The organism is Streptomyces sp. YIM S03343 (assembly GCF_054729195.1).
Genome location: NZ_JBPUKX010000001.1, coordinates 5,096,639 through 5,152,703, shown reverse-complemented (window position 1 = coordinate 5,152,703; position 56,065 = coordinate 5,096,639). Strand labels below are relative to the sequence as shown.

The 56,065-nt window shown below is 69.9% G+C and carries 53 protein-coding genes and 3 pseudogenes (1 of these 56 only partly in view); 22 read left to right on the top strand and 34 right to left on the bottom strand.

What is annotated here, in order from left to right:
* From ACSYGN_RS22495 to ACSYGN_RS22465, 7 genes are all read right to left on the bottom strand, one after another.
* Positions 1 to 472: the 5' end (the start) of an acetyl/propionyl/methylcrotonyl-CoA carboxylase subunit alpha gene (locus ACSYGN_RS22495; protein ID WP_460398362.1), read on the bottom strand. Its footprint begins 1,433 nt before the window's first position; only the first 472 of its 1,905 coding nucleotides appear in the window; its start codon is at positions 470 to 472; its stop codon lies beyond the left edge, outside the window.
* A gap of 56 nt (positions 473 to 528) precedes the next feature.
* Positions 529 to 2,127 carry an acyl-CoA carboxylase subunit beta gene (locus ACSYGN_RS22490; protein ID WP_460398360.1) on the bottom strand — a complete coding sequence of 533 codons (1,599 nt, stop codon included), beginning with the start codon at positions 2,125 to 2,127 and terminating at the stop codon, positions 529 to 531.
* Positions 2,124 to 3,806 (bottom strand): acyclic terpene utilization AtuA family protein, encoded by a 1,683-nt coding sequence (locus tag ACSYGN_RS22485; protein ID WP_460398358.1) that lies wholly within the window; start codon positions 3,804 to 3,806, stop codon positions 2,124 to 2,126. The genes ACSYGN_RS22490 and ACSYGN_RS22485 overlap by 4 nt, the downstream gene beginning before the upstream one ends.
* Positions 3,803 to 4,618: a TIGR03084 family metal-binding protein gene (locus ACSYGN_RS22480; protein WP_460398356.1), complete on the bottom strand. Its 816-nt coding sequence runs from the start codon at positions 4,616 to 4,618 to the stop codon at positions 3,803 to 3,805. Before ACSYGN_RS22480 ends, ACSYGN_RS22485 begins: the two co-directional genes overlap by 4 nt.
* A gap of 250 nt (positions 4,619 to 4,868) precedes the next feature.
* Positions 4,869 to 5,831, bottom strand: a complete 963-nt coding sequence (locus ACSYGN_RS22475; protein WP_460398354.1) for an EamA family transporter — start codon at positions 5,829 to 5,831, stop codon at positions 4,869 to 4,871.
* 124 nt (positions 5,832 to 5,955) lie between these two features.
* Complete coding sequence (locus ACSYGN_RS22470; protein ID WP_460398352.1) at positions 5,956 to 8,223, bottom strand: ABC transporter ATP-binding protein; 2,268 nt, start codon at positions 8,221 to 8,223, stop codon at positions 5,956 to 5,958.
* A 153-nt stretch (positions 8,224 to 8,376) separates the two neighbouring features.
* A complete protein-coding gene (locus ACSYGN_RS22465) occupies positions 8,377 to 8,505 on the bottom strand; it encodes a hypothetical protein (RefSeq protein WP_460398350.1) in 129 nt (42 codons plus the stop codon).
* Between the two features lie 359 nt (positions 8,506 to 8,864).
* Between ACSYGN_RS22465 and serC the strand changes: the two genes are divergently transcribed.
* A complete protein-coding gene (gene serC, locus ACSYGN_RS22460; RefSeq protein WP_460398347.1) occupies positions 8,865 to 9,983 on the top strand; it encodes a phosphoserine transaminase in 1,119 nt (372 codons plus the stop codon).
* 66 nt (positions 9,984 to 10,049) lie between these two features.
* Here serC and ACSYGN_RS22455 read toward each other — a convergent pair whose 3' ends face one another.
* The 4 genes from ACSYGN_RS22455 to ACSYGN_RS22440 form a co-directional block, all read right to left on the bottom strand.
* Positions 10,050 to 12,791, bottom strand: coding sequence for an FG-GAP repeat domain-containing protein (locus ACSYGN_RS22455; RefSeq protein WP_460398345.1), 2,742 nt, complete (start codon positions 12,789 to 12,791; stop codon positions 10,050 to 10,052).
* A 258-nt stretch (positions 12,792 to 13,049) separates the two neighbouring features.
* Positions 13,050 to 13,478: a hypothetical protein gene (locus ACSYGN_RS22450; protein WP_460398343.1), complete on the bottom strand. Its 429-nt coding sequence runs from the start codon at positions 13,476 to 13,478 to the stop codon at positions 13,050 to 13,052.
* 554 nt (positions 13,479 to 14,032) lie between these two features.
* Positions 14,033 to 14,212: a DUF397 domain-containing protein gene (locus ACSYGN_RS22445; RefSeq protein WP_460403654.1), complete on the bottom strand. Its 180-nt coding sequence runs from the start codon at positions 14,210 to 14,212 to the stop codon at positions 14,033 to 14,035.
* Positions 14,213 to 14,214: 2 nt separating this feature from the next.
* Positions 14,215 to 15,078 carry a helix-turn-helix domain-containing protein gene (locus tag ACSYGN_RS22440; protein WP_460398341.1) on the bottom strand — a complete coding sequence of 288 codons (864 nt, stop codon included), beginning with the start codon at positions 15,076 to 15,078 and terminating at the stop codon, positions 14,215 to 14,217.
* A gap of 172 nt (positions 15,079 to 15,250) precedes the next feature.
* Between ACSYGN_RS22440 and ACSYGN_RS22435 the strand changes: the two genes are divergently transcribed.
* A complete protein-coding gene (locus ACSYGN_RS22435) occupies positions 15,251 to 15,664 on the top strand; it encodes an ATP-binding protein (protein ID WP_460398339.1) in 414 nt (137 codons plus the stop codon).
* Between the two features lie 219 nt (positions 15,665 to 15,883).
* Here the strand turns inward: ACSYGN_RS22435 and ACSYGN_RS22430 are convergent, their stop codons facing one another.
* Both ACSYGN_RS22430 and ACSYGN_RS22425 read right to left on the bottom strand, forming a co-directional pair.
* Entirely contained in the window at positions 15,884 to 16,519 is a 636-nt protein-coding gene (locus tag ACSYGN_RS22430; protein WP_460398337.1) for a Fic family protein, read from the bottom strand.
* A complete protein-coding gene (locus ACSYGN_RS22425) occupies positions 16,509 to 17,267 on the bottom strand; it encodes a hypothetical protein (protein WP_460398335.1) in 759 nt (252 codons plus the stop codon). Before ACSYGN_RS22425 ends, ACSYGN_RS22430 begins: the two co-directional genes overlap by 11 nt.
* Positions 17,268 to 17,632: 365 nt before the next feature.
* Here ACSYGN_RS22425 and ACSYGN_RS22420 point away from each other — a divergent pair, with 365 nt between their 5' ends.
* Positions 17,633 to 18,163, top strand: a complete 531-nt coding sequence (locus ACSYGN_RS22420; RefSeq protein ID WP_460398333.1) for an SRPBCC family protein — start codon at positions 17,633 to 17,635, stop codon at positions 18,161 to 18,163.
* 16 nt (positions 18,164 to 18,179) lie between these two features.
* Here the strand turns inward: ACSYGN_RS22420 and pip are convergent, their stop codons facing one another.
* On the bottom strand, positions 18,180 to 19,145 hold the full coding sequence (gene pip, locus ACSYGN_RS22415) for a prolyl aminopeptidase (RefSeq protein WP_460398331.1): 966 nt from the start codon (positions 19,143 to 19,145) through the stop codon (positions 18,180 to 18,182).
* Positions 19,146 to 19,371: 226 nt separating this feature from the next.
* Between pip and ACSYGN_RS22410 the strand changes: the two genes are divergently transcribed.
* Positions 19,372 to 20,376 (top strand): hypothetical protein, encoded by a 1,005-nt coding sequence (locus ACSYGN_RS22410; RefSeq protein WP_460398329.1) that lies wholly within the window; start codon positions 19,372 to 19,374, stop codon positions 20,374 to 20,376.
* 78 nt (positions 20,377 to 20,454) lie between these two features.
* On the opposite strand, the gene ACSYGN_RS22405 is transcribed toward ACSYGN_RS22410, so the two are convergent.
* Together ACSYGN_RS22405 and ACSYGN_RS22400 are read right to left on the bottom strand one after the other, a co-directional pair.
* Positions 20,455 to 22,017 carry a cellulase family glycosylhydrolase gene (locus ACSYGN_RS22405; RefSeq protein ID WP_460398327.1) on the bottom strand — a complete coding sequence of 521 codons (1,563 nt, stop codon included), beginning with the start codon at positions 22,015 to 22,017 and terminating at the stop codon, positions 20,455 to 20,457.
* A 112-nt stretch (positions 22,018 to 22,129) separates the two neighbouring features.
* Positions 22,130 to 23,101, bottom strand: coding sequence for a WD40 repeat domain-containing protein (locus tag ACSYGN_RS22400; RefSeq protein WP_460398325.1), 972 nt, complete (start codon positions 23,099 to 23,101; stop codon positions 22,130 to 22,132).
* 99 nt (positions 23,102 to 23,200) lie between these two features.
* Here ACSYGN_RS22400 and ACSYGN_RS22395 point away from each other — a divergent pair, with 99 nt between their 5' ends.
* The 3 genes from ACSYGN_RS22395 to ACSYGN_RS22385 all read left to right on the top strand — a co-directional run bounded on the left by ACSYGN_RS22395 (position 23,201) and on the right by ACSYGN_RS22385 (position 25,676).
* Entirely contained in the window at positions 23,201 to 23,878 is a 678-nt protein-coding gene (locus ACSYGN_RS22395) for a GDSL-type esterase/lipase family protein (protein WP_460398323.1), read from the top strand.
* 170 nt (positions 23,879 to 24,048) lie between these two features.
* On the top strand, positions 24,049 to 24,603 hold the full coding sequence (locus tag ACSYGN_RS22390; protein ID WP_460398321.1) for a Uma2 family endonuclease: 555 nt from the start codon (positions 24,049 to 24,051) through the stop codon (positions 24,601 to 24,603).
* Positions 24,604 to 24,680: 77 nt separating this feature from the next.
* Entirely contained in the window at positions 24,681 to 25,676 is a 996-nt protein-coding gene (locus ACSYGN_RS22385; protein ID WP_460398319.1) for an aldo/keto reductase, read from the top strand.
* A 160-nt stretch (positions 25,677 to 25,836) separates the two neighbouring features.
* On the opposite strand, the gene thpR is transcribed toward ACSYGN_RS22385, so the two are convergent.
* The 3 genes from thpR to ACSYGN_RS22370 all read right to left on the bottom strand — a co-directional run bounded on the left by thpR (position 25,837) and on the right by ACSYGN_RS22370 (position 28,572).
* Positions 25,837 to 26,409, bottom strand: a complete 573-nt coding sequence (gene thpR / locus ACSYGN_RS22380) for an RNA 2',3'-cyclic phosphodiesterase (protein ID WP_460398316.1) — start codon at positions 26,407 to 26,409, stop codon at positions 25,837 to 25,839.
* Between the two features lie 263 nt (positions 26,410 to 26,672).
* Entirely contained in the window at positions 26,673 to 27,944 is a 1,272-nt protein-coding gene (locus ACSYGN_RS22375) for an MFS transporter (RefSeq protein WP_460398314.1), read from the bottom strand.
* A 190-nt stretch (positions 27,945 to 28,134) separates the two neighbouring features.
* Positions 28,135 to 28,572 carry a MarR family winged helix-turn-helix transcriptional regulator gene (locus tag ACSYGN_RS22370; RefSeq protein ID WP_460398312.1) on the bottom strand — a complete coding sequence of 146 codons (438 nt, stop codon included), beginning with the start codon at positions 28,570 to 28,572 and terminating at the stop codon, positions 28,135 to 28,137.
* Positions 28,573 to 28,785: 213 nt separating this feature from the next.
* On the opposite strand from ACSYGN_RS22370, the gene ACSYGN_RS22365 reads away from it, so the two are divergent.
* Positions 28,786 to 28,968, top strand: a complete 183-nt coding sequence (locus tag ACSYGN_RS22365) for a ribbon-helix-helix protein, CopG family (protein ID WP_460398310.1) — start codon at positions 28,786 to 28,788, stop codon at positions 28,966 to 28,968.
* Between the two features lie 36 nt (positions 28,969 to 29,004).
* Here the strand turns inward: ACSYGN_RS22365 and ACSYGN_RS22360 are convergent, their stop codons facing one another.
* Entirely contained in the window at positions 29,005 to 30,456 is a 1,452-nt protein-coding gene (locus ACSYGN_RS22360) for an NCS2 family permease (RefSeq protein ID WP_460398308.1), read from the bottom strand.
* Positions 30,457 to 30,745: 289 nt separating this feature from the next.
* Here ACSYGN_RS22360 and ACSYGN_RS22355 point away from each other — a divergent pair, with 289 nt between their 5' ends.
* Both ACSYGN_RS22355 and ACSYGN_RS22350 read left to right on the top strand, forming a co-directional pair.
* On the top strand, positions 30,746 to 31,042 hold the full coding sequence (locus ACSYGN_RS22355; RefSeq protein WP_460398306.1) for a DUF2530 domain-containing protein: 297 nt from the start codon (positions 30,746 to 30,748) through the stop codon (positions 31,040 to 31,042).
* 222 nt (positions 31,043 to 31,264) lie between these two features.
* A complete protein-coding gene (locus tag ACSYGN_RS22350) occupies positions 31,265 to 33,751 on the top strand; it encodes a cation-translocating P-type ATPase (protein ID WP_460398304.1) in 2,487 nt (828 codons plus the stop codon).
* A 123-nt stretch (positions 33,752 to 33,874) separates the two neighbouring features.
* Here the strand turns inward: ACSYGN_RS22350 and ACSYGN_RS22345 are convergent, their stop codons facing one another.
* From ACSYGN_RS22345 to ACSYGN_RS22325, 5 genes and pseudogenes are all read right to left on the bottom strand, one after another.
* The gene (locus ACSYGN_RS22345) at positions 33,875 to 34,798 is read right to left on the bottom strand and encodes a hypothetical protein (protein WP_460398302.1); all 924 of its coding nucleotides are present in this window, start codon (positions 34,796 to 34,798) and stop codon (positions 33,875 to 33,877) included.
* A 247-nt stretch (positions 34,799 to 35,045) separates the two neighbouring features.
* On the bottom strand, positions 35,046 to 38,177 hold the full coding sequence (locus ACSYGN_RS22340; protein ID WP_460398300.1) for a sacsin N-terminal ATP-binding-like domain-containing protein: 3,132 nt from the start codon (positions 38,175 to 38,177) through the stop codon (positions 35,046 to 35,048).
* A gap of 127 nt (positions 38,178 to 38,304) precedes the next feature.
* A complete protein-coding gene (locus tag ACSYGN_RS22335; protein ID WP_460398298.1) occupies positions 38,305 to 38,772 on the bottom strand; it encodes a hypothetical protein in 468 nt (155 codons plus the stop codon).
* Complete coding sequence (locus ACSYGN_RS22330; RefSeq protein ID WP_460403652.1) at positions 38,769 to 39,359, bottom strand: ArsR family transcriptional regulator; 591 nt, start codon at positions 39,357 to 39,359, stop codon at positions 38,769 to 38,771. The genes ACSYGN_RS22335 and ACSYGN_RS22330 overlap by 4 nt, the downstream gene beginning before the upstream one ends.
* 132 nt (positions 39,360 to 39,491) lie before the next feature.
* Positions 39,492 to 39,605: pseudogene (locus tag ACSYGN_RS22325) on the bottom strand (sigma factor-like helix-turn-helix DNA-binding protein); the annotation flags it as partial.
* Between the two features lie 20 nt (positions 39,606 to 39,625).
* On the opposite strand from ACSYGN_RS22325, the pseudogene ACSYGN_RS22320 reads away from it, so the two are divergent.
* Together ACSYGN_RS22320 and ACSYGN_RS22315 are read left to right on the top strand one after the other, a co-directional pair.
* Positions 39,626 to 39,734: pseudogene (locus ACSYGN_RS22320) on the top strand (NUDIX hydrolase); the annotation flags it as partial.
* A gap of 76 nt (positions 39,735 to 39,810) precedes the next feature.
* Positions 39,811 to 40,269, top strand: coding sequence for a pyridoxamine 5'-phosphate oxidase family protein (locus ACSYGN_RS22315; RefSeq protein ID WP_460398296.1), 459 nt, complete (start codon positions 39,811 to 39,813; stop codon positions 40,267 to 40,269).
* 129 nt (positions 40,270 to 40,398) lie between these two features.
* Here ACSYGN_RS22315 and ACSYGN_RS22310 read toward each other — a convergent pair whose 3' ends face one another.
* From ACSYGN_RS22310 to ACSYGN_RS22300, 3 genes are all read right to left on the bottom strand, one after another.
* Positions 40,399 to 40,935 (bottom strand): hypothetical protein, encoded by a 537-nt coding sequence (locus ACSYGN_RS22310; protein ID WP_460398294.1) that lies wholly within the window; start codon positions 40,933 to 40,935, stop codon positions 40,399 to 40,401.
* A 285-nt stretch (positions 40,936 to 41,220) separates the two neighbouring features.
* On the bottom strand, positions 41,221 to 41,979 hold the full coding sequence (locus ACSYGN_RS22305; protein WP_460398291.1) for a hypothetical protein: 759 nt from the start codon (positions 41,977 to 41,979) through the stop codon (positions 41,221 to 41,223).
* A 292-nt stretch (positions 41,980 to 42,271) separates the two neighbouring features.
* A complete protein-coding gene (locus ACSYGN_RS22300; protein WP_460398289.1) occupies positions 42,272 to 43,198 on the bottom strand; it encodes a DUF3027 domain-containing protein in 927 nt (308 codons plus the stop codon).
* A gap of 635 nt (positions 43,199 to 43,833) precedes the next feature.
* Between ACSYGN_RS22300 and ACSYGN_RS22295 the strand changes: the two genes are divergently transcribed.
* From ACSYGN_RS22295 to ACSYGN_RS22280, 4 genes are all read left to right on the top strand, one after another.
* Positions 43,834 to 45,261 carry an MFS transporter gene (locus tag ACSYGN_RS22295; protein WP_460398287.1) on the top strand — a complete coding sequence of 476 codons (1,428 nt, stop codon included), beginning with the start codon at positions 43,834 to 43,836 and terminating at the stop codon, positions 45,259 to 45,261.
* A 170-nt stretch (positions 45,262 to 45,431) separates the two neighbouring features.
* Positions 45,432 to 45,929 carry a DUF2771 domain-containing protein gene (locus ACSYGN_RS22290; RefSeq protein ID WP_460398285.1) on the top strand — a complete coding sequence of 166 codons (498 nt, stop codon included), beginning with the start codon at positions 45,432 to 45,434 and terminating at the stop codon, positions 45,927 to 45,929.
* The gene (locus ACSYGN_RS22285; RefSeq protein WP_460398283.1) at positions 45,899 to 46,708 is read left to right on the top strand and encodes a futalosine hydrolase; all 810 of its coding nucleotides are present in this window, start codon (positions 45,899 to 45,901) and stop codon (positions 46,706 to 46,708) included. The genes ACSYGN_RS22290 and ACSYGN_RS22285 overlap by 31 nt, the downstream gene beginning before the upstream one ends.
* Positions 46,709 to 46,757: 49 nt before the next feature.
* The gene (locus ACSYGN_RS22280) at positions 46,758 to 47,627 is read left to right on the top strand and encodes a 1,4-dihydroxy-6-naphthoate synthase (protein WP_460403650.1); all 870 of its coding nucleotides are present in this window, start codon (positions 46,758 to 46,760) and stop codon (positions 47,625 to 47,627) included.
* A gap of 71 nt (positions 47,628 to 47,698) precedes the next feature.
* Here ACSYGN_RS22280 and ACSYGN_RS22275 read toward each other — a convergent pair whose 3' ends face one another.
* On the bottom strand, positions 47,699 to 48,082 hold the full coding sequence (locus ACSYGN_RS22275; protein WP_460398281.1) for a cold-shock protein: 384 nt from the start codon (positions 48,080 to 48,082) through the stop codon (positions 47,699 to 47,701).
* A 164-nt stretch (positions 48,083 to 48,246) separates the two neighbouring features.
* Between ACSYGN_RS22275 and ACSYGN_RS22270 the strand changes: the two genes are divergently transcribed.
* Positions 48,247 to 48,501, top strand: coding sequence for a hypothetical protein (locus ACSYGN_RS22270; RefSeq protein WP_460398279.1), 255 nt, complete (start codon positions 48,247 to 48,249; stop codon positions 48,499 to 48,501).
* A 61-nt stretch (positions 48,502 to 48,562) separates the two neighbouring features.
* Here the strand turns inward: ACSYGN_RS22270 and ACSYGN_RS22265 are convergent, their stop codons facing one another.
* The 5 genes and pseudogenes from ACSYGN_RS22265 to ACSYGN_RS22245 form a co-directional block, all read right to left on the bottom strand.
* Positions 48,563 to 49,321 carry an HAD family hydrolase gene (locus tag ACSYGN_RS22265; protein WP_460398277.1) on the bottom strand — a complete coding sequence of 253 codons (759 nt, stop codon included), beginning with the start codon at positions 49,319 to 49,321 and terminating at the stop codon, positions 48,563 to 48,565.
* 47 nt (positions 49,322 to 49,368) lie between these two features.
* Entirely contained in the window at positions 49,369 to 50,487 is a 1,119-nt protein-coding gene (locus ACSYGN_RS22260) for a hypothetical protein (protein WP_460398275.1), read from the bottom strand.
* A 216-nt stretch (positions 50,488 to 50,703) separates the two neighbouring features.
* A pseudogene (locus tag ACSYGN_RS22255) lies at positions 50,704 to 50,877 on the bottom strand (WbqC family protein); the annotation flags it as partial.
* Positions 50,819 to 51,487, bottom strand: a complete 669-nt coding sequence (locus ACSYGN_RS22250; RefSeq protein ID WP_460398273.1) for a YdcF family protein — start codon at positions 51,485 to 51,487, stop codon at positions 50,819 to 50,821. The pseudogene ACSYGN_RS22255 and the gene ACSYGN_RS22250, both read right to left, overlap by 59 nt.
* Positions 51,488 to 51,501: 14 nt before the next feature.
* Positions 51,502 to 52,605 carry a helix-turn-helix domain-containing protein gene (locus tag ACSYGN_RS22245; protein WP_460398271.1) on the bottom strand — a complete coding sequence of 368 codons (1,104 nt, stop codon included), beginning with the start codon at positions 52,603 to 52,605 and terminating at the stop codon, positions 51,502 to 51,504.
* Between the two features lie 155 nt (positions 52,606 to 52,760).
* Between ACSYGN_RS22245 and ACSYGN_RS22240 the strand changes: the two genes are divergently transcribed.
* From ACSYGN_RS22240 to ACSYGN_RS22220, 5 genes are all read left to right on the top strand, one after another.
* Positions 52,761 to 53,189: a hypothetical protein gene (locus ACSYGN_RS22240; RefSeq protein ID WP_460398269.1), complete on the top strand. Its 429-nt coding sequence runs from the start codon at positions 52,761 to 52,763 to the stop codon at positions 53,187 to 53,189.
* A gap of 8 nt (positions 53,190 to 53,197) precedes the next feature.
* Positions 53,198 to 53,599, top strand: coding sequence for an ATP-binding protein (locus ACSYGN_RS22235; protein WP_460398267.1), 402 nt, complete (start codon positions 53,198 to 53,200; stop codon positions 53,597 to 53,599).
* 262 nt (positions 53,600 to 53,861) lie between these two features.
* Positions 53,862 to 54,065, top strand: a complete 204-nt coding sequence (locus ACSYGN_RS22230; protein ID WP_460398265.1) for a hypothetical protein — start codon at positions 53,862 to 53,864, stop codon at positions 54,063 to 54,065.
* Positions 54,066 to 54,117: 52 nt separating this feature from the next.
* Positions 54,118 to 55,239: an adenosylhomocysteinase gene (locus ACSYGN_RS22225; RefSeq protein WP_460398263.1), complete on the top strand. Its 1,122-nt coding sequence runs from the start codon at positions 54,118 to 54,120 to the stop codon at positions 55,237 to 55,239.
* Between the two features lie 5 nt (positions 55,240 to 55,244).
* Positions 55,245 to 55,787 carry an NUDIX hydrolase gene (locus tag ACSYGN_RS22220; protein ID WP_460398261.1) on the top strand — a complete coding sequence of 181 codons (543 nt, stop codon included), beginning with the start codon at positions 55,245 to 55,247 and terminating at the stop codon, positions 55,785 to 55,787.
* Positions 55,788 to 56,065 lie beyond the last annotated feature (278 nt).

Sequence of the window (56,065 nt, the reverse complement as noted above, 5' to 3'; positions counted from 1 at the left end):
CGAGACGCCGTACGACCCGCATCCCGCGCCCTCCGCCGCCCGCGGCGGCCTTCACCAGCACCGGCAGGTCGTCCTCGCCGACCTCGGTGAGGGGCGCGATGCCCATGAGCTGTTTGGCGCGTGTCTTGGACGCCATCGCCTCGATCGCCCGGGGCGGCGGCCCGATCCACACCAGGCCCGCGTCGAGCACCGCGCGCGCGAAGGCGGCGTTCTCGGACAGGAATCCGTAGCCGGGGTGCACGGCGTCGGCACCGGCCGCGGCGGCCGCCTTCACGATCAGGTCGCCGCGCAGATAGGTCTCCGCGGGCGACACGCCCGGGAGTCTCACAGCGGAGTCGGCCACGCGCGCGTGGAGCGCGTTCTCGTCGGCGTCCGAGTGCACGGCGACCGTCCGGATTCCCGACTCACGGCAGGTGCGGAAGATCCGGCAGGCGATCTCGCCCCGGTTGGCCACAAGGACGGAAGTGATCACGTCTGGTCCCTCATATCCCTCGCGTCCATATCCCTCGCGTCCTGAAGACATGTCCCTCACATCCGGAAGACGCCGAAGCCGCCGCGCACGCCCTCGTAGGGCGCGGTGTGGACGGCGGACAGGCACAGGCCGAGCACGGTGCGGGTGTCGCGCGGGTCGATGACGCCGTCGTCGTACAGCCGCCCCGACAGGAACATCGGCAGCGACTCGGACTCGATCTGCTGCTCCACCAGGGCGCGCAGCGCCGCGTCGGCGTCCTCGTCGTACGGCTGCCCCTTCGCGGCGGCGGACTGGCGGGCGACGATGGACAGCACGCCGGCGAGCTGCTGCGGGCCCATGACGGCGGACTTGGCGCTCGGCCAGGCGAACAGGAAGCGCGGGTCGTAGGCGCGCCCGCACATGCCGTAGTGCCCGGCGCCGTAGGACGCGCCCATCAGGACGGACAGGTGCGGCACGCGCGAGTTGGACACCGCGTTGATCATCATGGCGCCGTGCTTGACGATGCCGCCCTGCTCGTAGCGGCTGCCGACCATGTAGCCGGTGGTGTTGTGCAGGAACAGCAGCGGGATGTCGCGCTGGTTGGCGAGCTGGATAAACTGGGCGGCCTTCTGCGACTCCTCGCTGAACAGCACACCCTGGGCGTTGGCCAGGATGCCCACCGGGTAGCCGTGCAGAGCGGCCCAGCCGGTCACCAGGCTCGTCCCGTAGAGCGGTTTGAACTCGTCGAAGTCGGAGGCGTCGACGATGCGGGCGATCACCTCGCGCGGGTCGAAGGGGATCTTCAGGTCGCCCGGCACGATCCCGAGCAGTTCCTCAGCGTCGTACTCGGGCGGCTGGGCGGGCCCCGGATCGGGGTACGCCTTGCGGTGGTTGAGACGTGCCACGACACGCCGTGCCTGCCGCAGGGCGTCGCGCTCGTCGACGGCGAAGTGGTCGGCGAGGCCCGACACGCGCGCGTGCATCTCGGCGCCGCCGAGGGACTCGTCGTCGCTCTCCTCGCCGGTGGCCATCTTCACCAGCGGCGGCCCGCCGAGGAACACCTTGGCGCGTTCCTTGACCATGATCACGTGATCGGACATGCCGGGCACGTACGCGCCGCCCGCGGTGGAGTTGCCGAAGACGACGGCAAGGGTGGGGATCCCGGCGGCCGACAGCCTGGTCAGGTCCCGGAAGATGGCGCCCCCCGGGATGAAGATCTCCTTCTGGGACGGCAGATCGGCGCCGCCGGACTCGACGAGGCTGATGACGGGCAGCCGGTTGGCGAGCGCGATGTCGTTGGCGCGCAGGGCCTTCTTGAGGCTCCACGGGTTGCTCGCGCCGCCGCGCACGGTCGGGTCGTTGGCGGTGATCAGGCACTCGACGCCCTCGACGACCCCGATGCCGGTCACGATCGAAGCGCCGACGGCGTAGTCGCTGCCCCAGGCGGCCAGCGGCGACAGTTCGAGAAACGGCGTGTCGGGGTCGAGCAGCAGCTCGACACGCTCCCGCGCGAGCAGCTTCCCGCGCGCGCGGTGCCGCTGCACGTACTTGTCACCGCCGCCGGCGAGCGCCTTGGCGTGTTCGGCGTCCAGGTCGGCGAGCTTGGCGAGCATGGCGTCGCGGTGCGCGAGGTATTCGGCGCCGCCGGTGTCCAGGGCGGTGGGCAGGACGGTCACAGGAGGGCCTCCGGGATGTCCAGGTGGCGGGAGCGCAGCCATTCGCCGAGTGCCTTGGCCTGCGGGTCGAAACGGTGCCGGGAGGCGACTCCGGCGCCGAGGACGCCCTCGACGACGAAGTTCAGCGCGCGCAGGTTGGGCAGCACGTGCCGGACGACGGTGAGCGGCGCGGTCTCCGGCACCAGCTCCCGGAACCGCTCGACGGTCAGCTCGTGCACGAGCCAGCGCCAGGCGGCGTCGCTGCGGGCCCACACCCCGACATTGGCGTCGCCGCCCTTGTCCCCGCTGCGGGCCCCGGCGACGAGCCCGAGGGGGGCGCGGCGGGTGGGCCCGGCGGGGGCGAAGGGCTCGGGCAGGGGCGGCTCGGCGGCGTCCTGGAGCGCGCGGGTGACCGGCGCCGGGCTCACGGCGACACGCCGCCCGTCGTGCAGTACGGCCGTGTGCTCGACGGCGTCCTGGGGAACATGGACGGCGTCGAACACGCCGTAGGGCGCCCCTTTCCCGGGCGGGGCGAGCACGTTGAAGCCCGGGTAGCTGCCGAGGGCGAGTTCGACGGCGGCCCCGCTCAGCGCCCGCCCGACGGTTTCCTCGCCCGGGTCGCGCACGACGAGCCGGAGCAGGGCGCTGGCGGTCTCCTCGGTGCCGGCGTCGGGCCGGTCGGTGCGGACGAGTTCCCAGCGGACCTCGGCAGGGCGGGCCTTCCCGCGCGTGAGGGCGTCCTCCATCTGCTCCCGGACCAGCGCGGCCTTGGCCTCGATGTCGAGCCCGGTGAGGACGAAGGCGACCTCGCCCCGGAATCCGCCGAGCCGGTTGAGCCCGACCTTCAGGGTGGGCGGCGGCGCCTCGCCCCGCACCCCGAAGATCCGCACCCGGTCGGGGCCGTCCTGGGCGAGCCGTACGGTGTCGAGGCGGGCGGTGACGTCGGGTCCCGCGTACCGGGCGCCGCCGGTCTCGTAGAGCAGCTGGGCGGTGACGGTGCCGACGTCGACGAAGCCGCCGGTGCCGGGGTGCTTGGTGACGACGCAGCTGCCGTCCTCGTGCAGCTCGGCGAGCGGGAACCCGGGGCGCCGGACGTCACCGTCCCCGAAGAAGGCGTAGTTCCCGCCGGTGGCCTGCGTACCGCACTCCAGCACATGCCCGGCGACGACGGCCCCCGCGAGCCGGTCGTGGTCCCCGGGCTGCCACCCGAAGTGGGCGACGGCGGGCCCGCTGACCAGGGCGGCGTCGGTGACCCGCCCGGTGACGACGACATCGGCCCCGGCGCGCAGGCACTCGGCGATGCCGAATCCCCCGAGGTAGGCGTGGGCGGCGAGACTGCCGGGGTGGGCGGCCGTGAGGTCGTCACCCTCGACATGTGCGACCCGCACCGGAATCCCGAGCCGCTGCGCGAGCTGCCGTACGGCGTCGGCCAGCCCCGCCGGATTGAGCCCGCCGGCATTGGTCACGATCTTCACCCCGCGCGCGTGGGCGAGCCCGAGGCACTCCTCCAGCTGGCGCAGGAAGGTGCGGGCGTACCCGGCGGACGGGTCCTTCAGCCGGTCCCGGCCGAGGATGAGCATGGTCAGCTCGGCGAGATAGTCACCGGTGAGGACGTCCAGGGGGCCGCCGGTGAGCATCTCGCGCAGGGCGTCGAAGCGGTCGCCGTAGAACCCGGAGGCATTGCCGATGCGGAGGCTCACCGGCGTTCTCCCTTCGCGGGGCGGCCGGGTCCGGGCAGCCCGGCGAAGGCCTGCGCGATGTCGAGCCACCGGTCGGCGTCGGGACCCACGGCGACGAGACCGAGGTCGGCGCGGTGGGCGCGCTGGGTGACCAGAAGACAGAAGTCGAGGGCGTCCCCGGTGACCCTCTGCTCGGCGTCCTCGGGCCCGAAGGCCCACATGCCGCTCCCGGCCCCGCCCGGACGCTGAAACTCGACGCGAAGTTCGACCCGGAATTCGGTGTCGGGCACGGGCAGGCCCCGCACCCCGAAGGCGAAGTCCCGGGTCCGCACCCCAAGCCGCGCGATGTGCCGAAGCCGCTCGGTGGGTTCGCGGACGACACCCAGGGCATCGGCGACGTCGAGCCCGTGCGCCCAGGTCTCCATGAGCCGGGCGGTGGCCATGGAGGCGGTGGACATCGGCGGCCCGTACCAGGGGAAGCGGGCCCCGGCCGGTGCGAGGCGCAGGGCCCGGTCGAGCGCGGCCCGCCCCTCCCGCCACCCCGCAAGCAGCTCGGTGACGGGAAGCCGGGCGCCTTCCTCGGCCGCGTCGTCCACGTAGGTGGTGGGTGCGGCGAGGGCCTGCTCCACCAGCACACCGAAGCCGGCCTCGTCGGTGACGGCGAGCAGCGCCGCGCTGTCGGTCCAGGCGAGATGCGTGATCTGGTGAGCGACGGTCCATCCGGCCGCGGGCGTGGGCAGCCCCCACTGTTCCACCCCCAACCCGGCCACCATCCGGTCGAGTTCCTCGCTCTCCGCACACAGATCATCGATCACGGGCGTCGGGTCAGCCATGGGGGGAGCATGGCAGTTGGGGCAGAAACAATCAATCATGCTTGCATGAATTAGTTATCCACAGGGCCTCACCTGTGCGCGCCTGATCGATTACTTTGTGTGACATGAGGAGGCGGCAGGAGGAGGTGGCGGGATGAGAGTGCGAGGGGTCGGCAGCAGGGCCGGCATCGGAGTCGGCACAGGGTCGGCGTTGATGCCGACGCCAGGGCGGACGCCCAGGCCGACGTCAGAGTCGGCGTCAGGGCCGACGTCAGGGAGTGTCCGGTACCGGGGGCTTCGCTCGGCCCCGGCCCACCTGGGTGCGGACCGCGCCCATGCTGGCGGCGATCACCAGGGCGATCGCCAGGGACTGGATCGCGGACAGGGACTGGTGGAGGACCAGGAAGCCGGCCGTTGCCGCGATCGCCGGTTCCAGGCTCATCAGGATCGCGAAGGTCGATGCGGGCAGGCGACGCAGAGCCAGGAGTTCCAGGGTGTACGGGAGGACGGAGGAGAGGATCGCCACGCCCGCGCCGAGGGCGGCTGTCACGGGGTTGAGGAGTCTGGTGCCGGACTCCGCGATGCCCAGCGGCAGGAACAGCAGCGCCGCCACGCCCATCGCGAGGGCCAGGCCGTCCGCCTGCGGGAAACGGCGGCCGGTGCGCGCGCTGAACACTATGTACCCCGCCCACATCGCGCCCGCCCCGAGTGCGAAGGCCACTCCGGCCGGGTCCAGGGCGCCGAAGCCGCCCCCACTCAGCAGGAAGACGCCGCCCAGGGCGAGGGCCGCCCACAGCGCGTTCAGGGCGCGGCGGGAGGTGAGGACGGAGAGGGTGAGGGGGCCCAGCACCTCCAGCGTCACCGCCGGGCCCAGCGGGATGCGGGCCACGGACTCGTAGAACAGGCCGTTCATCGCGCCCATGGTGATACCGAACGCCACCACCGTCCCCCAGTCCGCGCGCGAGTGGCCGCGCAGACTCGGGCGGCAGACCAGCATCATCACCAGTGCCGCCACCACCAGCCGTAGCGTCACCACGCCCAGCGCGCCCGCCCTAGGCATCAGCGTCACCGCCAGCGCACCGCCGAACTGCACCGAGACACCGCCCGCCAGAACCATGCCGACGGGGCCGAGCGAGCCGCGGCGGCGCGGGGCCGTCGGGGACAGGGGGGCGGGGGCTCCGGCGGCGGGAGAGGAGGAGGCTGCGGATGCGGAGGGGCGGCTGGGGGTGCTCACGGGCGGTCCACTGGGCTCGGCTCTGGATGCGGGTGCTCACACTGACGTGTGTTCAGCTTGATGAACTACCCGGTCCAGGGTAATGGACCCCGTCAGGTGTGTGAACCCTTTATGCCGATTACGCTCAATTTCCGTTCCAGTGCGGCAGCGGCACCTCGTCGCGGAAGAGGGGGCGGGCGTCGGAGGGGAGGGGGGCGGAGGGGAGGGGGGCGGAGGGGAGGGGGGAGGGGGCGGGGGTCCCCATGGGGGTGGTGGTGTACGGGTCGGGGGCCGCGTACGCCGGTTCGTAAGCCGGGTCGTACAGCGGGTCGTACGAAGGCTGCTGGTAGAGGCGGGTCTGGTCCTCGTAGGTCGGCTCGTACGGGGCCTCGTACATGTACGGGGTCCAGGTCTGTCCGGGCTGGCCGTGCTGTCCGGTCTGCGCCGCCGTCGCCGGCGCCGCCGCAGGCACCGGCTCGGGCGCCGTCCCGGGCGCCGACTCGGGCGCCGACTCGGGCTGCTCGCCGGGGTGCACCCACAACGGTAGCCGCAGCTCGCCGGTGTCCATGATCGCGTTGTTCTGCGACCGGTGCAGCCGTGCGTAGGCACCGGCACGCGCCAGCAGTTCCTCGTGGCGGCCGGTCTCGACGATCCGGCCGCGGTCGACGACCAGGATGCGGTCGGCGTCGGGAGCGAGGTTGAGGTCGTGGGTGATCATGACGGTCGTACGGCCGGTCATCAGGCGACGCAGCGGCTTGACCACCCGGCGTGCGGCCATCGAGTCGAGCCCGGTCGTCGGCTCGTCCAGGACCAGCACGGGCGCGTCCCGCAGGATCGCGCGGGCGATGGCGAGCCGCTGGAGCTGACCCCCGGACAGGCGGGCCGAGTTGGGGTCGACCCGGGTGTCGTAGCCGTCGGGCAGCCGGGAGATGAAGTCGTGGGCGTCGGCCGCCCTGGCCGCCTCCACGATGGCCTGTTCACTGGCACCCGGCCGCCCGCAGGCGATGTTGGCGCGCACGGTGTCGTGCAGGACGAGCGTCTCCTGCGGCAGCAGCGTGACGTACTCGCGCAGCCGGGAGAGCGGCAGGTCCTGCAGCGGTACGCCGTCCAGGAGGAGTTGGCCGGCGTCGGGGTCGTAGAAACGGAGGAGGAGCTTGGAGACGGTGGACTTGCCCGCGCCGCTGGGGCCGGTGATGATCACCAGTTCGCCGGGGCTGACGGTGAAGGAGAGATCCTCCAGCGCCGCCTTCTCGGTGCCCGGGTAGCGGAAGGTGACGTCCCGCAGCTCGACCGTGCCGTCCGGGCGGCCGGTGTCGGAGGCGTGCCGGGGGTCGGTGACCGAGGGCCGTACGTCGAGGATCTCGATGAGCCGCTCGGCGCCCGCGGTGGCCGCGGTGACGGTGAGGCCGAGCTGGGCCAGGCCCCGGACGGGTGGGTAGAGGTAGCCGAGGAACGCGGAGAAGGCGAGGAGCTGGCCGAGGGTCATACGGCCGGTGGAGATCTCCCAGGCCCCGATGCCGATCACCGCGAGCACGCACACCGTCTCGATGACGGCGACGAGTTGCTCGTACGCCTCGTTGAGCCGGGTGGAGCGGACCGAGGCACGGAACCAGGCGGTCGCCTCCTCGTGCAGCCGCCGCTTCTCCGCGTCACGGCGGTCGTAGGCCTGGGTGAGGACGATGTTGCCGAGCGACTCCTCGACGACGGAGGTGATCGCGCCGTCGGCCACCCGGCCCTCGCGGGAGACGTCCTTGATGGCGCCGGAGAACCGCCGGGCGGCCAGCCAGAACAGCGGGGCGAGCACGAAGGTCGCGGCGGCCAGGTCCCAGCGCAGCCAGAAGGCGGCGGCCGCGTAGAAGACGGCGCTGAAGGCGGCCGACGCCGCGCCGACCAGGCCGGACACCACCAGTGTCTCGATGGCCTCGACGTCGCTGGTCAGCCGGGACAGCAGATCGCCCTGGCGGTGCCTCTGGAAGAAGTGCGGCGGCAGTTGCTGCACATGGTCGAAGACGTGCTCGCGCAGCCGCATCACGAAGCGCTCGGTGATCCACGCGGCAAGCGAGTTGCCCGCGTACGCGACGACGGCGCCGACGATCGCGACGCCGAGCCACTTGACCGCCGGGTCCCAGAAGGCGCTGAGCGAGCCCTTCTGCAGGGCGTGGTCGGTGAGATCGCTGAAGAGCAGGACCGCCTTGGTCTCGGCGAGCGCGGCGAGCACCGTGCACAGCCAGACCAGCATCAGCCGGCCGCGCAGTCCTCTGGTCAGCGGCCAGAAACGCCGGAAGGCGGCGCGGGCGGGGATGGTGGGGGTGTCCTCGAAGTCGTCGTCACAGCCGTCGGGGCCGTCCGCATCCTCATCGACGGCCGCATCGACGGTGTCGTCGGGGTCACGGTATTCCGGGGCATGCCTCATCACTGAAACCCCTCTTCCCTATTTTCATCTGCACGATGACGCATTACAAAAAGTTCAGCCAGATATGCCCACCAAATTCAAATGAATCCACGAGCGAAGGGGGCCGACGGTGCACCATCGACCCCCTTTCTCACCGCTGGATCAGTTGCTGGATCAGTCGTCCTGGCCGGGCAGCGGCTTGGGAAGCGGCTTGGGCTCGTGCTTCTTCTTCGGCTTCGGCGGCGGGGGGAGCTGCTTCGACTTGGGCTTCGGGGGCAGCGGGGCCAGCTTCTTGAAGCTCATTCCGACTCCTCGGGATTGCGCTGATTGCATTTTTCTGGGGAACTTCGGGAATTCCGCGTCCGGCTCCCGACACCCAGAAACCTACACGCCCGAAACCCCAAGGAACGGCAAAGTCGGCCCTTCGGCGGCATTGATGCGCTGTGAATACCTTGGCGCTCACTGAGTTCACCCGCGCAACCTGAGAATGGTCTTATAAAGCTGAGAGGCAGCTGAAGACCGCTGAGGAAACCCTTTGTGAAGGCGCCGCCCGGGGCCGCCCGTGGCCGTCCGGCCCAGCCACTCGGTCCGGCGACCGAGACGCCGTCTCACGGCATGGACAACGTTTCGCCCCGGTTTCTCGCACCCGATAGCCTCCCCTCGTGGCTGAGATCCTGATCCCCTCTGACATCAAGCCCGCGGACGGACGTTTCGGCGCGGGCCCCTCCAAGGTGCGGACGGAGGCGCTGGACGCCTTGGCCGCGACCGGCAACTCCCTGCTCGGCACCTCTCATCGCCAGGCTCCGGTCAAGAACCTCGTCGGCAAGGTTCGCGAAGGCATCTCCGAGCTGTTCTCGCTGCCCGAGGGCTACGAGGTCATCCTCGGCAACGGTGGCTCCACCGCCTTCTGGGACATCGCGACCCACGGCCTGATCGAGAACAAGTCGCTGCACCTCACGTTCGGCGAGTTCTCCTCCAAGTTCGCCAAGGCGTCCAAGCTGGCCCCGTGGCTGGCCGAGCCGACCCTCGTCTCCTCCGACCCGGGCACGCACCCGGAGCCGGTGGCCGAGGCGGGCGTGGACGTGTACGCGTTCACCCACAACGAGACGTCCACCGGTGTCGCCATGCCCATCAAGCGGGTGCCCGGGGCCGACGAGGGCGCGCTGGTCCTGGTGGACGCGACGAGCGGTGCGGGCGGTCTGCCGGTCGACGTGGCCGAGACGGACGTCTACTACTTCGCCCCGCAGAAGTCCTTCGCCTCCGACGGCGGTCTGTGGATCGGCGTGTTCTCCCCGGCCGCGATCGAGCGCGCCGAGCGGATCCACGCGTCCGGCCGGCATGTCCCGGAGTTCTTCAGCCTGCCGACGGCGATCGACAACTCCCGTAAGAACCAGACGTACAACACCCCGGCGCTCGCGACTCTCTTCCTCCTCAACGAGCAGCTGGAGTGGATCAACGGCCAGGGCGGCCTCGCCTGGTCCACGGCCCGTACCAAGGACTCCTCGACCCGGCTGTACAGCTGGGCGGAGGAGGCCAAGTACGCGACGCCGTTCGTCGCCGACCCGACGAAGCGCTCGCAGGTCGTCGGCACGATCGACTTCTCGGACGAGATCGACGCCGCCGCCGTCGCCAAGGTGCTGCGCGCCAACGGCATCGTGGACACCGAGCCGTACCGCAAGCTCGGCCGCAACCAGCTCCGTATCGCCATGTTCCCGGCGGTCGACCCGGCGGACGTCGAGGCACTGACGAAGTGCGTCGACTACGTCATCGAGAAGCTGTAGCCGCTCCCTGTACGACGACGAAGGGCGCCCGGTGACCGCCGGGCGCCCTTCGCGCGGCCGGGAGTATCAGGAGATCACCTTGTACCCCTGCCAGCCGCTCGCGATCTTCGTACGGCCGCCGAAGGTGCCCTTGCCGGTGCCGTTCTGCCGGAAGAGGTTGCCGGCGGTGTCCCTTGCGACGAGGTCTGCGTTGCCGTCACCCGTGATGTCCCCGGCACCGACGACCGCGTTGTACGACGCGCCCCAGTCGGCTGCGATCTTCACCCGAGTCGTGAAGGTGCCCTGGCCCGTGCCGTTGAGGCGGTACAGGTTGTCGGCCTTGTCCTGCAGGAGCAGGTCGCCGATGCCGTCACCGTTCAGATCACCGGCACCGACCACCTTCTTGTAGCCCTTCCAGTTGTCGAAGAGCTTCACACGTGAGGACAGCTTGCCGGCGCTGGTGCCCTTGTAGAGATAGACGGCGCCGGTGGAGGAGCTGCGGGCGATCAGGTCCGGGCGGCCGTCCTTGGTGATGTCGCCGGGCGAGGTCAGGACGTCGTACTGATTCCAGCTGCTGTCCGTCGAGATCGTTGTGTACGGCGTGGACGGCTTCACCGCCGCTCCGCAGGCGGGCCGGTACAAGCGCACCGTCCCGCCGGCGAACCGGACCAGAACGTCGTTGCAGCGGTCCCCGCTCAGGTCACCGACGGGCACCGGCTTCACGCTCGTCGCCCAACCGCTGCCGCTCACCGTCCCGGAGAACGTGCCCTTGCCCGTGCCCTGCTGGAACGTCAGCGCGCCGGAGGAATTGAGGGTGAGAAGGTCGGCGAGGCCGTCACGCCCCACGTGGTCCCGCCGCACAGGTGCCGCGAGGGAGCCGCCGCTGAGGATGTGGATGCGCTCCTGGGCATCCACGAACGCCACCCGGTTGCCGTACGGGTCGAGGGTCCAGCGGAGCCGGCGGTCCGAGGACGTGCCCTCCGCGAGCTTGGACGCAGCGGGCAGGTCGGCGATATCAGCGGTGACCGCCGATCCGGAGCGCACGTCTGTGCGCACCAGCTTGCCGCGGGCGTCGTCGTGGCGGACCAGGAAACCGTCCGCCAGCAGCGCGTCGCCCTTCGGTACCGCCACCGACCGGCCTCGGGAGCGGTCGAACACCCCGGCCTTGCCCTCGGCGGTGCACGCCCAGTACACGAAGCGCCCGTTGACCTGCAGTTCGCTGGGCACACACGCCGAGCCGACGTTGACCTCGACCGCCGCGGCGGTGGACCCGAGGCGGCTCGTCGACAGGCGCCCCGCGGTGGACGTCGTGGTCCACAGCTGTCCGTCCCACAGGGCCGCGGCCTTCGCCGCACGCGTCACCACGACCTTGGACTGCGTCCAGTCGACGACGAACTGCTGGTGGTTGACGCCGCCGGACAGCAGCGCGTACCGCCCTTCCGCGGCCTCCACCTCGCCGTAGAAGCCGGGGACGGTCAGAGTCTGGACCTCACCGGTGGGCGTACGGCGATAAACCCGCTGGGCGTTGTCCGCTTCGGCATGGACGACGGAGCCGTCACCGGCGCCGAACAGCCGCACGCACTGGTAGCCGATGCTGCACGGCTTGATCCACCCGCCGGCCTGCCGGACCGGTCCCACCTGGGGAACTGGGTCGGCAGACACCGTGCGGGTGTTGAACATGACGTCGTAGGCCGGGGTTGAGGTCTGGTCGGTCCAGGCCAGGGTGCCGTTGGCCAGCGCCAGTCCGTCGACGGGTGCGGGGACGGGCGGCAGGTCCATCAGCTCGTCGGTGACGATCTGGCCGTCCGGCCCCTCGCTGAGCCTGTGCACGCCCCAGTCCGCCTTGTCGGGCCCGCCGGTCACAACGGCGGAGCCGTCCGCCGACTGCCAGATCCAGCCGTCCATCTGCGGGATCAGCGTGCGCCATTCACCGGCGTCGGTCAGGGGCCTGGTGAGCACGGCGCGGGTCTCGCCGCCGTAAGTGGCCAGCACGGCATGGTCACCGACGACCGTGAAATCGGTTTTGCCCTCCGTGCCCGTGCCCGGCACCACGGTCACCGGCCCGTCGAGCGCGTCCCGGCGCAGCAGCCGCGCGCCGAGTCCCGGGTACCACCAGCCGACGTAGTCCTCGGTGAGGACGGGTATCCGGGCCGCCCGGGCGTCGTAGGAGGCGAACACCTCGGTCCAGGAGCTGTCGCGGACATCGACCAGGACCAATTGGTCGCGGAAGACCGTGGGATTCTCGGTGGGCACGCGGTAACGCATCAGCAGTGAGCGGTCGTCACGCTCGCTGACCGCGAGGAGCTTCGCGTCGGCGGGCCAGCCGGTCAGCAGCGTGTCGCCGGTGGCGCCGTCGGCGGCGGGCTTCAGCAGGTGCACTTCGCGCACGCTGCTCGCGCTGCCGCGATAGGCGACGACGACCCCCTCGCCCGCGGTGCCGGCGTAGGTAAGGCCGGCCGGGACGGTCACGGAGGACGTGTCCGCGCCCGTACCGAGGGCGCGGAAGCGGACGACGCGGCGTCCCTCGGCGTCGGTCGACAGGGTGTACGTGGTGTCCGACTGGGCGAGCCCATTGGGCTGCTGGGTGCCGGCGAACTCGGTCAGCTCCCTGGTCCGCCCGGTGGCGTAGTCCGTCCAGCGCAGGCCGGTGGTGCCCTCCGGACTCGACAGCACACCGGTTTCCCCGAATCCCGCGAACACCGGGTTGCGCGTGGCGGTGCGGTCCGCGGCGGGCAGGACGATCTCGTCCCCGCCGACGGCCCGCGCCGTCCCCGCCGGTACGGCGGCCAGCGCGCCTGCGGCCAGGGCGACAGCCAAGACCGCGGCCATGCCCCCTCGGCCAGTCAGACGATGCCGTAAGACCTTCCAGCCTTCCACGGAACCCCCCGGTCCCTCGCCCCGACAGCTGTGACGCCGTCAGCTTTCAATGACCTGTGCATGTCTTGTGCGACGGGAGCGTACCAGCGTGACCTGACAGCGCTTTCGGAATATACCGTCCCCTCCGACCGCTCCCTGTACGACGACGAAGGGCGCCCGGTGTCGACACCGGGCGCCCTTCGAGGCACGCGGCAGCCGTCAGCACGATGCCTAGTCTCGCGGCGGTGGCCCGTCGCCCAGGAATTCGCCGGCGGTGTCGACCAGGCGCAGCCAGCGCATGGCCGAGCCGGAGGTCAGGCCCGTGGAGATCAGGCGCAGTTGCTCAACCCGGGTCTCCAACTTGGCGGGCAGGGGGCGGGGCAGCGCGGCGAAAAGCTCCACATCATCCTGGCGTCGCAGCTTCGCCAGGGCCGTTGCACGCCACTCGGGCTCACTCGCACGCGCAGCAGCGTCAGGGGCGGCGGCGATGAGCGCGATCAACACCACCCCTTCGGCCTGGGCGAGCAGGTCACCACGGTCCACTCCCCAAACCGAGCAGCGCTCATTCACCCACACCGCGAACGCCTCGTCATTCAGGCGACCGTCCATGATCCGTCGGGCGAGCCGCTCACTTGCCGCTATCACGTCGTCCATGGCCATTGCGGTTCCGCCTCTCGGGGTCCCAGTACCTCTCGCCGAAAAGACAACGCTGAGCGGCTGAGTCGCATTTCAAAGGGTGGATCAGTCGCAGGCCCATCATGTCCCCGCTTGCGGAGCTCTGACCATCAGGTTTACGGGTTCAGCGCGGCGGCCGAGGACAGCGGCCTCTTTCAGAGCCCTCCAGTACGGGCCCGGTGCGGTGTTGCGAAGCCGGGCGAACGACACGACCTGGCGATTTGCCTCGCGGCGTCGGCCGTCCTGCAGAAGCCGCACCCAGCAGGAACTGGAGGCATCCAGCACGATGTCCCGCCGTGCGTGTAGTAAACGGCCCGGATACCGGCCAGGTCGCCGCACACGAACCGCTGCCGCCCGCTCGCGCAACTTGATCTTCGCCCGCGAATCCGAGCCCGCCTCGCTGCTGCAGGAATACGGCGCGTGCGGGGTGCAGGAACTGTTCCCACCCACCCCAGTGATCTTCCTGCCGCTGTAGTTCGACTTGTTCGCGAACAAGCCGCAGGTCACAGTGTCCTCGACAGGTTCCCCCGTGGCACCGCCTACCCGAAATGCCGCAGGAACGCGTGCCATCCCTCGCGGGAGACGGCGATCAAGGGGCTGTTCTGCAGCTTGCTGTCGCGGATGGCTCGGCCGTCGGCGGTTGTGGGAGCGACCTCTACGCAGTTGCCCTGCTGCCCAGAGTACGAAGACTTCAGGAACGGTCCGACAACCTCAGTCACCATCAGGCTTCCTCGATGTTCCGTAGTCTGTCCCGGATCAGCCTCGCACTGGCATCCGGCGCCAACGCTGCCGATCGTAGTTGGTCATACATATTGGCGTAAGCAGTGAGGTCTTCCGGAGCCTCAAGGACCGATGTACCTCGCAGGTTCTCCAGGGTCACGGCTTCGACCACCGGCTCGGAATCAAAGCTGAAGGAGGAGAAGGCGGAGGTCGAAGCGGCCAACGCTCCGGCGCTGAACGGCAGAACCTGCACCGTGAGGTTCTTCCTCCTTCCGAGCTCAAGGATCGCGGCCAGTTGCTGCCGATGGATCTCGACACCAACCAACGGGTGCACGACGACTGCCTCCCACAGGATGGCGGTGTACGACGCCCCGCCCTCCTCGATCTTGGCCTGCCGCCCCTGACGTACTTTCACCAACTGGTCGATCGCATCCGGAGCCACATAGTCGGGACCCGCCTCGATGACCGCGCCCGCATAGGCCGAGGATTGCAGGAGCCCAGGGACGAGCACCGGCTGCCACTCACGGATGTACGTCGCGTCATCCTCCAACGCGATGTGGTCGAGGTAGTCCGGCCGTAGATGTGCCGCGTGCTCCAGCCACCAGCCCCGCTTCTTGGAGTGCTTGGCCAATTCCTCCAGCTTGGACCGCACTTCGAGGTCCGTGACGCCGTAAGCGTCCAGCAGCAGTCGCACGTCGATTACGCGCGGCGTGGTGTGCCCGCTCTCAACGCGGCTGATCCTGGCCTGGCTTGTTGCGATCACTTCGGCTGCCTGCGGCTGATCGAGCTTGGCGGCCTGTCGGTACTGCCTGAGCGCGGAACCCAAACGTCTGCTTCGCACCGTCGGCCGTCCACCTGCGGGCATGGGACCTCCCCTCTCTTGCGGCAACACTGCCACGCGTTCGGGCAGCCCTAGGAAGGGACAACACGATCGAGTGAAACGAGTGCATACATTCATTGATGCGAGATTTGAGGGTGTCGAATGTACCCACATCAACGCACCGATCGTGACGGACCATCACGAAAAGGGGACACCCATGTCCGCATCCGAAATCATCCGCATCCCCAAGCACAGAAAGCACGTGCCGACCGCCCGCCAGCACGTCCGCAAAGCCCTCGCGGACTGGGGAATCACCGACCAACTCGCCGACAGCGTGACTCTCTCGGCGAACGAACTCGTCACCAACGCCGTGACCCACTGCCGGGTCTCCTACGCCCAGGTCGAGATCAGACTCGTGCTCGAGGGGCCGGAGTTGGTCTTGGAGGTTGCAGACCCGGACAGGGACCGGCTCCCCCGGCTCCACCACTCCATCCCCGACGAGGAGAGCGGACGCGGACTGGCGCTCGTGGAGGCGCTGGCCGACTCCTGGGGCCATCGGCAGGAGAGGTACGCGAAGTGCGTGTGGGCCCGGTTTACGCTCGCGGGCCACCCGGCGCGAATCACCGAGTGACCCGCGCCGGATGAAGGGGAACCGCTCACGTCGCCGTACAGCTCACGCTCGGCACACCCCCGCCGCCGGGTGCCCCGCCGAAGCCGAAGCTCACCAAGGCCGCCGACCGATCGGGATCCCACGTTCCCCGACCTCGTGCGCCACTACGACCCCGGTACTTGTGTCTGTGCCGACATCCCGGTGGAGCTGATCAAGGGGACCTGACGGGAGGTTGCGCTCTCAGTGACGGGCACTGGTGGTCCGCCGATGGGCCGAGCGGATGAGAACGCAGACCAGGGCAGCCAGGTCTGCTGCGCCAACGGGATCGTCCGCGTAACGCGTGGTCTGCAAGGGGCCGGTCTGATCCAGCCGAACTCCCTCCAACTCCAGGACGTACGCGAGGGTGAGCATCGCGAGGCGGGCGTTTCCATCCGGGAAGGGGTGAAAGAAGGCCACGTCCAGGTAGGCCCTGGCCGCGCGGGAGGCCAGGGGGACTCGCAGATCGGCGGCCTCGTGCAGGCAGTCCTGAAAGTTCCGCTGGGTGTGCGGCGTAAGTCCGTAGCGTTCCCGGCCGGCCTTGGCGAAGGCATCACCTTGTCGGAAGTGAACCTCAGGCATGCCAAGGACGAGCCGCTGCCATTCGGCCAGAAGCACGCATGTGAGAGGGCGCTTGAGGGAAGCGTCTGCGCGCGACCGAGCCAGCGCCGCGAGCAATCGGCGCCCTCGATCGGGACTTGAGGAACTGCCGCCCGCCACACACCAGGTGGCGAGACCATCCACGGTCGCCTCGACCGGGGCCGGCGTCTCACCGACGGCGGAAGTCCAGTTGATCTGGTTCCTGATACGGCACCAGGTGGCCAGGGCATCAGCGGTCACGGTAAGGCCGTTCTCCAGTGAGACCTACGGCAAGATCCTCTCCCACGGCGTCGACCAGGGTCTGTGTCGGCACCGTCCAACTCTTGAACCGCCCACCTATCGCGGCCTCGACCGCGGCCTTCGCGTCTTCCGGCCCCATGCCCGTGGAAGAGAGGAACCACGTCAGCACCGTGCGGCAGAGCCCGTACCAGCCGCACTCGGCACCCGTGCGGTCCACGACCACGGTCACCAGTCGGGTAGCTGCACGTTCCAGATGCCAGCTGCGGTCCTCCGCATCCGCTCCTGCTGGCGGTGCCAACTGCTCGAAACGCTCGGCCAGCTCCTCCAGCCAGTGGCGCCACTCCAACAACGACGCAACCACTTTGGCCGCAGTCGCGGTGGGCTCGCCCACCGAATGGGAGGTGCAGCACCAACTGGTGACGACGCCACCCCCACCGCCCTCGCCGACCGCCCAATGCCATCCGCAGGTCCACCGGCCGTATCGGGCTGCCAGAAGCGCTGTGACCTCGGTGGTGAAGCGCTGGTTCTCTTCCCACCCGGCACCGGCAGAAGGCACCATCGAGGCGATCACGGTGGCGATCCGAGACGCTTCCTCTTCGTCCCAGACGAAGGCAATGAGGTCGGGATCGGCGGCAGACCACGGCAACCAGGCCGGAGCCAGCTCGTAATTGATGGCCGTGGTGTTCCTCCAGAACCGGGCAGGGCAGGACAACTGAGCGATCGTGCCAAAGGCCCGCGGCTTTGTCACCCAGGTTTCCGAAGCTGCCGATCTACTGCCAGGGCGACCTCCACCCTCGTCATGAAGCACGTCGTCGAAGACCGTCCGCTGCCCGGATGACCGCAGGGAGGGGTTCCAGTGACGATGCCCCGCACACGCTCGCTTGTGCAGGTCGACGTGTTCTCCACCCGGCCCCTGAGTGCTGACGCCTGGCTTGAGTGCCGCGCGGCTCCTGCCACCCCTGCCTCCCAGCCGACGAACCAACTCGCCAATTCGAGTTGGTCAGCGTGGAAGGCTGACAAGCGCTTGGATGGTGGACAACCGGCCGCCAGGGCCCGTTGGCAACGTGGATCAAGGTCGCAGATGACCAAGGAAACGGACTTTGAGGGGGAGATATGCGATTTGCCGATGGTCCGAGCGTGCGCTGTGATGTTCATGTTGAGGCAGCTGTGCCGCGGGTCTGGGACCTGGTGACCGACATTCGTCTGCCCGCCCGGTTCAGCCCCGAGCTGCAGCGTGTCGCATGGCTCGATGGCGCAGACCGGCCCCGGGTGGGCGCGTGCTTCGAGGGCTACAACCATCACCAGCAGATCGGCGAGTGGCGGACCGTCTCCCATGTGGTCGAACTGGCCGAGCAGCAGGTGTTCGCCTGGGTCGTCACGGATGCAGATGGCCGGTATGGAGAACCGACGCTGGATCCGGCTGAATGCATGGCGTCCTGGCGCTTCGAACTCGAGGCGGAGGGCGATGGCACCCGGCTGCGGCAGTCGGCGCTCCTCGGGCCGGCCCGCAGCGGAGTCACACTGGGCCTCGAGCGCTGGCCGGACCTGGAGGAGGAGATCATCGCCTTCCGGCTGAAGGAGCTGCGCGCCGGGATGGAAGCCACCCTTCACGGCATCAAGACGCTGGCCGGGAAAGGCGCCTGAGATCCTGGTGCAGGGGTCATCGTCCGCTCTTGCCGAACCGCGCGATCGCCTCCAAGGTCGCGTCCTGCATGGCCGGACTGCCTGTGTGTCCGGAGTCGTCGATCACTTTCAGCTCCGCGACCGGCCACGCCTTGGACAACTCCCACGCGGTCTTCAATGGGCTGCCGATGTCGAGTCGGCCATGGATCAGCACCGCTGGGACACCGGCCAGCCGGTGTACGTCACGAAGCAGTTGTCCATCTTCAAGCCAGGCATCGTTCGCGAAGTAGTGCGCGCAGATCCGAACGAATGCCATCAGCGCGTCGTCGGTCTTGTCGCTGTAGGCGCCCGGATGACCGAGTACTTCGTGGGCGATGACAGCATCCTCCCAAGCACACCAGTCCCGCGCCGCCTTCACCCTGACCGCCTCATCAGGGCTGTTCAGCAGCTGGTTATAGGCGGCCACGAGATTGCCGCTCCGGTCGGCCTCCGGCAGTGCGTCGCGGAATGTCTCCCAGGGACCTGGCAGCAGGCGTCCGACGCCGCGGTAGAGCCAGTCGGTCTCCTCCGGCCGGGTCATGGTGACGCCGACGATGACGACCTCTGAGACCCGCTCGGGACAGCGCTCGGCGTAGGCGAGGATCAGTGTCGAGCCCCAGGAGCCTCCGTAGAGGAGCCAGCGCTCGATGCCCGAGTGCTGGCGTAGCCGCTCCATACCGGCGATGAGGTGGTCGGTGGTGTTGTGATCGAGGCTGACGGACGGGTCGGAGGCATGAGGCTGGCTTTCACCGCAGCCACGCTGGTCGAACAAGACGACCCGGAAGACCTCGGGATCGAACATCGTGCGACTGCCACGGCGCCCGCCGCTGCCGGGGCCGCCGTGCACGCACAGGGCCGCCTTCCCTTCGGGGTTCCCGCTGGTCTCCCAGTAGATCCGGTTTCCGTCACCGACATCGAGGAGGCCATGCGCGTACGGTTCTGTGGCCGGGAACGGCTTGGCCATGAGGTCTCCTCGTGCGGACTCCGGCAAGTCAAACAGACTGACAACCGGGCAAGTTGCTTCGTTCGAGTGAACAACCCCGAAAACAGACTCTTCACTCAACGCGTCCGTGTGCACACTTTCTGTGCGGTGCGGTCACTCCGACACCGCACCACCGACAAGTCGGCCCCCGCAACGGCAGCAACCGTTCGCGAGGGCCTGAACCACCAATGGAAGGTCCATTTCCACCGTGATTTACCGGCACCATATCGCGCCCCCGCGCGCGTACACCCAGTTCTCCCACGACATCATCCGGCACCCCCGTCTCTCCTCCGACGCGGTCCGACTCCTCACCTGGCAGCTCTCCCTCCCGCAAGGAGCACGCGAGCCCCTCTCCCGCAGCGCCCAGCGCGCTCGCATCGGCGGCAGCGCCTTCACCCGGGCCAAGCGTCAACTCAAGAACGAGGGCTTCGTCCACGAGCGGCGGCTCCAGGGACCCGGCGGCCACTGGGTCACCCAGCAGCTCGTGTCCAGCGTCCCGTTGAGCCCCGGGGAAGCCGCGAAGCTGCTCGCGCGGATGCCCGTAGGCCCCGTAGACATGGCCGACGAGCCCGCCCCCGTGCGCGTATCGCCGCAGCTCGCACCGAGTGGTCACAATCCGACGGCCGGTGACCCGACCCCTCCGCTCTCCGACGGTCATCCAATGCAAGACCTGAGTGGAAACACGTCCCACCAACCCCCCAACCCCCCGCAGCGCACGGACGATCCACCGCACCCCGCCCACCCGGAGCCGGAACCGAAACCGGAACCGGAAACGACTCACCCCCGCCCCCTCCTCGACCAAGCCGCAGCCCTCGTCTCCGCCTTCCCCCACCTCTCCCCCGACCTGCGGCACATCCCCCGCCCCATGCACGCCGAACTGACCCGCCTCACCGCCGACTGGCTCGCAGCGGGCCACCCGCCCACCAGCATCCGCACCCACATCCTCCGCGGCCTCCCCGACAACGGCACCCCCGTCCACCACCCCGGCGGCCTGCTACGCCACCTCCTCCGCGACGTACCGCCCGCGCCCGAGCCCGACCCGGAACCCGCCTCCACGCCCCCGTCCGCTCCTCCTCCCGGCGGCCGCCTCTCCGCCCGCCTCACCGGCACCCGGGAATGCGAAGGCCACCACGACCAGGCCACGCTCTTCCGGCCGACCGGTGAGGAGGTCCTGTGCCCGGAATGCACCGCCCGCACCGCACTCCCGGTGTGAGGACCACGGCTCCGCACCGCACCGCGGGCCACCCGGTGCGCACCACCGAGTGACCCGCGCCGCATGCCGGCGCAGCGCTCACGCCGCCGTACAGCTCACGCTCGGCACACCCCCACCCCCAGGCGCACCGCCGAAGCCGAAGCTCGTCGAGCCGCCTACCGGGACCGCGCCGTTGTGGGCGGCGTTCACCGCGGTGACCGTGGATCCACTCTGGGTGTACGACGCGTTCCACATGGTGGTGACCTGCTGGGAGCCGGACCAGGTCCACGTCACCTTCCAGGAACCGATCGCCGTCGTCCCGGTGTTGGTGACCTTCACGTCGGCGTTGAAGCCACCGCCCCAGTCACTGATGACGGTGTACGCGGCTGTGCAGGCAGCCGTTCCGTTGCCGGGGTCGCCGCCCGAGCCGCCGCCCGAGCCGCCGCCCGACCCGGTGCCCGGGAACAGCGGCGCCTTGATGCTCGCCAGGTAGCCGTCCTTCACCGTGTCCACCGTGGTCCAGTCGTCCTTCAGGATCCCGCCGGTGTCACCGGAGTTGGGGTTCCAGGACCAGAACGTCCAGTGGAAGGAGTCGGCGCCGTTCGCCGAGGTCGAGCCCAGGTAACCCACCAGCGCGGCCAGCCACTTCTGGTCGACCGTCGACTGAAGGGTCGTACCGAACTCGCCCAGCCAGACCGGCGCGATGTTCTGCTTGAAGATGTAGCCCCAGTACTTGTCCCAGACGCCGGGCATGTTCGCCGGGAACGTCGGGTCGCTGAACCAGCTCTGCTGGGCCACGCTCGTGGCGTAGTCGTGGGCGGAGTAGACCAGACGGTTCGCAACGTCCAGGCGGACCGGGTATTGGGCTACGCCCATCAGGTTGCCGCCCCACCAGCCCGAGACGCCGTTGAAGCTCTGCACGCCCTCGACGAAGATCAGCAGCTGCGGGTTGACGGAGAGGACCGCGTCACCGCCCCGCTCGGCGGCCAGCCGCCAGTCCTTCGTCGTGTCACCGCAGCCCCAGCAGGCGGGATCGTGCGGCTCGTTGTGCAGATCGATGCCTACGACGGTGGAGTTGCCGGAGTAACGCGCCGCCAGCGCCTTGAGGTTGGCGATCCACGTCGACTCGGGAACCGCCGAGGTGTACCAGAGCGCCGACTGGCCCGACGCGTCCGGGCGGTGCCGGTCGAGGATGACTCTCAGGCCGCTCTGGCCCGCGTAGGCCACGATCTTGTCGAGGACCTGGAGCGAGGTCAGTCCCTGCAGGTCGGCGTTCTTGCCGTCGGAGAAGTTGATGCTGTCCGGCAGGGTGCCGGACTTGAGGATGTCGTCGCTGAAGGGGAGCCGGAGGGTGTTGTAGCCCAGCGAGCGCATCTGGTCGATCATGCTCTTGTAGTCGCGGATCCAGAGGCCGTGGACGACGTGGTTGGTGGTCTCGAACCCGAACCAGTTGATACCGGCGATCCGGACCGGCTGTCCGGCCTCGTCCAGGATCCGGCGGCCACTGGTGTGCCAGTAACCGGCGCCGGCGTCAACCGTCGTACCGGCCGCCTGGGCGGCCGTCGTACCGGCCGCGTGGGCCGTCTGCGCACCCGCTACCCCCAGCGGTAACAGGAGCGCGGCCGCCACCGCGCACAGCGCTCTTCGCAAGCTGCGGAACATGTCGCTGCTTCCTCTCGGGAGGCGCGGACCGGAACCTCAGTGGGAGCGCTCCCACATCCGCGTTCCCACCAGGAAACTGACACAACATGACCACGTCAAGAGCTGTGACGGTTCAACGCCGACGGAACAGCCGCCGGGAGCCGAAGACAACAGCGGCAGCGGCGGCCAGGACGAGCGCCCCCACCTTCACGCTCCCGCCGATCCCCGCATCGCTGCCGGCGCCCTTCGACGAGGCCGAAGCACCGCTGCTGGAGGACGACTTGGAGGCACCGGGCGCATCTTCGGCCTGCACCGGGCTGTCGGAACCCTCGCTGCCGTACATCAGCTTGGTCCCGTCGGCCGAGTAGCTGACGGACTCCCCCTGCCCCTGGAGCGGCACATCGAGCCGGCCCTTCTTTTTGATGGCGCCGCCGTTCCAGTCGTACAGGATGCCGCCGAAGTACCCGCGTACGGCGAGCTGTTGCCCGTCCGGCGAGAAGGCGGCATCGGTGGCCCAGAGGTCGACGGTGGCGACGGGCTTGAAGACGTTCGTACCGGAGGATGAAAGCTCCGCGGGCCCCTCGTACAAGTGGCCGCCGTCCTCCTTCTTGTCGATGATGTAGACCCGACCGGTCTTGGGATGGACGGCCAACGACTCGGCGTTCCGCGCCCCGTTGGAGTACTTCACGATGTACTGCGTCGCCCGAACGGTCTGGTTCACGAGCTTCTTCGGCTCGGGCAGCTTGTAGATCCAGACGTAGGGCCAGGAGCCGTCGAGGTTGTCGCCGATGTCACCGACGTAGATCTGATTGCCGGGACCGATGGAGATGCCCTCGACATCACGGGGCGAACCGATGCCGCTGAGTGTGACCGTCGCGACGGTCTTCCCTGTGGAGCTGTCCACGGCGTAGATGTAGGGGCCGTCGTCACTGTCGTTGTGGGTCCAGTAGATGCCGGGGTGGAGGTGCGAGGCGGCGAGACCGCTGGACTCCTTGATCCGCGGATCCTTGATGGTGAACCCCTCGTCCCCGGTCGCGGCGGAGGCGGGCAGGGCGAGCGCTCCCACGAGGAAGCCGGCGGAGAGGAACGCGAAGGATCGGCGCATGCCCCAAGCCTGCCATCCCCGGCTGTGCGGTACGCATGCGTGGTGGTCCTCACACGCACCCCGCACCCCATGGGGCGCGGTGATCGTCCATCATGAGCTGTGCTCAGTTTCATGCCCGTCGGCGACTCGATGACCATCGGCAGCGCGGGTGAACACACCTGGCGCTACCGCATGTGGCAGCACCTCAGCACGACGTACGGCGGCCCGGTCACGCTGGTGGGCCCGCGCGAGACGCTGTACGACAAGCAGGCCGACGCCCCCGTCTCCTACGCCTACGCCGACCCCGGCTTCCCGCACGCCCACCTGGCCGGCTGGGGCGAGGGCTGGCTGCACATGGCCCCGCTGATCGCCGAGGCGATACGCACCACTCGGGCGGACATCCTGCTGGTTTCCCTGGGCCTGATCGACCTGGGCTTCTACACCAACGCGGAGCAGACGACGGAGAACGTCAGAGCCTTCATCGAGGCCGCCCGCACCACGAAGCCCAGCATCCGGATGGTCATCCTCCCGGTCATCCCCAACATCCGGGCCCTGACGGACCCCGCGTTCGCCGACCAAGTCAGCCTCTTCAACGACCTCCTGGCGAAGACAGCCGTGGACCTGGACACCCCCCGCTCCCCCCTCCTCCTGGCTCCGTCCCCACCGGCGTACGACATAGACCTCGACACCTACGACGGCACCCACCCCAACACCAACGGCGAACACAAGATCGCGGCGGCTTTCGCGAACACGCTGTACGACGGCTGGGGCGTGGGCGAGGAGTACGACGACGCCTGAGCCGCGCTCCCACCACCACCGCACCCGGCCGTGCCCTGCCGTGCCCTGCCGACCGCGCGCATCGTTGTACATCGCGGATGTATCACGGCGGATGTGTCACGGCGGATGTGTCACGGCGGATGTGTCACGGCGGATGTGTCACGGATGTACGCACGCGGAAGGCAGACGGAATGTCCGACGAGTGGCGCGGGTCCGAGCGCCTGCTGCGCATGCCCCTCCCCGAGGGACTCCGGGCCGAGATCGTCGACGGCGTTCTCCACAGCACCCCGCAGAGCGATACGCACTGGCGGATCATCCTCAGTATCGTCATGGCCCTCGACGACCGGTTCGGCAGGGACGCCATCGTGTTCTCCGATGTCCCGATCGACTTCCCGGGCCTCCCGGGCCGCGACAACGCCTTCTGCCCCGACGTCGCCAAACTGACCGACTCCGCCAAGCAGGACTCCGGCGGCCACTGGCGCTACCAGGACGTCGAATTCATCACCGAGGTCATCTCCGAGGGCACCGCCCAGAACGACTACGGCCCCAAGAAGGCCGCCTACGCCCGTGCGGAAGTCCCCGTCTACCTGATCGTCGACCCGTACCTGGGCAAGTGCCGCCTGTTCACCCAGCCCAAGGAGGGCGACTACGTCAGCGATCTCACTGTCGCCTTCGGCGGAGACGTCGACATGACCACGACCCTCCTCGGCCTCACCCTCCCGACGGACGACTTCCCACGCGGCTGAAAGCCGATCGGCAGGATCGATCCGGCCGTCCCGACCCGCTTGCATAGAGCGCGCTCCACGTCGTTGGGTTGGTGGACATGGAGTACACGCAGCTCGGACGTACGGGACTCAAGGTCAGCCGGCTTGTTCTCGGGACCATGAACTTCGGTCCGCAGACCGGTGAGGCGGACAGTCACGCGATCATGGACAGGGCGCTCGACGCCGGGATCAACTTCTTCGACACGGCCAATGCGTACGGGTGGGGCGAGAACAAGGGCCGTACCGAGAGCATCATCGGGAACTGGTTCGCCAAGGGCGGTGACCGGCGGGACAAGGTGGTCCTCGCCACCAAGGTGTACGCCAACATGGCGCCGTCGAACGACCCGGCCTGGCCCAACCACGACAAGCTCTCGGCGCTGAACATCCGGCGCGCCGTGGACGCCAGCCTCAAGCGGCTGCAGACCGACCACATCGACCTGTACCAGTTCCACCACATCGACCGGGACACCCGCTTCGACGAGATCTGGCAGGCCATCGACGTACTGATCCAGCAGGGGAAGATCCTCTACGTCGGGTCCAGCAACTTCCCCGGCTACAAGATCGCCCAGGCCAACGAGGTCGCCGCCCGGCGCGGTGGCACCATCGGGCTGGTCAGCGAGCAGTGCCTCTACAACCTTGCCGAGCGCCGCGCCGAGATGGAGGTCATCCCGGCCGCGCGGGACTACGGCCTCGGTGTCATCCCCTGGTCGCCGCTGCACGGCGGGCTGCTGGGCGGTGTCATCAGGAAGGAGGCCGAGGGCGGCCGGCGCTCCAGCGGGCGGGCCGCCGACGCGCTGGGCGACGCCGCCGTACGCGCGCAGATCCAGTCGTACGAGGATCTGCTGGACAAGCACGGCCTCGAACCCGGCGAAACGGCGCTGGCCTGGCTGCTCACCCGTCCCGGGGTGACCGGTCCGATCGTCGGCCCGCGCACCGGCGAGCAGTTGGAGTCCGCGCTGCGGGCCGTCGAGCTGACGCTGGGCGAGGAGCTTCTCGCCTCCCTCGACGAGATCTTCCCCGGGCCCGGGCCGTCCCCGGAGGCCTTCGCCTGGTGATCACGCCGGCGCGATAGCAGTCGCCAGTGCCGATGGTGGCCCTGGCGGCGGCTCGGGCGGCTACCTGCCCAGCGCCGCCGCCAGTGCCACCACGACGAACATCAGCACAAGCGCACCGGCCATGATCCGGTTCCGGGTTTTCGGGTCCACGGGGTCGAGACTAACCGGCGCGGCCAAGGGGCCAGTCGGCGACCGGTTCATAGCGGGGTTGTTCGCCTGGGATGCCCGACTTCGGGAGGTTGCTGCGGACCAGGGTCAGCTCCGCCACCGTCCAGGGGCGGGACGCGAAAGCCTCCAGGAGGGTGACGTACGGCCGTACGTCCGCCGCCTCCCTGCTGCGGGCCAGGGTCAGGTGGGGGCGGTAGCGGCGGTGGTCGTCCATCGGGAGGCCCGCCCGGCGGGCCGCCGACTCCGAGCGGCCCGCCAGCAGGCGCAGGGCGGGCAGATCGCCTTCCGCGCCCGCCCACAGGGCCCTGCCATGGCCGAACTGGCCGCCGCCCCGCAATGTCAGCGAGAACGGCTCCGTGTGCCTCGCCGCACGCTCCAGGCGGGCCGACAGGTCCGGTACGACGGCCTCGTCGACCTCGCCGTAGAACGCCAGCGTGAAGTGCCAGCCGGGGCGGGAGGTCCAGCGCAGGGCGTCCGCACCCGGCAGCTTCCTCAGCTCGGCCACCTCCGCGGCCAGTTCGTCGGTGACGTTCGCGGGTGGCAGCACCGCGGCGAAGAGTCTCATGCCGGGCAGTCTTCCAGGGGCATCGACGGGACGTCGGCGGGACGTCGGGCGGCACGTCGGAGGCGGTCTGCCGGCAAGTCGGCGGCGGTCTCCCGGCAGGTCGTCCGTCGGCGGATCGTCCACCGGCCGGTGGGCCGTCGGCCGGTGGGCCGTGGGGCCGGTGGGCCGTCGGCCGGTGGGCCGTCGGCCTGTGGGCCGTGGGGCCGGTGGGCCGGTGATCCGTGGGCCGGTCGTCCGCCTGCCGGTCGTCCGTCAGCCGGTCGTCACACGGTGGCTGGTTCCTCTTCTGGCGTCTTCGGGGTGAAGTGCAGCCTCGGGTGGCCCTGCTGCCATACGAAGCTCACCCTCAGCCCGCCGACCCTCGCCAGTATCAGGCCGATCGCCACCGCGGCGACCGCCGAGATGGCGCCGCCCACCGCCAGACCCGCCCGGACGCCGTAGGTGTCCGTGATCCAGCCCGCTATCGGCGCGCCGACCGGGGTGCCGCCCAGGAAGACCATCATGTACAGGGCTATCACCCGGCCGCGCATCGCGGGGTCGGTGGCCATCTGGATGCTGGTGTTCGCCGTGACGTTCACCGTCATCCCGAACATTCCTATCGGCACCATCACCAGCGCGAACAGCCACAGCTGCGGAGTGATCGCCGCCACCGTCTCCAGCAGGCCGAAGGCCAGGCCCGCCGCGACCAGCACCCTCATCCGTGAGGTGCCCCGGCGGGCGGCCAGCAGGGCTCCGGCCAGGGAGCCGATCGCCATCAGGGTGTTGAACAGGCTGTACGACCCCGCGCCCGCGTGGAAGACGTCATTGGCGAAGGCCGACAGATACACCGGGAAGTTGAAGCCGAACGTGCCGATGAACCCGACCAGCGCGATCGTCCAGATCAGCTCGGGGCGGCCCGCGACATACGTCAGACCCTCCCGTAGCTGGCCCTTGCCGCGCGGAGCGCGCTCCACGGCGTACAGCTCACGCGCGCGCATCAGCAGCAGGCCCGTTATCGGTGCCACGAACGACAGGCCGTTGAAGAGGAACGCCCAGCCCGTGCCCACGCCGGTGATCAGGACGCCCGCGACCGCCGGGCCGACCAGGCGCGCGGACTGGAAGTTCGCCGAGTTCAGACTGACCGCGTTCTGGAGCTGCGCCGGGCCGACCATCTCGGAGACGAACGACTGACGGGCCGGGTTGTCGACGACCGTGGCGAGGCCGACGGCGAAGGCGGCGAGGTAGACGTGCCACACCTGGACATGTCCGCTGAGGGTCAGGACGGCCAGCGCGAGGCCGGTCAGGGCCATCGCGGACTGTGTGACGAGCAGCGCGGGGCGCTTGGGCAGGCGGTCGACGAGGACACCGCCGTAGAGACCGAAGAGGAGCATCGGCAGGAACTGCAGGGCAGTGGTGACGCCGACGGCCGTGGCGGAGCCGGTCAGGCTCAGCACCAGCCAGTCCTGCGCTATGCGCTGCATCCAGGTGCCGATATTCGAGACCACCTGGCCGATGAAGAAGAGACGGTAGTTGCGGGTCCTCAGCGAGCTGAACATCGATGACTTCGATGACTTCGGTGATCCCGATGATCCCGATGACTTCGGCGACTGTGAGGACTGCGAGGGCTTACGGGACTTCGTGGATCTGTCTCTTGTCGTGCGGGTGGGGGTGTCGGGGGTGGTCGGTGCGGGGGCGGAAGCTGCTCCGTTTCCCGTACTCAAGGTTCGCCTCCTCAGACGTGCGTTCTTACAGCTGCGCGAGCTTCTCCAGCACGGGGGCGGCGGCGCGGATTTTCGCCCACTCGTCCTCGTCGAGACCTTCGACCAGGCCCGCCAGGAACGCGTTGCGCTTGCGGCGGCTCTCCTCGAGCATCGCCTCGGCCTGCTCGGTCCTGGTGACGACCTTCTGTCGCCGGTCTTCGGGGTGCGGCTCCAGACGGACCAGCCCCTTGGCCTCCAGCAGGGCCACGATGCGGGTCATGGAGGGCGGCTGCACATGCTCCTTGCGGGCGAGCTCGCCCGGAGTGGCCTGGCCGCAGTTGGACAGCGTGCCCAGCACCGACATCTCGGTAGGGCTCAGCGACTCGTCGACCCGCTGGTGCTTGAGCCGACGGGACAACCGCATCACGGCTGAGCGCAGTGAGTTCACCGCGTCAGCGTCGTCGCCATGGTTAAGGTCCGCCATGTTCTTTAGCGTAACTCATTACTCTCGCTAAAGACCAATCGTGCGCGCCGTACGGGACACCCGCACGGCGTGACTCTGGCCACTGGGCTTCCACCGGGGCTCCAGGATTCCCTACGAGACCCCCCGACCGGCGCAAGACCTTGTCACCCAAATGGGTGATCTGTGCGCGGATGGGCACCCATCCCACCAAAGAGTGCCGCAACCCTCGTACGCATGGCGACCAGCGTGCTCAGCCTCCGCATAGACCACGAGCTGCTAGAGCGGCTCCGGCACCACGCGGCGAAAAGAGGAATGAGCGTCCAGGACTATGTCGTCCGGACGCTCATTCGCGATGACTTCGACGAGCGGTTCCAGACCGCCGTCGAGGAGACGGAGAAGTTCTACGGGGTCACCTGACCCGCAGCAGCCGCCTTCGAGCTTCGAGGGGCTCGATCAGGTCAGGCCCAGGGCCGGCATCAGGTAGTAGAAGCCGAACACCGCTGCGACCACGTACATCGCCACCGGGACCTCCTTGCCGCGCCCGGCGGCCAGCCGCAGCAGCGCGAAGGTTATGAAGCCCATGCCGATGCCGTTGGTGATCGAGTAGGTGAACGGCATCATCACCATGGTGATGAACGCCGGCATCGCGATCGTGTAGTCGGCCCAGTCGATCTCCTTGACCGAGCCCGCCAGGATCAGGAAGCCCACCGCCAGCAGCGCCGGGGTGGCCGCCTGCGACGGCACCATCGTGGCGATCGGGGTCAGGAACAGCGCTACGGCGAACAGCGCGCCGGTGACCACGTTGGCGAAGCCGGTGCGCGCGCCCTCGCCGACGCCCGCCGTGGACTCTACGAAGCAGGTCGTGGCCGAGGAGGAGCTGGCGCCGCCCGCGGCGACCGCGATGCCGTCGATGAACAGCACCTTGTTGATGCCGGGCATGTTGCCCTGGGCGTCGGTGAGCTTGGCCTCGTCGGAGATGCCCATGATCGTGCCCATCGCGTCGAAGAAGCACGACAGCAGCACGGTGAAGACGAACAGCACACCGGTCAGCACACCGACCTTGCCGAAGCCGCCGAACAGGCTGACCTTGCCGACCAGGCCGAAGTCGGGGCTCTGGAACGGGTTGCCGGGCCACTTCGGGGTGGTCAGGCCCCAGCTCGGCACCTTGGTGACGGCGTCGATGATCATCGCGACGACCGTCATCGTGACGATCGAGATCAGGATCGCGCCGGGAACCTTGCGCACGATCAGCGCCAGCGTCAGCAACGCGCCCAGGATGAAGACCAGCACCGGCCAGCCGTGGAGGTGCCCATTGGTGCCGAGCTGGACGGGGACGGTGGTCTGGGCGACGTCCGGGATACGGGAGACGAAGCCGGAGTCCACGAGCCCGATCAGCATGATGAACAGACCGATACCGATGGAGATCGCCTTGCGCAGGCTGTAGGGCACGGCGTTCATCACGCGCTCACGCAGACCGGTGGCGACCAGCAGCATCACGATGAAACCGGCGAGCACGACCATGCCCATCGCGTCCGGCCAGGACATCCGCGGGGCGAGCTGGAGCGCGACGACCGAGTTCACGCCGAGGCCGGCGGCCAGCGCGATCGGCACGTTGCCGATGACGCCCATGAGCAGGGTGGTGAACGCCGCCGTCAGCGCGGTGGCCGTCACCAGCTGGCCGTTGTCCAGATGGTTCCCGTACATGTCCTTCGCGCTGCCGAGAATGATCGGGTTCAGCACAATGATGTACGCCATCGCGAAGAATGTGGCGAAGCCGCCACGGATCTCCCTCGGCAGCGAGCTGCCGCGCTCGGAGATCTTGAAGTAACGGTCGAGCGCGCCGTACGCGGGCGCGCCGCCCGGCTGCTCGGGGGCGGGGACCTTGGCTGGGGCCGAGGTGGACATGCGGGACCTCATCACCGACGGGCTCCCCCGAGCTCCGTTTGGCGTTTCCTTTGGTGGTTCATACGAACATTAGCGGCCAGAGACAAACGGTTTCAGTATGAACCTATGATGAGAGGAACGCTATCTCCGCGCGTAGACCCAACGGGGAGCGGGCGAGAGCCGTTCTGGGACGATCCCGAGAGGGGCCCGAGGCAGTCCAAACGAGTCGGAGGCAGTCCGAGGCGGTCGGAGGCGGTCCGAGACGGGTGAGGAACGATCGCCGACCCCCATGCCTCGTAAGCTGTCCCCCATGGCGAAGTGGACCCCCAGACACGAGGCGCCGGAGCCCTTGGAGGGCCCCGTGGTCGCCACCATCACCGGCGGCACCATCGTGTGGTTCGTCCTCTTCCTCGTCCAGCTGCCGTTCTACGGCTGGTACGCCGACCATGGGCACACCTGGTGGCTGTGGACCTGTCTCGCCGGGGGCGGGCTCGGCCTGATCGGCGTCTACTACGTCCGGCGGCGCGACGCCGCGATCAAGCGGGAGGCCGCCCGGCGGGCCGCGGACAACGACGACGATTCGGAGGCGGCGGCCGCAGCCGAGTGAGCGCGGGCCGCTGCACATGCGGGGTTGCGGCTGCGGGGCTGCGGCTGCGGCTGCGGGTGCGGGATTGCAGCAGCGGGGTTGCGGCAGCGGGATTGCCGCTGCGGGGCTAAGACCGCAGGGCTACAACCAGGGCATCACGGGGCCGCCCCATGTCTCGTCCTCTGGTCGGATCTTCCGGGCCACACCAGGTGAAGCACCCGATCCGCACGTAACGTCGGATACATGTCGCACACCGACGCGGGTGCCGGGCTCGATCCCCGGCGCCGCGCGCATCCCGGCGCCCCCGGGCGGCCGGCCGTCACCACCCCGGCGACCGGGCTGACGTCCGCCGAGGTTGCCGAGCGGGTGGCGCACGGGCAGGTCAACGACGTGCCGGTGCGCAGCAGCCGGTCGATGGGCGAGATCGTCCGGGCGAACGTCTTCACCCGGTTCAACGCGATCATCGGCGGGCTGTGGCTGGTCATGCTGTTCGTCGCGCCGTTCCAGGACAGTCTGTTCGGCTACGTGATCATCGCCAACACGGGCATCGGCATCGTGCAGGAGTGGCGGGCCAAGAAGACCCTGGACTCGCTCGCGGTGATCGGGGAGGCGCGGCCGACGGTGCGCCGGGACGGGGCCGCGGTCGAAGTGAGCACGTCGGCGATCGTGCTCGGGGATCTGATCGAGGTGGGGCCCGGGGACAAGGTGGTCGTCGACGGGGAGTGCGTCGAGGCGGACGGTCTGGAGATCGACGAGTCGCTGCTCACCGGTGAGGCGGATCCGGTGGTCAAGCGGCCCGGGGACCGGGTCATGTCCGGGAGTTTCGTGGTGGCGGGCGGGGGCGCGTTCGCGGCCACGAAGGTGGGGCGTGAGGCGTACGCGGCGCAGCTGGCGGAGGAGGCATCACGCTTCACGCTGGTCCAGTCGGAGCTGCGGTCCGGTATCTCGACGATCCTCAAGTACGTGACGTGGATGATGATTCCGGCCGCGATCGGTCTGATCATCACCCAGCTGGTAGTGAAGAACCACAATCTGAAGGACGCGATCGCCCGCACGGTCGGCGGCATCGTGCCGATGGTGCCGGAGGGGCTGGTGCTGCTCACCTCGATCGCCTTCGCGATCGGGGTGATCCGGCTGGGCCGCCAGCAGTGCCTGGTGCAGGAGCTGCCGGCCATCGAGGGCCTGGCCAGGGTGGACACGGTCTGCCTGGACAAGACGGGCACGCTCACCGAGGGCGGCATGGACGTCGCTGAGGTGCGGGCGCTGAACGGCTCGGACGAGACGTACGTACGGCGGGTGCTGGGCGCCCTCGGCGGCGCGGACCCCCGGCCGAACCCGTCGCTGCGGGCGATCGTCGAGGCGTTCCCGGCTCCGGACGACGGGGGGTGGCGGCGCCTGGAGGCGCTGCCGTTCTCCTCCGCGCGCAAGTACAGCGGGGCGGCGTTCAGCGAGGGCGAGGACGGTGACGGTGACGACGGTGACGGGGTGGGCCCTGGCAGCGAGGGCGTGGGCCGGGACGACGGGGGCCGGACCAGTACCTGGCTGCTCGGCGCGCCGGACGTGCTGCTGGCGGCCGGGGACCCGGCGCTGGCGGAGATGGAGCGGCTGAACGAGCAGGGCCTGCGGGTCCTGCTGCTCGCCCGTGCCTCGCGCGCTCTGGACGACCCGGAGGTCGCCCGGGAGATCCGGCCGACCGCGCTGGTCGTGCTGGAGCAGCGGCTGCGGCCCGACGCGGGCGACACGCTGCGCTACTTCGCGGCGCAGAACGTCCGCGCGAAGGTGATCTCCGGCGACAACGCGGTGTCCGTGGGCGCGGTGGCCGCCAAGCTGGGGCTGAGCGGTAGGACGGTCGACGCGCGCCGGCTGCCCGCCGAGCCGCACGAGATGGCGCAGGCGCTGGACGACGGCACGGTGTTCGGGCGGGTCACCCCGCAGCAGAAGCGGGACATGGTGGGCGCGCTCCAGTCACGCGGGCACACGGTCGCGATGACCGGGGACGGTGTGAACGACGTCCTGGCGCTGAAGGACGCCGACATCGGGGTGTCGATGGGCTCGGGCTCGGAGGCGACCCGGGCGGTGGCGCAGATCGTGCTGCTGAACAACAGCTTCGCGACACTGCCGTCGGTGGTGGCGGAGGGCCGACGGGTCATCGGCAACATCACGCGGGTGGCGACGCTGTTCCTGGTCAAGACGGTCTACTCGGTGCTGCTGGCGCTGCTGGTGGTGTTCTGGCAGGTCGAATACCCGTTCCTGCCACGGCACTTGACGCTGCTCTCGACGATCACCATCGGCGTCCCGGCGTTCTTCCTGGCCCTGGCCCCCAACACCGAACGCGCACAACCGCACTTCGTGCGCAGGGTGATGCGCTACTCGATCCCGGGCGGCGTGGTGGCCGGGGTAGGAACCTTCATCACATACCTGCTGGCCCGTCACTACTACACAGGACCGGAGGCGTTGGAGGCCGAGACCAGCGCCGCGACACTGACCCTGTTCCTGATCTCCATGTGGGTGCTGGCCATCATCGCCCGCCCCTACACCTGGTGGCGCCTCGCCCTGGTGGCCGCGATGGGCGGCGCGTTCGTCGTGGTCCTGATCGTCCCGGCGCTCCAGCAGTTCTTCGCCCTGAAGCTGGTCGGCATGACGATGCCCTGGCTGGCGGTGCTCATCGCCGGGGTGTCGATGGTGGTGCTGGAGGTCCTGTGGAGATGGGTGGACCGGCGGTTCGCGTAGGCACGAGTCAGGCGCGGACAGTGGCTCCGCCGACCGCACATGACACCGCCGGCCCGGAAGCAGCGTGCGCTTCCGGGCCGGCGGTGTCATGTCAGCAGTGCCGTCATTCGCACCGAGTAAACGTTACTGCACGTCGACGTAGTCGCCCGCGGCGTTGACCGCCGGGGTGGTCGAGGTGCCCGCGAAGCTGAAGCGCCAGTAGCCGTCGTAGTTGGCGGTGGTGGTGGTCTTCAGGTTGCCGGTCGAGTCCGAGTACACCGTCTTGATGGTGGTGTACGTGCTGGTGCCCGCCTTGCGGAACTGGAGCTTGACCGGCTGGTTGGTGTAGCCGTGGTAGAGGCCGTCGTCCCAGTTGGCCCGGCTGAGCTTGCCGGTGGCGGTCAGGGTCTTGCCCTTGGCCACCGGCTCCGGACCGGCGTTCACGGTGAGCTTGGAGTAGCGCTGGAGCTTGGTGGTGCCCAGGTTGTCGTAGCCGACGTAGCCGACCTGGCTCCAGTCGATGGTGTCGGGGCTCTCGGGGTCCTGGCCGTTGAAGTCGAAGGCGTAGCCGTCGGCCTTCCAGGTGGTGGCGTCGGCGTTGGTCAGCTCGAAGCCCGGGTAGACGTCGATGGTGCCCTTGCAGGTGTCCGTGGTGGACGTGACGACGGTGCAGGTCGGCCAGTCGTCGCCCATCAGCAGGTTGTCGGGGACGTCGTACGAGCCGCGGTAGATCTCGACGTCCAGCTCGATGTCGGAGGCGTTGAGGTCCATGCCCGCGGCGTGGGTGACGGTGTAGGTCACGGGGACGGTCACCTGGTTGGTGGTGCCGACGACGATCGGCTTGCCGCTGTTGATCTTCACATTGGAGAAGGAGAGGTTCAGGGCGTAGGGGTCGCCGACCTCGCCGGTGTACGCCGTTTTGCCCGAGGCGTGGCGCAGGGTCTCCGCGACCTTGGCGATGTCGTCGCGGCTGGGCGAGGAGGTACCGGCCGCCTGCGCGGCGGGCACGGCGAGGGCGGAGAGGGCCAGGGCGCCGGTGACGGCGGCCACGGTGGCACGTATGCGCATGCGTTTCCCTGCATGAAGTGGGGCTCCGGCGGCCCGTCTTTGCGTACGGCTCGGGAGGGCTGCCGGGCCCGGATGATCATTGAGCCTGTTGGCTCACGTGATCAGATCCATGAGGGAAAGGAACGGTTGTACGGACGATGGACAATTTATGAGGAAGATTTGGAGGGACCCCGGTGAACCTCCGGGGCCGTTCCACCATCAGGGAAACGGTCCCTTGGCTCAGGGCCTGTCCCGAGTGCCCTCCCGCTCAGTCGAACCAGCGGTCCCTGGCCAGTTCAGCCGTCCGTGACGGGTCCTCCAGCAGGGCGGCGACCTCGAAGCGCCGGGGCCACTGCGCGGCCGCCCAGGCCAGTCCGGCGGCCACGCCCTCCAGCGTCGACGCGTGGAGCACACCGTCGTCGGTGAGCCGCCAGTCGATCTCCACTCCGTCCACGACGAGTTCCTCGTGCTCGACGTACGACGCCGGGGTGCGGGCGCCCAGCAGCACCCGTACCGACTCCGGCACGTCGTGCTCGGCGCCCTCGGAGTGCACCTCGCCGGTGACGGACTCGCTCAGCCGCCGCACCTGGAACAGTTCGGCCAACTCGGCCGCGCGGGACGGCCGTACCGGCAGCAGCGGGACACCGGAGGTGAAGGGGAGCAGGTCGGGCGAGTCGACGACGACCGCGTCGGCGGCGTCCACGACCTCGACCCGCCCGTCCACGACGGCGCGCAGTTCGTCGGGCAACGTGACCTGTTCCGGGTCGAGTTCGGCAAGTGCCCCGTAGAGGCCGTGCAGTTGGGCGGCGGTGACCGCGCGGTCGGGGTCGCCGAGCCGGTCGAGGAGTTCGGCGGCGCCGCCGGGTTCGTCGAGCAGGGCGGCGACCGACGTGCGGACGCCGAGGGCGCGCAGCACCTGTTCGTCCGCGAAGCCGGTGGCGTGGGCCTCGTCGTACAGTCCGCGCAGCAGCGGGTCGCCACCGGCAGCCAGCAGCCCGGCCGGGCGGCGGCCGTCGAGCACCGGGTGGCCGCGCAACCACCAGGCGGTGTACGGCCGTACGGTCTCGTGGGTGCCGTCGGGCAGCAGGATCCGCACGGGTTCGACGATCGCGTCGCGCAGCGGGGGCTGCGCCAGCAGGGCGAGGGCCTGCGGCCAGTGGTCGTCGTCGACGAGGTCGAGGTCGCGGACGGCGACGAGTTCGGTGGCGACGGGCGGTACGGGGCTGTCCGGGAATCGGTCGAGGATGTCCTCGCACCACACGTCCACGGCGTCGAGCAGCCCGGCGTCGTCGGGTTCGGCGAAGTCGCCCTGGCGGGGCTCCAGTTCGTCGGGGTCGAGGACCACGTCGGTGGCGCGGACCAGGGCGAACCCGGCGAGCACCCCGCAGGCGGCGAGCGGCTGTTCGCCCCACCGCTCGGCCACCTCGGTGTCGACCTCGGCCAGTTCGCCTTCCCCGATGATCGCGGCGAACGGGCTGCCGGGGAGGACGAGTTCACCGGCGGGGGCCAGTTCCCCGTCCTCATCCGGCAGCGCGAGGGCGCCGAGCCACGGCTCGTCACCGGGTTCGAGCCCGGCGTCGCGCACCAGGGCGAGGACGGTGTCCGCCAGTTCCTCGGCGTCCGGGGTGTCCTCCTCCCACGCCAGGCCCCCCTCGTCGTCGAGGGAGGCGGCGACGGCGGTGCGCACCTGGGGCGTGGTCAGCACGGCGCGCGGGGTCGCGGGCAGCGCGCCGAGCTTCTCCAGCAGGGGGTGCGCGGCGTCGGGGTGGGCGACCTTGAGGCCGAGCCGGGCCAGCATGACCGGGTCGATACGGGCCGCGTCCGGCGTGGGCAGCAGTACCTGGCGGGGCCCGATGGTGGTGCGGCCGTCGGCGAGCGGCACGGGCAGCCCGGAGAGCCGGTCGGGGTCGACGCCGGCGAGGCTGTCGTAGAGCCGCCACCACCAGCCGGGCTCCTTCTCCAGTCCGGCGAGCCGGTCGACGGCGTCGGCGAGCGGGACGCGGCCGACGCCGAGCGCGCGCAGTTCGGCGCGTCGTTCCAGTCCGGCGGGCAGCAGGGTGGGCAGCACCTCGGCGAGCACGCGCACGGTGTCGCTGCCCGCGCCTTCGGCGACCTCGGCGTCACGGGGCTGCAGCGCCTCGGGCAGCTCGTACTCAGCGTCGTCCTTCGGCCGCGCGGCGGCGGGCGGAAGGAAGGCCGTCCGCGGGAGTCTCTCCAGCACGGCCTGCCGCAGGGCGCCGTCCAGCGCGCCCCTGCCGAGCGGGCCGGGGACGAGGTCGATGATCCCCTCGGTCACCGGGCGCCAGCCGGCGAGCAGTCCGGCGTAGGCGTCGGCGGCACGCTGCACGAGGAAGTCGGTGAGCGGGCCGGGCGCGGCGTGGCGCCGGGTGGTGTCGAGCGGGAACGACGCGATGAGCAGGGCGGGCACGCCGAGGGGTTCGTCGCTGGGGGTGGGGGCGTGCAGGACCGGGCTGGTACGGGGCCGGGCGGGGGCGCCGTCGGCGCCGACGGGCACGGCCCAGGTGACGGACCAGTGGGGCCGCAGCCGCTCCTCGACGGGCCGGTCGGCGAGCAGCTCGGAGGCGAGCCCGCCGTGCGCGGCGGCGGTACGCCAGCGGGTGGCCCCCTCCCGGGAATCGACGACGACGGTGAAGTCACCCTCGACGCGGCGGCTGAGGGTGCGCGGCGAGTCCCCGTTCACCTCGACGACGACTTCCAGCAGCCCGGGCAGGGCGAGCAGCAGCGCGTCGTCGACCCCGTGGAGCAGCCGCTCGGCGAGATCGGCGGCGGCCGCATCCCGCAGGGGGAGGATGACGGCGGTGTCGTAGGGGGCGGGCGCGGTGCCCTCGGCGGCGAAGGGGAGGCGGAGGAGGGGTACGTGTCCGTCGCGGCGGCGGATCTCGTCGCCGAGGTCGGGACTGTGCCGGGCGGCGTCTGCGGCCAGCTCCCGGGCCTCGGCGAGCGACCAGCGCACCCCGCCGTGCCGCCCGACGACGGCGGGTTCGTCGGTGACGGCGAGCACGGCGGCGAACCCGACACCGAACCGCCCGACGGCACCCTCGTGATCCTCCCGCTTCGCGGAGGCCCGCAGGGTGGCCAGCGACTCGACCCCGGCCTCGTCGAGGGGGGCACCGGTGTTGGCGGCGACGAGGACGCCGTCACGGAGGGTGAGCCGGAGCCGTCCCGGCACGTGGGCGCGGGCGGCGGCGTCGGCGGCGTTCTGGGCAAGCTCGACGACGAGACGGTCGCGGTAGCCGCCGAGGACCAGATCCTCCTCGGCGTTCGCGTCCTCCCGGAACCGGGCAGGGCTCGCCGCCCAGGCGTCCAGCACCCCGCGCCGCAGCCGGGCGGTGCCGAAGGGGTCCGCGCCTTCGGGGGCGGGACGCACGAACTTGCTCACGTTTTCTCTCCATCGTCGGCGTGGACGATGAAAGGTACCGCCCTTGGCCGTCGACCGCGCTTCGTGTCCGCGGGGGCGGAGCCGACCGGGGCACACGGTTCGGTTGCCCGGGGAACGGGCGGAGGCTTCAGTAGCGGGGCATGTTCGGGATCACCTTCTCTGCAAGCTCGATGAGCGCTTCCACCTTGATCAGGTCTGCGGCGACTTCCTCCGCCGTCACAGTCGGCGCCTCGGACGAGCGGTACTCGACTTCGTTGCGCCGGGCGCGCATGCGGTTGAAGGGACGGAGCACGGGCCCGAGCGGCGGGTCGAGCTGGGCTCGCACGGCCTCGTAGACGACGGTGTGGCCACCGCGGCTGGTGGCGCGCAGTCCCTGGTTCTGCAGTACTGCGGCCAGGGCTCGGCGAGCGGCGTCGTAGGCAAGGGTGTACGCGCCTTCCGGGTCCGCACGCAGCAGTTTCTGTGCCGAGCCGACGTGCGTCCGGGCTCTGGCCAGTTCCCCTTCGGCTGCCTGCCGGGAGGCGGGCACACGCTCGAGTTCACCGCTGCCGATGAGCGAGTCGACGGTCGACCGCCCTGGGTTCCAGCCTGTCACTCCGCCTCCGGGTCGGGACTCAATGGGACCAGCGGCCGTTCGCGGACGCTGGTGAGGAACGGATCGTCCGTGCGGGCCTTCCATGCCTCGGCGGAGACCCGATGGACGTTGACCTCGCGCCGGACCCGCCGGGACACCTCCTCGGCAAGGTCGAAGAGCGCGTCGGCATCGGGATCGCCCACGACGAGAACGTCGACATCGGCGGGTGGCGGTCCCGGCTCGCCGTTGTACCGGGCGGCCCAGGAGCCGTAGATGTAGGCCTGCTGCACGCCTTCGAGTCCCGCCAACGCCTCGGTCAGCACGGGCAGGGGGCCGAAGGAGACGGCTATGAGATCGCTCAGCGGCCGGTAGAGCGGCGTGTCGGTGCGGGCTGTGACGAGGCGGCTGCGCCCCACCCGCCTATCGGCGAGGATGCCTCCGGCAATCAGCCGGTCGACCTCACGCAGGACAGCCGTGGGCGTCACCCCGAGGTCGGCGGCGAGTTCGGTGATGGCGTACTCGCGCTCCGGATGCAGAAGAAGGAGCGCCAGAAGCTCACCCTGCGTACGGGACCGGAGTATCGGAAGCAGATGCGGGGCTTCTTTCATTGGACGCAGGATATCCTGCGTCCAATGAAAATAACAATGAGCAACCATTCCGTCGCCGGTTTGCCGGACTGAGCCCCGTGGGCTCCTCGACGACCGGTGCGTCGCGACCTCCGTCCGGCCGGTCTCCCCGTGCTCGATCGCGGACACCCGTGAGGCGGAGACCCCCATGGACTTCGCCACGTCGCACTGCGTCAGAGACTGCTCCTGCCGGATCTCCACCAGCCGGTGCTCCCGGACCTCGGCCATCAGCCGGTCCATCGCCGCCGGAGTTGGCCGAACTCGCCGGGGGTCGCCCACGGCGAGATCCCGGAGTACGTGCCGTACGGACTGTTCGAGCCCGTGCAGGAGTACCTCGACACGGCCCTTCTCTCCTGAGCGACCTCGGACCCGGCCGATCGGTCGCAGGTCAAGTCAATGAAATTGCTGGACGGCCAAGGACGTTGCCCACTTCATGACTCAACGACCAGCGCCTCGCTCCCTGTCCGACGAAGCCCTCTCCAGCGTGCTTGGCCAGCAGCAGTTCGGCACGCTCGCCACCATCAAGCGCAGTGGCCACCCCCACCTGACAACCATGGCGTACACCTGGGACCCCGAGGCCCGCATGGTGCGGTTCTCCACCACGGCCAACCGGGTCAAAGTCCAGCACCTGCGAGGCAATCCACGTGCGGCACTGCATGTGTCGGGCGGCGACGTGTGGTCGTTTGCCGTCGCCGAAGGCGAGGCCGTGGTCTCTGAGAGCACGACGGTTCCTGGGGACGCGGTCGGGCGGGAACTGCTCGCGATGATGCCGAAGGCCGGGAGGCCCGAAGACGAAGCTGCGCTCCTGGAAGAGTTGGTTGCCGAGCGCCGGGTGGTCATCCGGCTGAAGGTGGACCGGCTGTACGGCACGGTGCTCGACATCGACAGCTAGGACATATCGGGTCCGCCCTGGGCGACATGCTCAAGAGCGACAGCATGACCCTGGGCCGCTCGGGTGCGACAGGTGCGCCGTCGGGGCGTGTTGGTCGGGGGTCCTGCACTCGTGCGAGGACGCTGTACGTCAGGCTTGGTCCGTGCTGGAGAGAACCTCGGCGATCATACGGGTGGCGAAGTCGTGGTCGTCGCACATCCGGTTCATCTTCTCCGCGAGCAGGACGGCCGTGGCCTCCAGGGGATTCATCTCGGCCTCGGTCCAGTCTCCGTACTGTGCACGCCACAGATTGGGGCTCAGGCCCATGCCTGCGGCGATGATCAGGCCGCACATGGTGGGGACGACCTCGGGACGGAAGGTCTTCGGCATCATGGCCGTCGTCTCCACAAAGGTGGGCACCACGTACTCGATGACGTCCGTGTCTTCGTCCTCGCAGGCCAGCCGCAGCCACCTCATGAACATGTAAATGATCGTGCACGTGCCGTCCAGCACCGCCTCGATTCCCCCGGGGCCCAAGGACGCGGCGAACTGGTCGACCATCTGCTGCTGTTCGGCGTCGGTCGCGGTCTTGTTGTCGTAGATGGCCTTGAGCCGGGAGTCGATCATCATGAGCGCTGCGCCTACATCGCCGACGGGTGCGTACTCGGGGTCACAGGGCGATGACATGGGAATCCTCCTCATATGACCGCAGCGGGCGGCTCGGCACTCCGTACCGTGGTGCCGTTGATCGGGCGGGGTTCAGGCGAATCCCGATCATGCCCCTTCGGCCGGGCGTACCGCTCAGAGTTCAACGGGACGCTGAAGCGCCGGTGACACACGATACCGCTTCCATCACGCTCCGTTTGCATCACTCGGTCAGCCCAGGCCACGCACCGGCATGTCGTCATGGCCTGGGAAGACGGGCGCGTCCACGGGGCGCAGCCAGCACAGGTCGAGGGCGGCCCGGGAGAATCAGTTCACGTCTACGTAGTCACCAGAGGAGTTGGTGGCACCGGTCGCGGTGTTGCCGCTGTAGTGCCAGCGCCAAGTGCCGTCCTGGGAGGCGGTCACCGTGGTCTTCAACTGGCCGGTACTACTGGCGGTCACCGACTTGACCGTGGTGTAGGTGCTGGAACCGGCGGGCTTGAACTGCAGTTTCACCAGTTGGCCACCGTAATTGTCGTAGCGGTGCAGACTCCAGTTGGCGCGCTGCACAGTACCGGTGACGGTGATCGGCTTGCCCTTGGCGACGGGCTCCGGGGTGGCGTTCATGTTCTGGATGCGCGCGGCACGCTGGAGGCGGACTGTCGCGGAGAGCAGGTCGCTGTCGTAACCGCCGCCCTTCTTGATGCCCGTGCCGGCGCTCTTCCAGACAGTGGCGTCACTGTTGACGAGCTTCTTGCCGACCGGCAGATGGTTGGGGTCGATGGTCATCGTCTCGTCGCAGTCGCGGAAGGTGTAGCCGCCCGCGGAAGATCGGCTGCAGCTCCACTGGGTGGTGGAGATCGCGAGCGTGTACTCGTTGGTTCCGTAGGTGCCCCGGTACGCGCTGACCCACCAGCTGTCGAGCGTCACGTTGCTCTTCACCGTGTACGTCAGCGGGGCCTCGACCTCGGCGCTGATGCCGACGACGATGGGCTTGCCGTGGTTGAACACAACGTTCGCGAACGAGATGTCGCTGTCGGCCGCGTGCGCGGTCGGCGCCATGATCCCCACGCCCACGAGAGCCACGCCCCCGGCCACCGCCGCGGCGGCCGCGCGCCGCGCGGCCGAGGGTCTGTGTCGCTGCGGGGCAGCAGCCGATATTGAAGTGATCAATCCCGAAGTGATCAATGCCCACCCCTGAGTCGCATGTCCGTGCGACGGGCCGCTGCCCGCCGCGGGAACTCTAGATCATCCGGGCGCGGAGCCGACCCGACCCCGCGGGCCTCGTGCACTTGTCCGACACACACGGACGGGCCGGCGGCTGAAGGGGGCAGCCGATCGACCGGGGCTGCCGACCCGCCCGCAAGAGCTACAAGTCCTACGAGTGCCCCAGCTCCGCCGCAGCCTCGTCCGCCGTGGTCGAGACCGAGCCCGAGTCCGAGGACGGGCGGAGGGGGAAGGGGTCGACCCTCGTCTCGTCGATGACCGGGGCGGGCGGCTGCGGGGGCTTCGGCATGATCGCCGCCTCCGAGTGGCCGCCGCAGCCGTAGGACAGGGAGACCACTCGGCCGTCCGCCGGGGAGAACTCGTTGGCGCACACACCGAACGCCTGGCCCAGGGAGCCTCCGACGGGGGTGAGGAAGCCGCAGCTGACGCAGGTCGCCGGGGCCGCCTGGGCCATCGGGGTCTTCGCGCCGTAGGCCTCCTCCCAGCGGTCCGCCGCGATGTGCAGGCCGTAGCGGGAGAGGACCCTCGCGCGGCGCATGCCGAGTTCCTCCGCGACCGCCGCGATCGAACCTCGCGCGGGCACCACCGGCAGATGTGCGGGGGTGCCGGCCGACACCTCCGCGTCCTCCGCCTCCGCCAGTTCCGCCATCTCCTCCGACACCGGCGAGTTGGCGCCCGGCTCGTCCTCGCCCGAGTAGCCCGGCTCCAGGCGCAGGTCCTCCGCGTCCGTGGGCAGCAGATCGCCGGGGCCCATGTCGCCGGGGCGCAGGCGCTCGCTCCACGGCACCCACTCCGGGGCGAGAAGCGCGTCGGGGCCGGGCAGCAGCACGACCTCGTCCAGCGTCACGATCTTCGCGCGCGACGCCCTCGCCACCGTCACCGCCCAGCGCCAGCCCCGGTAGCCCATTTCCTTGCATTCGAAGAGATGGGTCACCACGCGGTCGCCCTCGGAGGCCATCCCGGAGTGCTCGCCGACGACACCGGGCGCCGCCGCCTCCTCGGCTGCGGCGCGGGCGAGGTCGACCGCCTCGGCGCACAGGCGGTCGGGGGTGCGGCTTCGCGTGCTCGCTGCGCTCACAGGTATCGCTTCTCTCCTACGCCGTCACTCGGGTGCGGCTGCCTCGGGCGGCGGGGCGGACGGAGCGGACCCGGGGACCGCGTCGACGTCCGCGCCCGCTCACACTCGGGCGCACCTTGCCATCCATTCTGCGGGATGGCTGAGATACGCACGCTACCTGTTCAGCGACGCTTGGCCTACACCGACGTGTATATCGACGTGTACATCGGCGGGTACTGAGCGTGCATCGAGGGGGCGGAGGGGTGGTGCGGTGACGGTGGTGCGGTGATTACTGCGGTTGTTTCCCGCCCTCGGCGGGCGGTCCGTTGCTTCCGCGCGCCGCCTCGGTCTCGGTCCGGTGTCGGTCCGGTCTCCTTACGGTCCCGTCCGGTCCCGTCCGGGACCGTGATGGTCCCGCCGCCGGGTCCCGTCCCCCTCCGGCTCCGATCCGGTCCCCTTTTCGGCTCCGATCCGGTCCCGGTTCCGGTCCCCACTTTCGGCTCCGGGCCGCCCCCGTTCCCGCTCGGGTCCGGCCCCCATCCCGCCCCGGACTCCTTCGAGTCCAGGTGTCCTTCCCCGCCCTCCGCGCAGATTCGACGACCCCATCCGCGCGGTTGCCGCACTATCGACGGCCCGGGCGGGGCAATATGACAGTCGTGGCAGCCGCGAGATACCCCCAGGGCGCCACCGGGGTCGGTGGGGTCAGGGGGAACAGCAAGGGCGGCGGTTCGGGCCGGTTCGGCGGTGCCGTCCGCGCCATCGGGCGTGCCCTGCACTTCCCCGTGACCGGAACCGTCCGCGGCATCCGGCGGGCCACCCATGCGCAGGGGGCGGGCGAGTCGGGGCTCGGCAAGCTGATCGAACTGCACGCGGTCAACGGCGCCGGCGACATGATGATCACCGTCGCCCTCGCCTCCACCGTCTTCTTCTCCGTCCCCACCGACGAGGCCCGCGGCCGTGTCGCGCTCTACCTCGCCATCACCATGGCCCCGTTCACGGTCCTCGCCCCCGTGATCGGCCCCCTCCTCGACCGTCTCCCGCACGGCCGCCGCGCCGCGATGGCCGGATCCATGCTCGCCCGAGCCTTCCTCGCGCTGATCATCGCCGGTGCCGCCGCCAGCGGCAGCATCCGTCTGTATCCGGCGGCGCTCGGCGCGCTGGTGGCGTCCAAGGCGTACGGCGTCGTCCGCAGCGCCGTCGTGCCCCGTCTGCTGCCGCCCCGCTTCTCCCTGGTGAGGGCCAACTCCCGGGTCACCCTCGCCGGGCTGCTGGCCACCGGCATCGCCGCGCCCGTCGGGGCGGGACTCCACGTCATCGGCGACGCCTGGCCGCTCTACGGCGCCTTCGTCATCTTCGTCGTCGGTACGTGGTTGTCCTTCTCCCTCCCGCCCAAGGTCGACTCCGCCAAGGGCGAGGACATCGCCCTGCTCGCCGCCGACGAACAGCATCTGCACGGCCCGCACCGCCAGCCGGTCAAACGGCCCGGGCTGCGGACGGTCGGACTCGCCGTCACCCACGCCCTGGGCGCCAACGCCTCCCTGCGCTGTCTCTCCGGCTTCCTGATCTTCTTCCTCGCCTTCCTGCTGCGCGAGCACCCCATGACCGGGCAGAGCGCCGCCGTGTCCCTCGCGACGGTCGGCGCCGCCGCGGGCATCGGCAACGCCCTCGGCACAGCGGTCGGCTCCTGGCTGCGCTACCGCGCGCCCGAGATCATCATCGTGACCGCCGTCGCGCTGGTGCTGGGCGGCGCGATCACCGCCGCCGTGTTCTTCGGGGCGTTCCTGGTGGCCTGCCTCGCCGCCGTCACCGGGTTCGGGCAGGCGCTCGCCAAGCTGTCCCTGGACGCGCTGATCCAGCGGGACGTGCCCGAGCAGGTCCGCACCTCCGCCTTCGCCCGCTCCGAGACCATGCTCCAGATGGCCTGGGTGTTCGGCGGCGCCGTCGGCATCGTCATGCCGCTCAACGGCACCCTCGGACTGTCGGTCGCCGCAGCGATCGTCGCCGCCGGCTTTCTCACCACCGTGCACGGGCTGCTGTCCTCCGCCCGGCACGGCGGCCGTGCGCCCCGCTCCCGCGTGACATGACCTCCCGCATGACATGACCTCCGCGTGACATGACCTCCGCGTGACATGACCTCCGCGTGACATGGCCTCCGCATGACGTGGCCTTCGCGTGACATGGCAAGAGGTGACAAGGAAGGGCACGCCGTACCCCGCATAGGGAGCGGGCGGAAGGTGCCCGATAGCCTTCCGCCATGACCAGCCTGCCCCGCGGCGAAGCCGCTGCTGCATCACGCGTCGTGCGACGCCGCCGTACCGTCGCCGCCGCCGGAGCCGTATCCGCCGGACTGCTCGTCCTGTCGGCCTGCGACAAGCCGACCCCGATCGCGACGATCACCGTCGGCACGAGCTCGGTCCACAGCGAGGCCACCTGCTACAACGACGGCAACGCCCTCAAGCTCGCCGACCTGACGGACTGCCTCAAGGCCACGGACATCGAGTCCATCAAGGTCGACCCGGACGCGACCGTGCGCTTCGGCGTCGACCCGAAGATCGCCGACAGCGGCTGGACCATCCTGCTGAACGGCCAGGCCCTCACCGACTCCAGCACCAAGACCTACCGCACCATCCCGGGCAGCGTCTTCTTCAACGCCCAGTACGGCGCCAGCGGCAACTCCACGCTGGTGTCCGTGAAGGAGGGCGACAAGTCCACCAAGGGTCTGTGGTCCTTCAAGTTCAAGAAGGACTCCTGACCACGTCAGCCGACCAGTCCGCGACACCGGTGCGCGTCCTCGTGGCCACCGCGGTACCCGCCGAGCGGGACGCGGTGGCACAGGCGTTTCCCGGGGCGGTGCGCGAGGTGCCCGGCCCGGCCGCCGTCCGGCACCGGGTGACCGGTTCCGGCGCCCTCTACGACCTCCTGGCCGCCGGCGTCGGCCCCGCCCGCGCCGCCGCCACCACCGCGAGCGCGCTCACCGCGGCGGCCCTCGGCGGCGCTCCCCACGGCTCCTACGGCTCCTACGGTCCCTACGGCCTCGTCGTCTGCGCCGGGATCGGCGGCGGCTTCCTGCCCGACGCGCCCGTCGGCTCCCTCGTCGTCGCCGACGAGATCACCGCGGCCGACCTGGGCGCCGAGACCGCCGAGGGATTTGTGCCGATCACCGAACTGGGCTTCGGGACCGTCACCCACCGTCCGCCAAGTTCACTCGTACGAGACCTTTCCCGCGCCCTGGGAGCCCATACCGGAGCGGTACTGACCGTCTCCACCGTCACCGGCACCGCCACCCGCGCAGCGGCCCTCCGCAGCCGCCACCCGAGCGCCCTCGCCGAGGGCATGGAGGGCTTCGGGATCGCCGAGGCGGCCACCGCGCACGGGGTGCCCGTCCTGGAGATCCGCGCCGTCTCCAACCCCGTGGGCCCCCGGGACCGCGCCGCCTGGCGCATCGGCGACGCCCTCGCCGCCCTCACCGACGCCTTCGGGAAGCTCACACCCGTAGTGGAGAGTTGGAACAACCATGAGCAGCAGCACTAGCCACGACGGCAGCAATGGCAGCAATGGCAGCAACAGCGAGAGCAAGGGCATGAGCGGGGGCGGCGGCCCGGCGGCAGCCGAACGGCTCCGGATCGCCTACTCCCCCTGCCCCAACGACACCTTCGTCTTCGACGCCTGGGCGCACGGCCGGATCCCCGGCGCGCCCGCGCTCGACGTCACCTTCGCCGACATCGACATCACCAACGGCATGGCCGAGCGCGGCAAGTCCGATGTGCTGAAGGTGTCGTACGCCGTGCTGCCGTACGTCCTCGACGAGTACGCCCTGCTGCCGTGCGGCGGCGCGCTGGGGCGGGGCTGCGGGCCGCTGGTGCTCACGCGGGAGGCCGGGACCGAGCTGACGGGCCGTACCGTCGCCGTGCCGAGCGAGCGGTCCACGGCGTATCTGCTGTTCCGGCTCTGGGCCGCCGACATCCTGCCGGGCGGGGTGGGCGAGATCGTGGTGATGCCGTTCCACGAGATCATGCCCTCGGTCCGGGACGGCAAGGTGGACGCGGGCCTCGTCATCCACGAGGCGCGCTTCACGTACCAGAACTACGGGCTGCACAAGCTCGCCGACATGGGCGAGCACTGGGAACGCAGCACCGGGCTGCCGATCCCGCTGGGCGCGATCATCGCCAGGCGCTCGCTGGGCGAGGACACCCTGCGGCTGCTGGCCGCCTGCGCGCGAGCCTCCGTACGGGCCGCCTGGAAGGACCCCGAGGCGTCCAGGCCGTACGTCATGGAGCACGCCCAGGAGATGAACCCGGCCGTGGCCGACCAGCACATCGGGCTGTACGTCAACGAGTTCACCGAGGACCTCGGCGAGGACGGGTATGCCGCCGTCCGGGGGCTGCTCACGCGTGCGGCGGCCGAAGGACTCCTGCCGCCCCTCGGCCCGGACGCACTCGCGTTCCCCTGACGTGTCAGGTCCTGGTGAGTCGTCGAGTAGTCAAGTCGTCGAGTCCCGGTGAGGTGTCGGGTCCCGGCCTGTCAGATGTCCAACTGGTCGGCGACCGCCCGCAGCAGACCGGCGATCTGCTTGCCCGACGCCTTGTCGGGGTAGCGGCCGCCCTCCAGCGTCTGGGTGACGCTCTCCAGGAGAGTCGTCAGATCCTGGACGATGGAGGCGAGTTCGTCCGGCTTCTTGCGCTGGGCCGCCGCGACCGACGGCGTCGGGTCCAGGAGGACGACGGAAAGAGCCTGGTCACCGCGCTGCCCGGCCACCACTCCGAACTCCACGCGCTGTCCCGGCTTCAAGGAGTCGACTCCGGAAGGGAGGACCGAGGAATGGACGAAGACGTCCCCGCCGTCGTCACGGGAGAGAAAGCCGAAGCCCTTCTCAGCGTTGAACCACTTGACTTTGCCGGTTGGCACGTCTGTCCTCGTCCTCGTACTCGTCGGAAAACTGCTTCGGAAAACGGCTCTTGATAGCACTCGGGCGGGCCACCACGACCCGCCGGTACCAAGGCTAATGGTCCCCGGGCCGCTGACAAGACGTTGCCCGGTTGTTCCTTCCTGCAGGGAACTACCCTGGTCCGGTGCGTGACAAAACCCAAACGAATTCCGCCGTGGCAGGTGACGGACTGATCCGTGCCGGTGCCATCGTGTTCTTCGCGGGTGCGGTGGCCACTCTCGTCACCGTGACCCCGCTCTTCCTCGGCACGACGCCATTTCCGGCATACATGTTCGGATTGTGCATGCTGATGGCCGTCGGCTTCCTCATCGCCGGCGCGGGAGTGCTGCGGTCGATCGCGGCACAGCGGCGTCAGGCGCGGGACGCGGCGTCCCGGTGACCTGTCATGCATACGGTGGCTCCGCCGTGCAGACGGTGGCGCAGGCGTTCAGCTCCACCGTTCAGACGGTGGCTGCAGTGGCTCCGCCGTTGCGGTAGGCCGCGAGCCACTCCGGGAAGCCCGTGAGGTCCGGCAGGACGACGTCCGCGCCCGCCGCGCGCAGCTCCGCGGCGCTGCACGGCCCGCTCGCCACGGTCACCGACAGGGCCTCGGCCGTACGGGCGCCACGCACATCGCCCACATGGTCGCCGACGTACACGTCCGCCCCGTGCGCGCGCAGCGCCTCCGCCTTGCGCTCGGCCCACAGGTCGCCGATCACGGCGTCGGCGTCGATGCCGAGGTGCGCCAGGTGCAGCCGGGCGTTGGGCTCGTACTTCGCCGTGACGACGATCGCCCGCCCTCCCGCCGCCCGTACGGCGGCGATCGCCTCGTGCGCCCCGGCCATCGCGGGTGTCGCGGCCACGGCGAGCATCGGGTAGATCTCCCGGTACAGGTCCGCGATCTCCGCCACCCGCTCCTCGGGGAACCAGTTGACCAGCTCGTCCTCCAGCGGCGGCCCGAGCCGCGAGACCACCAGATCGGCGTCGACGTACGTCCCGGTGCGCTCGGCCAGCTCCACGTAACAGGCACGGATCCCTGGCCGGGAGTCGATCAGGGTCATGTCGAGGTCGAAACCGACGGTGAGGGTCGTGGGGCGGGACGACTGTGCGGGGACGGCGGGCTGCTGCGTGGGGAAGGTTGGCTGTTGGACGGGGACGGTGGGCTGCTGGGTGGCGACGGTGGGCTGCGTGGACGGGGCGGAAGGGGTCACGGAGGCCATATCGGCCATTGTCCCAGTGCGTGCCGCGACCACCGGGCCGCCGACGGTCACTTGTGGCGTTGCGAGCGCCACACCAGGAACAGGGCCGAGCCGATCGCCGCCGCCCGCAGCGCCCAGGGCCAGGTCTGGGCGATCGCGTCCTTCATATGGCCCTGGGCGATGGGGTCGCCCCAGCGGCCCGCGCTGCGGCCCCACAGCCACACCACCCCGGCGCCGGCGGCCAGCCCCGGTACCCACATGACCGCCCACTTCGTCTCGTTCTGGGTCAGCCGCCGCGAGCCCCACGCGATGAGCCAGCCGAGCACCAGCATGATCAGGTTGCCGAGGAGGGCGCCCGCGACCAGCAGGGCCGCCGCGATCAGGAGCAGCGGGTTGCTCCAGCCGCCCGCGCGGCGGCGCGGGAGCAGCGGGAGGCGCGGGAGGCCGAGATGGCGGCGGGGTGTGCCGTCGGCCGGTGGCGCCGCCTCTGCGGACTGGGCGGGGTCGGTCTGCTCCTTCGCCTCCTTGGTGGCGGCGGGGTCCTTCGTCGCGTCCGGCGCCTTCGGCGTACCCGGCGGGCCCGGCGGGCGCTTCAGGAGGTCCGGGATCTCCACTCCGCCGACGAAGCCCGGGACGCCGTCGCCCACCGAGAACGGGGTGTTCTCCGCCCGCCACCAGTCGGCGGGCACGGCGCTGGCCGTCCCGGCCTCCTCGGGGCCCGCCAGATGCGGCGGGGTGGGCCGGTCCGAGGGAACGGCGGGCGCCGGGGCGGGGGCCGGGGCCGGTTCGGTGTCGCGGGGGCGGGGGACGAAGCGGCGCAGCCCCTTGGGGCGGAGGCGGTCCGCAGCGGTCTCCGTCGCCGGTGCGGCCCCGGCGGGTCCGGCGGCCCCCATATCGTCGTTCTGCCCCCGCTGTGCGGGCACCGCCGTCACCGGCGGCTGCGGCACGAAGACCGCGGCGGCGCCCCCGGCCGCCGTCACCACGTCGTCGGGGCTGCCCAGCCCGTCGATGATGTTGCGGACCGCGGCCGGGCTGTCCACGGTCGCCCTGGCGCGGCGCCGGTCGATCTCGTTGCGCAGCTCGGACACCAGCCGCATCCGCGTGGCGGACGGCAGCTGCCGTTGGTGCGCCACGTCACCGACGCGGCTCAGATACTCGTAGACGACCTGGTCGCTCTCGATCCCCACGAAGTCCCCTCCGGGGCGGCGGCGTTGGATGACCCCAGTCCGACGACGGTACCGCGTCCGCGCCCGGGTCCGGTATGTCCGGCCCCCGTGCGGACCGCGTGCAGTCCGCGCCCCGTACGCGCCCGGCGGCCCCGCCTCGGACGGGCACGGAAGCGTGTGCGAGGACACCGCGCTACCCCAGGCGATGATCACCCATCGAACCTGGGCGCCGCACTACTGGACGTCGTCGAGGACGATCCAGTAGTCCGCCGCAAACAGCTTGGCCAGTGTGGTCAGCCGGGGCAGGAAGTTCGGCTGGTGGATCGCGCACAGCCCGCCGGGGGCGGGCAGGTCACGGGTTGATGAGGCGGCTGGTGAAGCCTTCGCGGATGAGGGATTCGTACGCGGCATGCACGTCCTGCGGGACCTCCTGCTCGATGGCGAATCCGAGCTTCGGATACTCGATGACCCGCTGGAGGTCGCCGACGAGCATGTCCAGGACGAGCTTCTCGTCGCCGATGGACTTCAGATAGTCGTCGAACTCCAGCGGCTCCGACGCACAGAGGATCTCGACGTCGGGCCACAGCTTGCGGGCGGTCGCGAACGACCGCCTTTCCATATAGGGCTTGGAGACCAGCAGCACCGTCTTGGGGTGGATGCCGGCGGCGGCGAGGACCTCACGCGAGAGGGTGATGTTCTGCCCGGTGTTGCCTGCGTTCGGTTCCAGCAGGATCGCCTCGGCGGGGACGCCGAGGTCGATGGCGTGCTCGCGGAAGTGGACGGCCTCGCCGCGCGGGAAGACCTTGGCGGTGGTGGGGCTGTTGCCGCCGGTGAAGACCAGGGTCGGGAAGAGCCCGGAGCGATACAGCTCGGCGGCATGGGCTGCGACGCCGAGGTCGTGGCTGCCCAGCCCGATCGCCACGTCGACGGGCCGCAGCTCGTGCTGCATCTGGTGGTGGTTCCAGATCAGCTTGGCCTGGCGCCACTGGTCCTCGGTGATGCGCTGCTGGTCGTTGCTCACGCGTTTCTCCCTGGTCACCGTTGCCGGGGGCCGGTCTGCCCCTCGCTCATGGCCTTGATGCCCTCGATACTGCGCAGTTGGTGCACAAGTCCGTACTGCGCAGCCACCTTGGCGGCCTGGTCGAGGACGAGGTGTCCATCATCCCGGGTCGCCGCATCCGAGAGCAGGATGTGGCCATGAGCGGTGTCCAGTCGCACGCGTTGCATCGGTGAGTCGGTCGTCCCGCTGCTTCGGGCGATGTCGATGAAATGCAGGGCCTGGGTGAGGTCCCCGGCGCCGCGGCGGGCGAGGGCGAGTTTCTGGTGGGCCACCGACCAGTCATCGGGTTCGGTGAGGTCTTCGAAGTCGCGGGTCGCCGCGGTCATGACGCGGGTCGCATAGTCGTGCTGGCCGTCCTTGCTCAGCGCGGTCCCCACCCACAGCCTCGCGCGGGCCCGGTCGCGGCGGGAGAGACGGTCGTCGACGGCAAGGGACTCATAGTTGCGGGCGGCGATCTCCAGCTTGCCGGACATCTCGGTGGCGACCGCGAGGGAGAGGTCGAGCTGGGCGACGCGGCGGGGGATGTCGAGCTGGGTGAAGACCGCACGGGCACCGGCATAGGAGTGCTGGGCGGACAGCGGGCCGAGGACGACGCCCTGGTCGCGCTTGAGGTCGCCGAGCAGGGCCGTGGAGCGGGCGAACAGATACAGGCCCTTGTCGTCGAGCTCGGGCGCCTTGAACCGGGTGAGCCACCGGTCCAGGAGGTTGTCGGCGAAGGCGAAGTTCTGCCGGGACAGAGCGACCACGACCCGGTCCAGATCGTCGGCCCAGGACTCGTACTCCCAGGCCCGGGGGCCGGAGGCGGTGACGCGGCGCCGGCCAGCACTCTGTTCGGTGCTGGTCATCTCGGACAGGAGTGTTTCGAACCGCAGGTGGACGGCGGCGTCCGCGCGGCCGAGTGCGGTGTCGAGGATGGCCTGGGTGTCGGGTCTGGGTTCAGTGTCGGCGAGCTTGGTCTCCCACTTGGACACGGTCGCGACCGCCAGGCCGAGCTGCTGGGCGAAGGCCCGCACGCTCAGTCGCAGGGCGAGCCGCAGGGCCTTGGCCTCCAGGCCGGTCCAGTGGTGCACGGTCGCCACGAGTCACTCCCTTCCACTGGTCATCGAAGCACGGTCCGTGCAGTCGGCGGGACGGAAGTGGAACGGAAGTAGAACGGCCGGTGCTTGGCTGCGAGTTGGCCGGACGCCACGCTCAGAACGTCCCCACTTGTCGAGTTCTTTGGACGGTCCTGAGCATGGAACCCCTCACGGAGCACCGCCCGGTCAGCGGCCCGGTCGTTTACGGCTTCCTGCGGCTGGTGCGGGTCTCCCAGGCGCGGCAGGACGCGCTGGTCGCCTCGCTGGCCGAGTACTGCCGCAGCCACGAGCTGCAGTTGTCCGGCGTCTTCACCGACCGCGACGCGTCTGCCGGGCCCGCCTCGGCGGCGTTCGCCGGGCTGATGGACGTGCTCGCGCTGCCGGACGTCTACGGCATCGTCGCCCCGGCCATGTCGCACCTGGGACCGAAGGCCATAGCCGCTGAACGCGGGCGGCGGATCGAGGCGGTCGGTTCGCGGCTGCTGCTGGTCCGCAAGCCCTGCACCGCCCACCGCTCCGTCTCCCGCAGCGGTCCCGTCCGTCGCCGCCACCCCGGCACCACCCGCTTCCTGGACGCCGAGTCATGAGGACTGTGATGACCAAGACGACCCAGCGGTTCTTCGACGCGCGGCCCGAGTCGGTCGGCCAGGCACGGTCCTTCACCTCCGAGGCCCTGGCCGACTGGGGCCTGTCGGACCGCGCCGAGGACGTCCGGCTCTGCGTCTCCGAGCTCGCCACCAACGCCCTGGTTCACGGCACCGCCCCCGGACGCGGCTTCCTGGTCAAGCTCGACGCCGACGAGGAAGCCGTACGCCTGGAAGTGCACGACAGCCGCCGCCAGCACCCCGAAGCCCGGCAGGCCGCCGACACGGACACCTCCGGACGCGGGCTGATCCTGGTGAACGCGCTCGCCGACGGCTGGGGAGTCGAGGACCGCACCCCGTTCGGGAAGATCGTCTGGTCCTACTTCAAGGCCACGGGAGGGACGACAGCATGAGCGCCCTGCTCACTCCGCCCGGCCCTGAGCTGCGGCTGCTGGTGTCGCTCGCCGCCTGGACCTGGCCAGGCACTCGCCCGGACGGCTGCGAGATCGCGCACATCCTGATCACCCACGCCCCGACCCTGACCGGCTCGGGCACCGCCGAGACGGCCGAGGTCCGGATGCGGCAGCTGTCCGCCAGCCTCGGCGGCCTGGTCGGCGCCCGGAGGTCGACCCGGAGCTGGAGCGCTGCCTGCAGACCGTCGGCGACCAGGTGCTGGTGGACTTCCCCGGCGCCTCCCGGCGGCTGCGGCTGCCGACACGCCGGTCCTGGACGGAACTGGTCACCCGGAACGGCGAGGCAATCCTCCTGCTCGGGCTGGACCCGCTGCCGCAGTCCGCCGACGCCGCCCAGGTCGACGCCTACCTCGATGCCGAGCTCGCAGCCGACCGGCTGCTGTTCGGACGCACCCGCACCTGCTGAACCCAGATCGCCTCGCACGGCCCCCGGACGGAACGGATGAGAGGGAACTGCCATGGAAACCTTCGAACGCGCCCGGCTAGACGCCTACTTCGCCCGAATCGCCACCCAGTTCACCCCCGGCGAGCAGACCGCATCGTTCCTGATCACCCACCTGCTGGCCGAGCGTCCGGCGTTCGTCCGCGCGGTCGCCGCGATGACCCGGCTCACCGCGGTACTGCCCAAGCCGAAGTCCGTCCACCCGGCCGCGAAGCGCGAGGTTGAGCAGACGCACATGGTCGACACCCTCACCCGTGAGATGTTCGCCCAGGCCGACGACGCTCTGGACTACCTCGAATCCCGGGCCGCCGACCAGACGGTCACCCTGCTGGACGTCGGCGGCTACTTCGCACCCAGCCTCGCCGACATCCACAGCCGCTTCAGCGGCCAGATCGCCGGGGTGATCGAGGACACCGAGAACGGTCACCGCCGCTACGAGGACCTCGACAAACTGCCCTGCCCCGTCATCTCCGTCGCGCGCTCGCCGCTGAAGGACCCCGAGGACTTCCTCGTCGGCCAGTCCGTGGTCTTCTCCACCGAGGCCGTCATGCGCGATCGCGGCGACATCCTCCACGGCCGCCCGGCCCTGGTGATCGGCTTCGGCAAGCTCGGCAGCTCGATCGCCCGCCTCCTGCACGCCAAGGGCGTCCAGGTCACCGTCTTCGACATCCACCCCGTCCGCCGCACCCAGGCCCTCTCCCAGGGCTTCACCGTCGCCCGCGACCGCGAGGCCGCCCTGACCGGGGCCGGCCTGGTGCTCTGCGCGACCGGCGCTGTCTCCCTGCGCGGCGAGGACTTCTCCCACCTGCGCAACGGAGCCTACGTCGCCACCGTCACCTCCAGCGAGGACGAGCTTGACCTCGCCGGTCTCCCCGACGTCTACGCCCGCACGCAGGTCGGTGACCACGTCACCCGCTACCAGACCACCGGCCACTACTTCTATCTGGCGAACGGCGGCAACGCCGTCAACTTCATCCACGGCGCCAGCGTTGGGCCGTTCATCTTCCTGGTCCAGGCCGAGATTCTCGCCGGGATCAGGTTGCTCACCCGCGGCGACCTCGCCCCCGGCATCCATGAGGTCCCCGCACCCGACCGCGAAGCCATCGCGGCGACCTGGCTCTCCTACTTCAACAGGTGATCACCATGACCATCACAGCCGGCCACATCCGCACCACCATCGCCGCCTACCTCGACGAGCACCCCGAGGACAAACGTGAGCTCGGCGTCGTCCTCGGCCTGATCGACGACGGCGACGACCTCACCAGCCGCAAGACGCTGCCCGGCCACGTCACCGCTGGCGCGATCCTCGTCGGCCCCGACGGCCGTGTCCTGCACATTCTCCACAACGCGACCCAGAAGTGGCTTTTGCCCGGTGGTCATCTGGAGCCCTCGGACGAGACTCTCCTGCAGGCCGCTGGCCGCGAACTCGCCGAGGAGACCAGCATCCTGCCCCACGTCGTCACCTCGCACGGCGAGACCCCGCTCCACATCGACATCCACCCCATCGACGCCAACCCCGCCAAGGACGAGCCCGCTCACCAACACTTCGACTTCCGCTTCCTCTTCCGCACCAGCGCCGAGATCGGTGAACTGCAGACCGAAGAGGTCAGTGACGCCGCCTGGCGCGAGATCGACAGCCTTCACGACGAGCGGCTCAAGCAACGCGTTGTCGAAGCACTCCGCTGAGCCCACAACTGGCTGCCTCCGCCACTCCGGTCATCAACGTGTGCGGGGGCAGCCGTCCACCAGCCTCCGGCGGAACGTAGCTAATGTCCCTCAATCCGTTCTGGTGCCTGCCAGGGCAAAGACTTGACAGCTATAGATAAGCGCCGCCCAGCGCTACTACCTCCAGTCCTACGCCCTGGCCACCGAATCCGGCCTGCGCGGGCACGACGGATTCGTGATGCGCACGATGGCCATGCAGGGCCTCAGACTCCGCCGCCCCGAGTACTGCCTGGGCCTGG

Excerpts from the sequence above, each read along its gene's own strand:
- ACSYGN_RS22480 (WP_460398356.1), bottom strand. The coding sequence starts at position 4,618 with ATGGCTGACCCGACGCCCGTGATCGATGATCTGTGTGCGGAGAGCGAG.
- ACSYGN_RS22470 (WP_460398352.1), bottom strand. The coding sequence starts at position 8,223 with ATGAGGCATGCCCCGGAATACCGTGACCCCGACGACACCGTCGATGCG.
- ACSYGN_RS22465 (WP_460398350.1), bottom strand. The coding sequence starts at position 8,505 with ATGAGCTTCAAGAAGCTGGCCCCGCTGCCCCCGAAGCCCAAGTCGAAG.
- ACSYGN_RS22455 (WP_460398345.1), bottom strand. The coding sequence starts at position 12,791 with ATGGCCGCGGTCTTGGCTGTCGCCCTGGCCGCAGGCGCGCTGGCCGCC.
- ACSYGN_RS22450 (WP_460398343.1), bottom strand. The coding sequence starts at position 13,478 with ATGGCCATGGACGACGTGATAGCGGCAAGTGAGCGGCTCGCCCGACGG.
- ACSYGN_RS22440 (WP_460398341.1), bottom strand. The coding sequence starts at position 15,078 with ATGCCCGCAGGTGGACGGCCGACGGTGCGAAGCAGACGTTTGGGTTCC.
- ACSYGN_RS22435 (WP_460398339.1), top strand. The coding sequence starts at position 15,251 with ATGTCCGCATCCGAAATCATCCGCATCCCCAAGCACAGAAAGCACGTG.
- ACSYGN_RS22420 (WP_460398333.1), top strand. The coding sequence starts at position 17,633 with ATGCGATTTGCCGATGGTCCGAGCGTGCGCTGTGATGTTCATGTTGAG.
- pip (WP_460398331.1), bottom strand. The coding sequence starts at position 19,145 with ATGGCCAAGCCGTTCCCGGCCACAGAACCGTACGCGCATGGCCTCCTC.
- ACSYGN_RS22405 (WP_460398327.1), bottom strand. The coding sequence starts at position 22,017 with ATGTTCCGCAGCTTGCGAAGAGCGCTGTGCGCGGTGGCGGCCGCGCTC.
- ACSYGN_RS22400 (WP_460398325.1), bottom strand. The coding sequence starts at position 23,101 with ATGCGCCGATCCTTCGCGTTCCTCTCCGCCGGCTTCCTCGTGGGAGCG.
- ACSYGN_RS22390 (WP_460398321.1), top strand. The coding sequence starts at position 24,049 with ATGTCCGACGAGTGGCGCGGGTCCGAGCGCCTGCTGCGCATGCCCCTC.
- ACSYGN_RS22385 (WP_460398319.1), top strand. The coding sequence starts at position 24,681 with ATGGAGTACACGCAGCTCGGACGTACGGGACTCAAGGTCAGCCGGCTT.
- thpR (WP_460398316.1), bottom strand. The coding sequence starts at position 26,409 with ATGAGACTCTTCGCCGCGGTGCTGCCACCCGCGAACGTCACCGACGAA.
- ACSYGN_RS22375 (WP_460398314.1), bottom strand. The coding sequence starts at position 27,944 with ATGTTCAGCTCGCTGAGGACCCGCAACTACCGTCTCTTCTTCATCGGC.
- ACSYGN_RS22370 (WP_460398312.1), bottom strand. The coding sequence starts at position 28,572 with ATGGCGGACCTTAACCATGGCGACGACGCTGACGCGGTGAACTCACTG.
- ACSYGN_RS22365 (WP_460398310.1), top strand. The coding sequence starts at position 28,786 with ATGGCGACCAGCGTGCTCAGCCTCCGCATAGACCACGAGCTGCTAGAG.
- ACSYGN_RS22360 (WP_460398308.1), bottom strand. The coding sequence starts at position 30,456 with ATGTCCACCTCGGCCCCAGCCAAGGTCCCCGCCCCCGAGCAGCCGGGC.
- ACSYGN_RS22355 (WP_460398306.1), top strand. The coding sequence starts at position 30,746 with ATGGCGAAGTGGACCCCCAGACACGAGGCGCCGGAGCCCTTGGAGGGC.
- ACSYGN_RS22350 (WP_460398304.1), top strand. The coding sequence starts at position 31,265 with ATGTCGCACACCGACGCGGGTGCCGGGCTCGATCCCCGGCGCCGCGCG.
- ACSYGN_RS22345 (WP_460398302.1), bottom strand. The coding sequence starts at position 34,798 with ATGCGCATACGTGCCACCGTGGCCGCCGTCACCGGCGCCCTGGCCCTC.
- ACSYGN_RS22330 (WP_460403652.1), bottom strand. The coding sequence starts at position 39,359 with ATGAAAGAAGCCCCGCATCTGCTTCCGATACTCCGGTCCCGTACGCAG.
- ACSYGN_RS22315 (WP_460398296.1), top strand. The coding sequence starts at position 39,811 with ATGACTCAACGACCAGCGCCTCGCTCCCTGTCCGACGAAGCCCTCTCC.
- ACSYGN_RS22310 (WP_460398294.1), bottom strand. The coding sequence starts at position 40,935 with ATGTCATCGCCCTGTGACCCCGAGTACGCACCCGTCGGCGATGTAGGC.
- ACSYGN_RS22290 (WP_460398285.1), top strand. The coding sequence starts at position 45,432 with ATGACCAGCCTGCCCCGCGGCGAAGCCGCTGCTGCATCACGCGTCGTG.
- ACSYGN_RS22280 (WP_460403650.1), top strand. The coding sequence starts at position 46,758 with ATGAGCGGGGGCGGCGGCCCGGCGGCAGCCGAACGGCTCCGGATCGCC.
- ACSYGN_RS22265 (WP_460398277.1), bottom strand. The coding sequence starts at position 49,321 with ATGGCCTCCGTGACCCCTTCCGCCCCGTCCACGCAGCCCACCGTCGCC.
- ACSYGN_RS22240 (WP_460398269.1), top strand. The coding sequence starts at position 52,761 with ATGGAACCCCTCACGGAGCACCGCCCGGTCAGCGGCCCGGTCGTTTAC.
- ACSYGN_RS22235 (WP_460398267.1), top strand. The coding sequence starts at position 53,198 with ATGACCAAGACGACCCAGCGGTTCTTCGACGCGCGGCCCGAGTCGGTC.
- ACSYGN_RS22225 (WP_460398263.1), top strand. The coding sequence starts at position 54,118 with ATGGAAACCTTCGAACGCGCCCGGCTAGACGCCTACTTCGCCCGAATC.
- ACSYGN_RS22220 (WP_460398261.1), top strand. The coding sequence starts at position 55,245 with ATGACCATCACAGCCGGCCACATCCGCACCACCATCGCCGCCTACCTC.